Source organism: Streptomyces sp. NPDC058872, assembly GCF_042743065.1.
Lineage (GTDB): Bacteria > Actinomycetota > Actinomycetes > Streptomycetales > Streptomycetaceae > Streptomyces.
The window spans coordinates 1-56,035 of the sequence record NZ_JBHYMK010000017.1 but is presented as its reverse complement, the minus strand read 5'-3'; the positions used below and the strand labels follow the sequence as shown (position 1 = coordinate 56,035).

The window sequence follows — 56,035 nt, the reverse complement described above, 5'->3', positions numbered from 1 at the left end:
CACCCGGCGACGTATCCGGTCGCGCCGGTGACCAGGACGGGTGCGGAGGCGTCCACGGGAATGCCGGTCAGGTCTGGGTCTGGGTACATGACGCGACTGTAAGACGCCCCGGTCGGCATCTCTTGTCGGATCGCGCCACCCCGGTGGCACCGTGATCCGGCCGTGCCCGATCCGGGAGGAGGGCAGCCGCCCGGAGGGGGCCGTGCCCCGCATCGGAGCGACCTCGACCCCGGTCTCGCGGGCCGGTCGGGGGCACGGAACGGTCTCAGAGGAAACTCAGAGCATCCGCGGGTGTCCGGCACTCCCGCGAGGGGCGATCCTAGAGGCGCCATGAACACCACACGCTCTGGGCGCCCCGCCCTCACCCGCACCGACGGCACGCCGCTCCGCGTCCTCATCGTCGACGACGACCCCGACCTCGCCGAAGTGTTGTCCGGCGCACTCCGCTACGAAGGCTGGCAGGTCCGCTCGGCCGGCGACGGGGCCGCGGCGGTCGCCGCGGCCCGGGAGCTGATGCCGGACGCCGTCGTCCTGGACATGATGCTCCCCGACACCGACGGCCTGGCCGTGCTCGGTGCCCTGCGCGCCGTACGGGCGGACGTCTGCGTGCTCTTCCTCACCGCCCGGGACACCGTGGAGGACCGCATCGCGGGGATCACGGCGGGTGGCGACGACTACGTCACCAAGCCGTTCAGCCTGGAGGAGGTCGTCGCCCGGGTGCGCGGGCTGCTGCGCCGGGCGGGCATGGCTCGACAGACCACGGAGGGTCCGCTCCTGACCGTGGGCGACCTGGTCATCGACGAAGACGCGCACGAGGTGACCCGGGCCGGGCAACTGATCGACCTGTCCCCCACCGAGTTCGACCTGCTCCGCTTCTTGATGCGCAACCCCCGCCGGGTGCTCAGCAAGGCACAGATCCTCGACCGGGTCTGGTCGTACGACTTCGGGGGCCGCGCCCATGTCGTCGAGCTGTACATCTCGTATCTGCGCAAGAAGGTGGACGCGGGCCGCGAGCCGATGATCCACACCGTGCGCGGGGCGGGGTACGTGCTGAAGCCGGCGTCCGCATGAGGAGCCCGGTTCCCCCCACCCTGCGCGCCCGGCTGACCCTGGGACTGGTGGTGCTGCTGGCGGTCTGCTGCGCCGCCGTCGGTGTGGCCGCGGTGGTCGAGTTGAAGGGGGTCCTCACCGAACGGCTCGACCAACAGCTCGCCGAGGGCGGCACCCGTTTCCCGGCGAGCCTGACGCACGCCGGCCCACCGCCCTCGGAACACGAGGCCGAAGAGGCCGAGGACGAGGAGGAAGAAGAACACGGCGACACGCGCCGCCAGTCCACGGGTACGTTCGGCGCCCGCCTGCGCAACGGGGCGGTCGTCGACGTGGCCGTCGTGCGCTCCACCGGCTCCTCCTCCGTCCCCCTCACCGAAGCCGACGTCCGACGACTGGCCGCGATCCCGACGGACGGCAGGGGCCACACCGTAGACCTCTCCGCGCTCGACGACTACCGGGTCATGGCGGCACCGGGCGTCGACGGCGACGTCCTGGTGACCGGGTTGCCCTGGGAGCCGGTCGAGGCTCCCGTCCACCGTCTGGAACTGGTCGCAGGGATCGTGTTCGGTGCCGCCCTGACGTGCACCGGAGTGGCGGGCGCCTTCTGGGTGCGCTGGTCGCTGCGCCCGCTGAACCGGGTCGCTGCGACGGCCACCCGGGTCAGCAAGCTCACGCTGGCCAGCGGCGAGGTGGCCCTGCCCGCGCGGGTCCCCGAATCCGACCCGCGCAGCGAAGTGGGACGGGTCGCCGGGGCCTTCAACCGCATGCTCGGCCACGTCGAGGACGCCCTCACCCAACGGCACGCCAGCCAGGAGCGGCTGCGCAGCTTCGCGGCCGATGCCAGTCATGAACTGCGCACCCCGGTCGCCACCGTGCGCGGTCACGCAGAACTCGCCCTGTTGCACCCCGGCTCGGTGCCGCCGGAGGTCACCCGGGCACTGGAGCGCATCGTCGCCGAGTCGGGCCGGATGGGGGCGATGGTCGACGACCTGCTGCTCCTCGCCCGCCTGGACGCCGGCCGTCCCCTCGAAGCACTGCCCGTCGACCTGACGCGCATGGTCCTGGATGCGGTGACGGACGCACGGGCGGCGGGTCCCGCCCACCACTGGGAACTGGACCTCCCCGAGGAGCCCGTGACCGTCACCGGCGACGAGCTCCGACTCCAGCAAGTGGTGTGCAACCTGCTGGCCAACGCCCGTGCGCACACCCCGGCCGGAACCAAGGTGACCGTCGGCCTCGAAGCGGACGGGGCGGGGGCCGTCGTGAAGGTGCACGATGACGGCCCCGGTGTTCCCGAGGAGGCCCAACCGGGCCTCTTCGAGCGGTTCACCCGGGCCGACCGCAGCACCAAGGACGCGGGCGGCGGGGCGGGGCTCGGGCTGTCGATCGTCGCGGCCGTCGTGAAGGCGCACGGGGGAAGCGTGCACGTGGAGAGCACACCGGGGGCGACGACGTTCACGGTGCGGCTGCCGTGGGGAACCGTCTGAACCAGCGCGTCGCCCGGGGGCGGACCCGCTCGTCCCCGGCGGCCTCCGCCGGGGACGAGCCCTGACGGGTCAGTCCTCGCCGTGCCCACCGACGGCCGTCTGGGAGAATCCGTCCTGCCACGCGGCCTTCGCCCCCGAGTCGCCGATGCGGTACACGTCCACGACCGCGCCCGCGGCCACGACGAGCGAGAGCACCACGGCAGCGATCTGCACCGGCGCGGCGGAGCGGAGCACACCCGAAGACGGCGCGGACGCTGTTTCGGTCCCCTCCGCAGCCCCGGCCGCACCGCTGCGGCGCGCCGTCCACCAGACACCGACCGCCAGTGCGAACAGGCCGCCGGCCCAGGGCAGCAGACCATCACCCAGTTCGGCGTGCTGGCGGACCAGCGCATTGCTCTCGACGTGCCGCTCCAGCCATTCCCCCGCCTCCGAAGCCAAGGGCACGCTCAACAACGTGACCAGGGCGAGCAACGGCAGCGCTATGCCCATGCGTCGCGCCACCGCCGGCCAGATCGCACCGGCCACGAGCGCCAGGGCGGTCAGGGGGACGAGCACGATGACGAAATGCACGAGCAGGATGTGCGCGGGCAGGCCGTTGACCAAGCTCACGAAAAGCTCCTTCACTGAATGGGTCGCACCACGTGGCGAACAGGCGCGCCAGCCTGGCACACGAAGTTCTGAGGTTCTTCTGAACACGGCCCCGCGAGCGGGCCGACCGTCCGTCGGCGCCGAACGTTCCCGTGGGGCCTGTCACTCGCTTCCGGAGGGGAGCGAGCGGGGCATGATGCTCCTCGTGACGCCCCGGCCCGGGCCGCCGCGGACCAGTGCGACGATCCGGGGCACCCGGGCACCGGCGAAGCCACCAGCGGAACAGCAAGGGGAAGAGCATGCCGTACGACCGCACCGTCAGGCCCACGGGAACCTTCGAGGAGGCGGTGGAAGCCGTCCGTCGCGCGCTGGCCGACCAGGGCTTCGGCATCCTGACCGAAATCGATGTCCGGGCCACGCTCAAGGCGAAGTTGGACCACGACATGGAGCCGTATCTGATCCTCGGGGCGTGCAATCCTCCGCTCGCCCGTCAGGCTTTGGAGGCCGACCGTTCGATCGGCCTGCTGCTCCCCTGCAACGTCGTGGTCCGCACCGAGGGCGAACAGGTCGTCGTGCAGGCGATCGACCCGGCCACCATGGTCGCTCTGACCGGTGTCGAGGCCATGGCCCCCGTTGCGGACGAGGCGGCCCGACGACTCGACGCCGCACTCGCCTCGCTCCCGGGTGCCGGCACCTGAGAGCGCGCGGGCGCCGGAGTGCTCGGACGCCGGAGTGCTCGGTCGGCGGCTCCGGTCCCGGGGAACCGTCCGGACGGCCGTTGCACGGGCGTGTCCCACCCCCTTCCCCAACAGCCGGTGTCCTGAGCGGAGCGCTCGTGGTTCCCCTTCTCGGAGGCGCTCCCGCGGCGGGGTGACGTCCTGATGAACGGGCCCGGAAGGAGGCAACCTCCGGGGCGGCCGAGACGTCCTCTCCCACACGAAGCGCCGGCCGCATCTGCGCCCGGCCCCACCGGACAGGACACGTGATGAGCGAGAAGGCCCGGATCCTCTTCGATGCGCTCGACCTCGACCAGGACGGCACGTTGAGCCGTGTCGAGGTCATCCGGGCGATGCGGGAGAAGGGGCCCACCATGGCGGCACAGGGCGTGATCCCCTTCTGGGGGGTCGGGGACGTGGACGACTCCGCTGCCCTCTTCGACGCGGCCGACCAGAACGGCGACCGCGTCCTGAGCTTCGAGGAGTTCGCCGCGGTGGTCAACCGCCGCTTCGGCTGGTGAGCCCCCGCACCCGATGCCCGGGCCGTGGAGCCAGAAGCCGTCGTTGCCACCGGGGTCGGTCGACCCGGATCCGGCAAGGTTTGACATGCTTCCGGGATGGAGAGGCACGTTGCGGAGGCGGCGCGGCGTTGGCTGGCTGACCAGGGCGTCCGTCAGGTGCGCGACGGATGGGTGAGCGACGAGAAGCCGGGCGTGCTGCTCACCGCCCATGAGGTGGCGCACTCCTGGGCCGGCGATGTGTTCGCCGAGGACCTGGATGCGGCCGACCAGGTGCGGTTGGCCTTCGGGCTGCTGGACCTCCTCGACCATTACTGGGTCACCTGCGAGATCCGGTTCGCGGACGACAGCGCGGAGGGGCCCCTGCCGACCGACGTGCTGTGGGACGGCTACCGTCAACGACTGGAAGCGGACCGGGATGCCGAGACCGTCACCTACTCGCTGTGGGTGGACTGGTTCGAGGACCACACCACCTCCACGGCGGCCTTCGCCGAGGTCCTCGGCAATGACATCGACCGAGTGGTGGCCGAGCAATCGGAAGCCCAGCTCCGCCGTGCCCGTCGAGTTCTGGAGTGCTCGGGCCCGGTGCGCTGGACGGTGAAGGAGCCGACTTACCTCACCGCCGCACGACTTCCCACACTGCATTCGGCAGTTTTCCGCGGTGTGCGGTCCAGCTTCCACGATGTCTACGGCGACCTGGAACCGACCGCCGCACTGGCCCTCCTCGACCGTCTGGACCTCCCCGCGGACACCCAGCACCTTGCCGAACTGCGCCACGTACTTGCCGAAGGGCACAAGAACCACCACCGCAACCCCGGCGCCTGGGACGGTGCGATGCGCGCATGCTCCTGAGCCGCGGGCCGGGCAGACCGAAGAAGGACGCCGACGGCCTGGGGTCCGGCCGGGGAGACGACCGCCGCCTTTTCACGGTGGGGGCTTCCCTGCACTTCGCTCTCACGGGCGAAGGCGGGCACGTGGCTCGTCAAAGGGCCTCCAAGGGGGACGGAACGGGGTCAGGGATGGTGGCGGCGCCGGCGACCGCAGGGCAGATCCCCACGCGTCGACAGGATCAGCGCTCTCCACGGGGGTGCGATGCGAACATCAGGGCGGGGTGGCGCGGGGCAGAAGTACGCGCTGACCTCGGACGGGGACGACAGCGACTTCCGGGGCTTCGCGCAGGAAGCGGAAGGGTTGTCCACGCCCCTGCCGGCTGATGCGCCTGCGGGCCAGGTGTTCACCTTGGGCGGCCGACACATCGTTGACCGGGACGCCTTCTACTGCGCGATCGGTGAGGTCGTCAACGGACCCGGTGGGTACTTCGGCTGGAACCCGGACGCCCTGGACGACTGTCTGAGAGGCGGCTGGGGCGCGACCGCTCCGTCACCCTGCACCGGGACTTCTCCGCCGAGGCCCGGACGCGGTTGGCGGAGCGGGTGCCCGCCGGTGATCGCGAGCTTGTGCTGTTCGACCTCCTCCTGGAGACCTTCGAGGAACGGGGCGTGAGCGTCGTCCTTCGGTGAGGGGCCGTGAACAGACTCCGTCTGCGCGCAGCAGCGTCCGGTGTGCCCGCCCTTCGGGCGGACGGTGTTCCGTTCGCGGGCTCTTGCCCTTCGGAGTTTCGACGCTCAGCGGTGTGACCTGATCAGGGCTTCGCCGGCCCGTAGGTGCCGTTCTCGAAGGTGATGACGGTCTGCTCGGTCTCGTACTCCTCTCGGAAGTATCCGCCGTAGCCGGGTTCCTCGATGTGGGGTGCGAGCAGGTCGAGGATGGTGACGAGCTCGCCCATCTCGTCGTCGAGCCAATGATTGCGGCTGAACAGGCCCCGTGCAATGAGGCGAAGGCCGTGCTGACCCCCCGAGAGTCCGCCCACGGACAACCACGTTCGGGGCATCGTTGGAGGTCAGACCATAGAGAACAAGCTGGACCGAACCGTTGACGAGGGGGTTCCGGCCGCGTACGCCGGAGACCTGCCTTCCGCCAGCGGCGGAACACCAGCCCGACCCGGCTCGACGGTCACTACAGTCCAGGATCATGACGACAATCACCACCCGCACGATCGACTACGCGGCCGACGGCCTGACGATGATCGGACACCTGGCGCTCCCGGCCGGTGCAGATCGCCGGCCCGCGGTCCTGGTAGGGCCCGAGGGGGTGGGGCTCAGCGACGTCGAGCGCGGCCGGGCCGATGCGCTCGCCGAGCTGGGATACGTGGCGCTGGCCTTCGACCTCCACGGCGGGCGCTATCTGGACGACCCCGAGGAGATGTTGGCCCGTTGCACGCCGCTGCTCGCCGACCCCGACCGGATGCGAGGCATCGGCCGCGCAGCGCTCGACGTGCTCCTCGCCGAACCACGGACCGACCCGGGCCGGATCGCCGCCGTCGGCTACGGCACCGGGGGTGCAATCGCGCTGGAACTCGGGCGCGACGGCGCCGACCTGCGCGCGATCGCGACAGTCAACGGACTGACCACGGGCCGACCGGGCGAGACGGCGCGCATGCGCTGCCCGGTGTGGGCCGGGGTCGGGTCGGAAGACCCGATCATGCCGGCCGCACAACGGGACGCATTCACCGCCGAGATGCAGGCAGCGGGCGTCGACTGGCGTCTCGTGGTCTACGGCGGCGCCTTGCACGCCTTCCATCACCCGCCGGTCGACCACATCGTGCTTCCCGGGGTTGGCCATCACCCTCAGCACGCGCGGCGAGCTTGGCGGGACGTCGTCGACCTGCTCGCCGAGTGCCTGCCCGTAGCGGAGTGATCCGGGCGGACCGGGGTCTGTTCACACACGCTGACGGGGGCAGCTCGCTGCGTCGAGGCGTCGCTCTGGGGAGCGTCACTCGGACTCCTGCGGACGGCGGCGCGCGGGGAGGCCGCGGTGGACGGCTGGTCTCCGAGTTCGGCGTTGGGTCTCGTCGCGCTTGGCGCGGAGGAGGGTGAGGGCGAGGTCGATGCCCTCGATCTCACCGTTCCAGCCTTCGGCATCGGCCTGCGTCCTGCGTTGCAGGAGGCCGGCTTGGAGTTCGGGGAACCGGGCGAGCGTCTTGGGATCGGCGTGGAACATCGGGCAGCGGACACCGGCTTCTCTGAACCAGCCATCGCCGCTCGAGGCTCTGCGTAAATCGCTGGCAGCCGGGTCCTCGCCGGGCAAGGATGCAGCCATGCGTCATGCCGGCACCGATCCCGAGCTCATGGACCTGATCCGACGATTCGTCACGCCCGGCCGACGGTACCTGCGGCTGGGTGGAAGCTCGCTGCGGTTGAGCGGGCCTGAGCGCGACCTTTTCATGAGGGAGCTGGTTCAGGCTGCCGGGGAGATCACTCCCGCTGAGCTCGGCATCCTTTTCGAAGGCGGTTGGCGAGAGCGGAAGACTGCTTCCTGGCTGGTTGTCGTAGCGGGCAGGACCGAGTTCCGCAGCCGCATCGGCGAACTCCTGCTGGCCAGCGGAGGCCCCTACAGCGGATCCTCCTGCATCGCTCTTGCCGCTTTCGGCACCAGCGCGGACGCCGACCTGCTCTGTGAGTACCTTGATCGCTACTTGCCTCAAACCGACCTCGTCTACGACCAGACCTTTGCTCTCAGCACACTGCTTCACCTCGATTCCGTCCTTGGGACCGAGCGGGCGTCCCGATACCTTGCCGCCGGTGGCCTGTGGCAGCAGTGGACCGATGCCACGTCGAACACGGTGCGGGATCCGCAGGAGTACCGGCAGGTCGTGGACCGGCTCTGTTCCTTCGCGGGCGAGTGCGCTGAACTCTTCGCCAGAACGAAAACCGGGCGCTGACCCTCCCGACCCGACCGCTGGACACCGACTGCTTCGGACCCCTCGGTAGGATCTGGGCCATGTGCGGTGGCAGACCGTTCATGACGGTGTCGGTCACGAAGTTCCTGCGGAAACGGGCCCACCGCACGACCGTGGCATCGACGTGGACGGCAGCCATGGGTGCGACGTCTTCCCCGCGCCGGCGGCACAAGGACAAACGGGGAGTCCCGAGCGTGACCGATGGGCCCCGGCAGTTGGGGGCGGCGTCGACGGTGCAGGCGCGGTTCTGGAGGACCGGACCGCTTCACGGACGACCGACCGGCACCGCGCATCCACGTTCAGCACTTCGTCAGCGGTCGACCGCCCACGGCGCATCAGGCGGCCGGGAACCCTCGCTCACGATGTGCCGGAAGATCCTGAGTGCCTCCTCAAGCGGCACGGTGTCCTCGTTCGGGTACTCGTCGTGCTGCCCGTTGGAGAGGACGAACCCCGTGCTCGATCCACGGGCTCCCGGGTCAACCGCGCGTTCACCGGGAGCGTCCGTCCCGTTGAGCAGTGCGACCATCGCCCGCTCGCCGTTGGTCACGAAGGTCAGCGAGCGGCCGGACGAACTGATCAGCCACGTCTCGCGCCGCCCTCCGTCGATCCTCTCCCGAAGCACCTGCTGCACGGTGTCGGGAGACACCGACGCACCGTCGTCCTCGTCGATCGCCCACGTCTCGTCCATGCATGCGACGATCCCACGGGCGGATTCGGGAGACGGGCCCCGGGCGCCAGCGGCCCCTCCCCCGTCCTGCGCGACAGCCCCTCGGATTGCCGAGAGACCCTCGCTGTCAGTGGCGACTGCGAGACTCGGGCCATGGAACCCAACACTCCCAAGGACGACCTCCACCGCTACCTCAAGGCGGCCCGCGAGTCGGTCGTCTGGAAGCTGGACGGTCTGTCGGAGTACGACGTCCGTCGCCCCCTGACGCCGACCGGCACCAATCTGCTCGGTCTCGTGAAGCACCTCGCCAGCGTCGAGTTCGGTTACTTCGGTGCTGTCTTCGGCCGCCCGCACGATGAGCACCTTCCCTGGTACGAGGAAGGCGCCGAGCCCAATGCGGACATGTGGGCGACCGCCGATGAGTCGCGCGAGGACATCCTCGGTCTCTACCGCCGCGCCTGGGCACATGCGGACGCCACGATCGAAGCGTTGCCGCTCGGTGCGACGGGCCACGTCGCTTGGTGGGGCGACGACGGAAGCGTCACGCTCCAGCGGATCATGCTGCACATGACGACCGAGACGCACCGGCACGCCGGTCACGCCGACATCGTCCGCGAACTGATCGACGGCAAGGTCGGCTTGCGCGAGGGCAGTCGCAACCTGGCCGGTGGCGACGAGGCCTGGTACCGGGACTACTGGAACCGGCTGGAGGCGTCCGCCAAGGAGGCCCAGGCCACACGGGGATGAGGGCTTCGAGGGGGGACCTCGCACCGGTGCCCCATGCCGCCTGTCCCCGTGCGGGTCGAGGGCGGGGAACGCCGGGGCCAGGCGGATTCCACCCGTCCCCGACGTGTCGTCCGGTGGACGGTGACGGGTTCAGTCCGTCGGTCGACCCGGCGCGCTCAGGACGGACAGGTCGCCGTAGCGGTCCGCGACACGCACGTCCAGGCCCTCGTGGCGGGCGAGCAGGGCTTCCAGGTCGGTGCGGAACTTCGGTGAGTGCGTCATGTGCTCGGGCACGACCAGATGGCCGCCCTGTTCGGGCGGGATGATCCCGGCCACGAGCCCCCGGCGGACCACCCGGTCGTGGCGGGTCGCGGCGCCGGTGCCGCCCAAGGGGTCGCGGGCGAGCGCGACGACTCCGCCACGGGCGGAGAGCTGGTCGAGGTCGGGCACCAGGCGCCAGATCTGCTGGGCCTGGTGGCTCTGGACGGAACCGGCGAGATTGGCTTCCAGGCCGCGGGCGTGGCACAGGTCCACGAAGAGGCGGATCTCCTCGAGGGAGAGGATTCCGGTGCGGGGCAGGCCGTGGTCGTCGACGTCATGGGCGTCCAGGTCGACGAGTTCGTCGCTTCCGGCGGTGGAGATCAGGCCGATGCGGGCGACCTTCAGCAGGATGCTGGTGTCGATCATGATGGCGTCCGCCCCGGCGGCTGCGCTGGCTTCGACCATGGTCCGGATCGCCTCGGCGTCGGTGCGGCGGCGACGGGTCAGACCGTGGTCGGCGTGGGGGAAGGGCTCGCTGACGGTGACGTGGGTACCGCGTGCCGCCGCCGGAAGGGCACCACGGGCTTTCAGCTCTGCCCCATCGGGGCGCCGGTCGGGGAAGAGCGGGTTCCCGTCGTCGCCGAGCAGGGCGTCCGCGTACTCCGCGAGATCGAAGGCGTCCGACGCGTCGGACGTCGCCGGATCGTACGCGCGCAGGCCCACCAGCGCGCGACGGACCTGTGGCAGCGTCTTGCGGGCGTCCCACAGGTCCAGGTCCTGCGCGAACAACACGGACATGACACGGGTTCGCCCGAGCCCGTCAGCGCGTCGCAGGGTCGTGGTGATCTCGCCGAGGACATCACCGAGTCGGTCGACCCCCATGCCGTCGAGGCCCACCTTCACGATCGGGCAGGGGTGGACGTGCACGCCCATGGACACCGCGACGCCGAGGGCGGCCTGGGCGGCCTTGCCGACGGTTTCGTACGCGGACTTGGCGATCGCCAAACCGTTCCCGGCCCGCCGGTAGAGCAGTTGGTCCTCTCCGATGTTGGTGCTCAACTGCACGGGGAGGTCGCGGCGGACGGCGAGGACCGCGTCGGCGATGTCCATGATGCGGCGGGGCTTGATCGTTCCGAGCGCGCTGCGCGGGTCTTCGCTGTCGATGATCCGCGCCCCGCCGAGCACGGCCTCTCGGGCCTCCTGCGGCCCGAACACGCTGACCAGTAGCCTCCGGTCCGCACCCCTACCGTTCTGCACGTGCCGTCCCCGTTCTTCGCGTGTGATCAACAAACGTGATCACACGCTATCCAGACCGCCATGTGCACGTCATCACCCTCACGGGTGAAGCACGGGAGTCAGGGCACGCCCGGCTTCGGCACCGGGCGCACGGGCTTCAGCGGGGCTCGGTCCGACGCACCGAGCCGTCGCCGGCAGGCGGCGGCGACGGCTTCGGCGACGCCGGGCATGTCCGGCCGCCAGGTGGGATTGGAGTTCACCTCGCACACCGAGAAAGAGCCGTCGGCCTCGAAGAGGAGATCCACGCCGGCGACACCGAGGCCCACGGCATCCGCCGCTTCGACTGCCAGCGCCTCCGCATCCGGATGTCTACCGGTGCAGACGGTGTGGGTTCCGCCCTGCGCCAGATTGGAGACCAGACGGTCGTCGCCGGCGGTCCGCACAGCAGTGGCCACGGCCCGGCGGTCGACCACGACGACGCGCAGGTCCCGGCCGTGGGAGTGGGAGACGTACCGTTGCAAGAGATAGGGATGGCGATCGTCCAGACTGCCCGCCACGCCCCGCAACCAGGTGTCGTCGGGCGCGAGGAAGACCCGCTGCCCGCGGTGGCCCCGCACCGCCTTCACCACGTACGGCGGCGGGACGCCCGCATCGAGCACCTGCTCCAGGGGCGCGTCGGTGTGGGTGTGGGTATCGGGAACGGGGAGGCCCGCGGCGGCCAACTGCTGCAACTGCCAGAACTTGTTGGCCGCGGCCAGGACCGCCTCGGCGGGGTTGATCAGCCGGGTTCCCATCGCGGCCAGGTGCCGCAGGAGGGTGACGCCCCGGTCAGCCGACAGGGACGTCATCGACAGGCGGGCGTAGGCGACGGCGGGCGCGGCGACGGGACGTCCGCAGGTGTCGGTCATCGCGAGCCGTCCGTCCTCCACGCCGAGCACCAGACGCCTGCCGTGGACGACCGCGGCCCGGTTGCCGAGTTCCGCGGCGAAGGAATCCACCAGCGAAGAGGTGACCGGACCGGCATGACCGGTCGCGTCCCGGCCGAGCCCCGGGCACAGCAGCAGCCAGACCTCGGCCCCGCCCGTCGTCGACATGTCCGCCCCTCCGTCTACCGGCGGCCCGCCCCCGGGAAACGGGACGGAGCATTCCCCTGGCGCCCCCAGCCGGCCCGCCGCCGGAGCACCCCTCCGGGCGGACGGTGCTCCTTCCGAGATGCTCCCTAGCGGGGGCCGTCCCCACCCGCAGCCGCGGACACCCGGGCGATCCACTCCTCGACCTCGTGGGAGCCGCGCGGCATCGCGGCGGAGAGGTTCTCGCAGCCGTCCTCGGTCACCAACACGTCGTCCTCGATGCGCACGCCGATCCCCCGGAACTCTTCCGGGGCCAGGAGGTCGTCGGCCTTGAAGTAGAGCCCCGGCTCGACCGTGAGGATCATGCCCGGCTTCAGCTCGCCGTCCATGTACTCCTGGCGCAGCAGCAACTGGCAGTCGTGCACGTCCATGCCCAGGTGGTGGGAGGTGCCGTGGACCATCCAGCGGCGGTGCCAGCCGCCGCGCTCGGGGTCGAGGGTCTGTTCGAGCGTGACCCCTTCGGGCAGCAGTCCCCACTCGTGCAGGCGCCGTGCGATGACTTCGTTGGCGGCGGCGTGGATGTCGCTGAACTTGTTGCCCGGCTTCACCGCGGCCATGCCGGCCTGCTGTGCCTCGTGCACCGCGTCGTAGATCTTGCGCTGGACGTCGGTGAAACGGCCGGTGACCGGAAGGGTGCGCGTGATGTCGGCGGTGAACAGCGAGTCGATCTCGATGCCGGCGTCCACCAGGATCAGGTCGCCCTCGCGGACCTCTCCGGTGTTCTTCGTCCAGTGGATGGTGTTGGCGTGGTCGCCCGACGCGCAGATGGACTCGTAACCGACGCCGTTGCCCTCGTGCCGGGCGTAGAGGCCGAAGATCCCCTCGACCCAACGCTCGCCGCGTCCCTTGCGGACGGCTTCCGGAAGGGTCGCGATGATCGCCTCGAAGCCCTCGTGGGTCGCGGCGATCGCCTTGCGCATCTCGCTGACCTCCCAGTCGTCCTTGACGATGCGCATTCCGGACAGGTGGCGGGCCAACTCCCCGTCCGCCTCTTCCTGTTCCTCGGCGGACAGGGAGCTGCCCGCCTGGGTACGGGTGGCGTCGACGAGCAGGGCGAGCTCCGGGTCCGCCGCCCGGACGACCCGGAGGCGGGCAGCAGCCTCGTCCTTGGCGAGGTCCCCGGCGAGCGAGTCGATGTGACGGACGATGAGGCCGAGTTGCGACTCGACGTCCGCGACGGTCGGGCGGGCGCCGACCCAGAACTCCCCGTAGCGGGAATCGCTGTAGAACTCCTCGGTGTCGCGCGGGGCCGGCGGCCGGAAGTACAGGACGGCCTGGTGCCCGCCCCCGGCGACGGGATCGAGGACGAGGACGCCATCGGGGTCGGCGTCCGCGCCGAACCCGGAGAGGTGGGCGAAGGCGGTGTGCGGCCGGAACGTGTAGTCGGTGTCGTTGCTGCGCACCTTCAGTCCGCCGGCCGGAATGACGAGCCGTTCACCGGCGAACCGCCGGGACACGGCCGCCCGTCGACGGGCCGCGTGGTCGGCGACCTCGGCCCGGGGCGTGGGCGGCCGGTCGTCGGTCGCCCAGCCGGAGGCCATGAAGTCGCGGAACGCGTTGTTGGTGGGGGTGCCGCGGTGGCCGGCCTTGGGTTGGTTCTCGCTCGTCATGCGCGCCATCCTGTCAGAGCGACCGATCATTCGGGTCGCTATCGATCAAACTGACGATTACTCACATCGCCTTGTCGGAAAAGCCTTCGGCACCGGTACCCGGCCCCTCACCGGCACTCTTCCTGCGAAGGGGCGGCCTCGCGGCAACGGACCATGAAGGACCGCTCGAAGACGATGACGGTCTCTCCCGTCGACTTCGTGCCGGTCGTCTCCACCGTGATGATCCCCTGCCCGGGCCGGGACCGCGACAACCGCTTGTCCAGGATCCGACTCGTCGCGTAGAGGGTGTCACCGACGAAGACGGGATCCTTCAGACGGACCCTGTCCCACCCCAGATTGGCCACCGCCCGCGCCGACAGGGCCTGGACGGTCATTCCGCCGATCAGACACAGCGTGATGCCGCTGTTCACCAGGACCTTGCCGTACTCGGCCCCGGCACCGTAGTTCTGATCGAAGTGGAGCGGGTGCTGATTCATCGTCAGCAGGGTCAGCCAGGTGTTGTCCGCCTCGGACAGGGTACGCCCGGGCCAGTGCCGGATCACCATGCCGGGTTCGAAGTCCTCGTAGTCCCCGCCGTGTTCCTCGACGTACTCGTTTTCCTTGACGTGACGCAGGGCCATGCGCTTTCACTCCGATGTCGCTGAAGGACGGGGCCGGCGCGCACGACGCGCCGGCCCGAAGGGCAGTGCGGAAGAGATGGCAGGGCGTCAGATCGCCACCATCACGTTGTCGGAACTGCTCACCCCTCCCCGGACGCTGACGATGCCGGCGGAACCGTCGCCGTAGAAGCGGCAGAACAGCCCGGCCGGACGCCCGCCGAACAACAGGGGCCCCAACACCGGAGCGACATCGGCTTCGTAGGGCTCGTCACGGCCGTCGACGATCAGGGAGGCGCGACAGGTCTGCGGCTCCACGAACTCCTGCACCACGCTGGGGCCACCGTCGACGGCGTCGCTGACGGCGGACTCCCACGCGGCCTGGTCGACCTGGCGGCCGATGACGACCTGCTTGCCGCACTCTCCCAGGCCCGCCTTGAGCACCAGCCGCTCCCGGTTCGCCCGTACGAACGGCAGCAGGTCGACCTGCTCCCCCTCCCGATGGGTCTTCCGCTCCGAGAGGACCCGCGTCCACGGCAAGTAGCGCTCGACGAGCGCGCGCTCCCCCTCGGTCATCCAGGGCCTTCCCTCCGACAACCAGCCCATGGCGAGCTTGCTGTGCAGGAAGGTCGACGTCTGGGTGCCCACGAGCACGCAGCCGTGGTCCAGGGCGTCCTGGACCGGGGTGGTGTCGAGCCCCACTTCGAGCCAGTCCGGGATGGTGAAGTTCCGCAGCCCGATCGGATGGCGCAGGTGCGGGGCGCAGTCCCACGCCTCGTGCAGTTCGTCGGGTTCGAAGAAGCGGGCGGTCAGACCGTGGCCGTTGTAGTAGTCGGCCTCCATCTCGAAGTACCGCGGCTCCACGCCGTTCACCCGGGCGCTGCCGACGACGGCGATCCGTGGTGCGAGCGCCAGCTCCGCACTGATCGACCGGAACATCTCGGCACGCACGGCGAACGGACGGGGGGAACGGAACGGGGTCCGACCGTCCTCGTCGGCGTGCAGCCTGCGCCACACCGACAGTCGGCTCTCCGTCTCGACCACTCCGCCGAGGGCGCCGCTGACGTTGAACTCCAGGAACTGCGGTCCGTTCGGGCCGATGACCAGATCGGGCCGGACCACGGAATCGGCGTACCGCTCCTCGACGAACGCGTCGTCCGTCCACAACCGGTCCTCGGTGGCGGGCATGTCGTACGCCGCCAGCCGTTCGGCGGTGGTGCGGCCGCTCTCCAGGGCGGTGCGGCGCAGCAGCCCGGTCAGGGCGACGCTCACCCGGAAGACCTCGGCGTAGGAGGTGCGCGGGATCGCCATGGGCGCCGCGGGAAGGTGCGGCTGATACGGCCAGCCGGTGTCCCTGAGCTCGTGCCGCAGCATGTGGCGGATCGTGTCGGCCGGCGCGGCGGGCTTCAGCCGGTGGCGGCCGAACCACGGGTGCCCGTTCGCCGTGCCGATGTCCTCAAGCGTGTCCATCGGAGGTTCCCCTTCCCGTCGGGGGAACGGCGGACCGGCCGCTCGTTCCCGGTACGGCCCCGCGGTGCGCCTCGAACAGGGCCACCGCGGCCGCCGTGTCCTCGATTGCCATGCCGACCGTGCGCAGGACCGAGGTCCGGCCGTCGACGACGACCTTTCCGCTCACCAACAGTCCCAATTCCTGGAGGGCCTCGGCCGCGATGAGGCCGCCGTCCAGGGCGGCTCTGACCTCTCCCGCGCCGTCCAGGGCAGCGGTCCGGTCCTCGACCACGGTCACCGCGTCGGTCAGCAGGGCCGGATCGAGCTCGATGGCACCCGGATGGGTCCCTCCGATGACGTTGACGTGGGCCCCGGGAGCCACCCAGTCCGCCTCCACCACGGGTGCGGCGTCGGCGGTCGACGTGGCCGTGCAGACGATCGGGGCGTCGGTGACGGCCTCCCGTGCAGAAGCGCAGGCCCTCGCACGGACGGAGGGGCCCGCCGTGTCACGGATCCATGCGACGAACTCCTCGGCACCCGCGCGGGTGCGCGAATGGACCCGGACGGTACGGATCGGACGCACCGCCGTGATCGCCCGGACCAGTGCGCGGGCCTGCACGCCCGCACCGATCACCGCCAGGTCGTCACTGTCGCCAGGAGTGCACCAGCGGGTCGCCAGGGCGGCGACCGCGCCGGTGCGGACGGCAGTGAGCTCGGCACCGTCGAGGAGCGCGGTGATCCTCCCCGTCTCCAGGTCCGTGAGCGCGACGATCCCGTGGATCAGGGGCAGCCCGCGTGTCGGGTTGTCGGGGGTGAGCGTGGTGACCTTGACGCTGCCCACCCCGCGCCGCTCCCACACGGCGGGGCTGACCAGGAGGACCCGCTGCTCGCCGTGCTCGATGACGGTGCGGCCGGGAGAGCGGGTCAGGCCCGCGGCGAGGTCGGTGAACATCTCACCGAGCACGTCGATCACACGGATCATGCGGTGGGAACCGGACATGTCCGCGGCCTGGAGCATCACCGGTGCGGTCACGGCGTCTCGTCCTCCTTGCCGAAGCGACTCGCCCAGGCGTCCTCGCGGGCCACCGTGGTGCGGGCCAGCCGGGCGAACGGCGGGCCGACCATGTTGCCGTCCAGGACCGCGATCCCGCCGTCGGCGGCCTTCACGGCTTCCGCCACCCGGCGGGCCAGTCCCAGTTCCTCGGTCCGGGGTCGCAGGATGCGGTTGATCACGTCGAGTTCCGCCGGGTGCACGGTCGCCTTGCCCTGGAACCCGAGCCCCCGGGCCCGGGTGGTCTCCTCGGTGAGGACGGCCGGCTCGGAGAGCCGGAAGTTGGCCGTGTCGATGCAGGCCGTGTCGTGCCGGGCGCAGGCCATCGCCATGGCCTGCCGTGCGGCCTGCATGGCCTCCCAGGTGATCTCGACCCCGAGCGTGGCGGCCAGGTCGGCGGAGCCGAGGACCAGGCCGTCGGCGGCCCTCGCGATGGCGTCGATGCCGGTGACGGCCTCGACCGTCTCCACGGTGACGTAGATCTCCGGGTGTGCGCCCGCGGACGCCAGCGTCCGGCGCAACAGGTCGACCTCGACGGCCGAGGTCACCATGGTCATCATGACGATGCCCGGTTTCACCGGGGCCTCGGTGAGCATCAGCACGTCGTGGACCGCTGCGATGCCCCCGAGCTCGTTCATGCGCACGGCGAGGTTCTCCGGCCGCGCCGACTTCTCCAGCGCGGCCCGGCAGACCGAGCGTGCGGCCGGCTTGTCGGCCGGCGGCACGGAGTCCTCCAGGTCGATCAGGTGGACGTCCGCGTCGTACGACCACGCCTTGACGACCCGCTCGAGGGACAGTGCCGGGGTGTACAGGATGCTGCGCGGGACCGCCCGAGCCATGCCGGTCACCGGGCTTCCGGCTCGGACGCCGGCCGGGCGCCGGCCTCGACCAGTGCGGAGCAGAGTCGCCTGATCTGCTCCTCGGATTGGCCGGCCCGCAGCATCACGCGCAGTCCCGCGGTGCCGCGGGCAACGATCGGGAAGAACACCGGCGAGGTGTAGAAGCCGGCGGCGAAGACCTGCCGGGCCGCGTCGACGACCGTCTCGTCGCTCATCGGCACCACGCGGATCGGGTAGGTGGCGGCGGCCTGCTCGGTCGTGACCAGCGAGTCGAACAGCGCGATGTTGGAGCGCAAGCGCTCCTGCAGTCGCGGGAGTTCCTCGGTGCGGTGGATCTCGGCGGAGGCGAGTGCGGCTCCGACCGCGGCGGCGTTCATCTTCTGGGAGTAGCCCAGCGGGCCCGCGAAGCGCTCGACGAGTCGCCGCGTCTCCTCTCCGTAGCCGTCGAGGAGGATCGCCGTGCCGCCGGCGCCGAAGCCCTTGCTCAGGGTGGCCACGGTGATGGTCCGCTCGTCCAGGACCGGGGAGTGCGAGCGCACGTAACCGATGCCGCGCTCGCCGTACGCGGACAGCGAGTGCGAGTCGTCGTAGAAGACCAGCAGGTTGTACTTCTCCTGGAGCTCGGCGAGTTCGTGCACGGGTGCGTAGCCGCCCAGACTGTCCGAGCCGTCGACCACGTAGCAGACGCGCTCGTAGGTGCGGCACATGTCCTTGAGGAAGTCCAGGTCGTGGTGGCGGCAGGTCACGACCTCGCTCTCGTCGGCGCAGCTCGGTTTGGCGTTCGCCATGGAGACGTGGGCGTTCTTGTCGAAGACCATGAGCGGGCGGGTGCCGTTGCCGAGGTGCCCGGACGCGATGAGGGGGAGCAGGCCGGTGCTGGCCGCTGCGGTGGATATCGCGCTGATCACCATCGCGCCGAACAGTTCGCCCAGTGACTCTTCCAGTTCCAGCAGGACCGGCGTCTGGACCCGGGTGCGCGGGATGCAGTGGTCGAGCACGCCGAAGCGGCGCAGGGAGGCGACCGCCCCGTCGATGACCTTGGGGTGGGTGTCCAGGTCGAGGTAGGAGCAGACGGTGAAGTTGACGAACTCGTGTCCGTCGGGCATCTGGAACACGCCGTCGTTGAGGTCGCCCACGATGCCGGCGACGCCGTGCTCATAGGACATGTTCCAGAAGGCGTTGCCGATCCCGATCAGCCTGTCGTTGTTGCGGTACAGGTGGGTGGGGGTGATGGTCTTGCGCTCGCTCATCAGGAGTTCACCTCGGTGGGCCGGTAGCTGTAGACGCCCTTGAGCCTCCGGTAGGCGTACGTGTAGAGCGCGACGCCCAACACGTGCGGCCGGTGGAGGATCTTCTTGGACTTGAGCCAGAAATTGACGTTGATGTTCATGTCGTCGAGCGACTCGGCCTGGTGCCACCAGCCCAGGGGCAGATAGAGCATGTGGCCGGGTTCCAGGACGAAGTCACGGCGCTGGGCGAGTTTGGCCGCCACCCGCGGGTAGCGCTTGAGGTCGACGTCGGCGAGGTCGACCACCCGGGACTTGTCCCCGTAGCCCTGGAGCACCGACCGCGGGTAGTAGTCCCGCACGCCGGGCGGTGCGATGACGAACCGCTTGCGGCCTTCGAGCGCGATGTTGAAGTTCTCGAACTCGTCGAAGTGGTTCTTGGTGAACACGCCGCGGTGGCTGATCCACAGGTTGGCGGCGTACAGGGAGTTCCCGTACCCGAAGAACTCTTCGGCGTCGAAGCCGATGACGGCGTTGACGTCGGCCGGGCTGCTGCGGATGTTCGACACCACTCGGTGCCAGGTGTCCGTGCCGTTGAGGAGCCGCTCGTCCGCGAAGAACTCGCGGAGCCTGATGTCCCGCGTCTCCCAACGCCCCGGGTGGTTCTTGTCGCCCGGCTCGGTGAAGAGGGTGACGGTCATGTCGGCCAGGCGCGCGGCCACCTCGTCCCGGCCGAGCCCCTGCACGCTGCTCGGCAGTTTGATCACCACGGGTTGGTCGGCCTTGTACAGCCCCTGGGGGCCGACGGCCAGGAACTCGTCGAACGACATGCGGGTGACCTCCACACCCGCCGTCCCGTTCGGCTCGGGCAGGGCGTCCGGAACTGCCATGTCGTCGTCCTCCTTTCTCAGAGAGCGGGTCGCACACCCGTCAGTCGTCGGCCTTGTCTGCACTCAGTTCCGCCACCACGTCGACGATCAGGTCTTCCTGACCTGCGATGGCCTGCCGCCGGCCGAGTTCGAAGAAGACGTCACGCGGGTCCACGCCGGCGGCGGCCGAGAGTTCGACGACCCGGTGTTTGAACCCGGAGAAAACTCCTGCGAGACCGCTGACGATGCTCATCGAGGCGGTCACCGGTGGCGCGGGCATGAGTTCGCGCTCGGCGAGGTCGGCTGCGTCGAGGAGTCCGTAGAGGTCGATGCCGGTGGTGAACCCGCTCCGTTCCAGGACCGGAACCAGCACTTCGAGCTGGGTGTTGCCCGCTCCCGCTCCGAAGCCGCGGGCACAGCCGTCGATGATCAGGGCGCCCGCGTCGGCAGCCGCCACCGAGTTGGCAACGGCCATGCCGAGGTTGTTGTGTCCGTGGAAGATCACCGGGACGGTGTCGACGGCCTTGACGATCGCGTCGATCCGAGCGGTGACGTCCGGGGGAAGGAGGTGTCCGGCGGAATCCATGATGCCCACCGCCTGTGCTCCGAACCCGACGGCCCGCGCGGCTTGCTCGGCCAGTTCGTCCGGGCCGGCCATGTGGCTCATCATCAGGACGCAGTGGGCTTCTGCGCCGGTGTCCCGCAAGAAGCCGAGATGGCGCTCGGCCAGGGTGGTCTCGGTGGCGTGGACGCCGATGCGGACGATGTCGACGCCCAGGTCGACGGCTCGTCGGAGGTCGGCGGAGGTGCCCCAGCCGGGCAGCATGAAAGTGGCCATCCGGCTGTGGCGAAGGGCTTCCCGGACGGTCGACAGCATGGCTTCGTCGCTCGCCGCGGCCAGACCCACCTGGAGCGAGGAGGCGCCCAGTCCGTTGCCGTGGCCGACCTCCACCACCGGAATCCGCGCGGCGTCCGCCGCTTCTGCGTAACGGCGCAGCGCGGCCAGTCCGAGTTGGTGCCGCACTGCGTGCTGTCCGTCGCGCAGCGTGGGGTCGTGGATCACCAAGCGCTTCACGAGGTCGCCCCCGTCCGGGACGTCCGGCCCGACCGGGTCGCGTACTGTTCGGCGACCATGACGGCGGCGGAGTTGATGATGTCGAGGTTGCCCGCGTAGGGCGGCAGGACGTCGCTGTGCGCCATGACCCGGAGGGTGACGGTCACCAGGTCGTCGACGACGGTGCAGGCGGTGATCTCGTATCCGGGCGCGAACGACCGCACGTCCTCTGCCACCCGGTCGACGACCTCTCGGACGGCTGCCGGGGTGGCACCGGTCATGCGGGCCCGGACGGCCGTCCGGAAGGTGGCCGGCGGCACGGCGGGGCTGATGTTGAGGATCGCCTTGACGTCGGTGACGCCGGAGAAGGCGGTCACCGCGTGGCCGGTGGTCGTCACGTACTCGTCGAGGTTCATCCTGGTCGCACGACCGGCCACGTCGCTGGCCACGGTGGAGACGACCTCGACGTACGTCACCGGGAAGCGGGCCGCGAGCGCGTGCACCACGGGCACGGACGCCTGGCCGCCACAGCTGATCAGATTGACGTTGCGTCCGGTCGCCGTCGAGACCCCGGTGACCGTGGGGGCCACCATCTGGCCGATCTTGCTGGGCGTCAGGTCGATGACCAGCGTGCCCAGCGGTTCGAGGAGTGGCCAGTGCTCCCGGTGGGACGCGGCGCTGGTGGCGTCGAAGACGACGTCGAAGGGGCGCGGGGCCGCCAGTACCGCCTCGATGCCGCCCGCGCTGGTGCGGAGTCCGAGGCCCTCGGCGTACCGCAGGCCCTCGGACTCCGGGTTGCGTCCGGCCACCAGTCGGCAGTCGAGTGCGGGGGACCGATGGGTCTTGCTGACGAGGTCGCGGCCGATCGCACCGGTCCCGATGACCGCGACCGTGAGCGGTTCGCCGACGTCCGGAGGCATCTCGGTCAGGTCTGCCGTGAGGCTCAACGTATGCCTCCGTGGGAGCGGAGGGGGTGGAGCAGAAGTCGGTGCAAGAGGTCACGGCGGGCGCCGGTGGTGCGTCTGGCGGCATCCGGTTCGCAGGTTCCCATGAACAACGTCGTCCTCGCCCTTCGATGTGCGCGCGGCTGCCCCGGGGCAGCCCTGACTGCAGGCACCCACGTGCCTCACCGAGTTGTCCGTCCGTTCCGGTTCCGCGCACCGAAGCGTGCGGTCACGCCCCCTCGGGGCAACCGGAACCAGCCGTCGCTGTCGGCGCCCCCGAGGGCCGGGCATGAGGCAGTCGACGCATGGCTGCGTGACCGGAGGACGAAGGAATCGAGACCATCAGGCCACGGTTCGTCGCACGGATGGCGCTGTGCCGCGAGCGCGAACCCCAAGGTCTCGTATGCAGTGTGTGAAAGCCCCGTTGACGGCATGCCCTCCCTTGCATGCACCGTCACTGACCGCCGGTTCAGCGCCCAGCGGCGGCGAACATATCAGAAGACCGCAGGGCACAAACCCCCTCGGTCACGGGGGATTTGATCATCCGCAGAGGCGTGCGGTCGACCCCGTCGCGGGCGCACGGGCGACAGGAGCACTCCCTGCAGACGGACCTGATCTTTTTCTCGACTCCGCCTCCGACGCCGACTATTCTCGACAATCCCGCGCGCCGGACCAGTGCGGGTCCCGACGAGCGACAACGGGCTGGCGGGACCTCGGCGACGGGACGGCCTGCGAAGGGGAGACCATGGATTTTCGGCTGCGCTGCCTCGCGGCCTCATGAGCGCGTCGACGACGAACCAGGTCGGCGCACAACGGCCTCGCCTGGGGGGCGACTTCTCCCGGCTGTGGTGGTCCGCCGCCGTGTCCTCGCTCGGCGACGGGGCGACGATCGCCGCCGCCCCCCTGTTGGCTTCCCGGCTCACCGACGACCCGCGTCTGATCGGAGCCGCCTCGGTGGCGTTCACCGCTCCGTTCATCCTGTTCGGCATTCCGGCGGGGCTCCTGGTCGACCGGGTCGACATCCGCGCCATGATGGTGCGCGTCGACCTCGCCCGGGCCGGTCTGCTCGCACTGCTCACGCTCGGGATCATCGGTGGCTGGGGCGGGTTGCCGCTGCTCTACGCCTGCATGTTCCTGCTCGGCACCGGTGAGGTCTTCTGCCGGAACGCCGCCCAGGTACTCGTCCCCTTCATCGCCCCCAAGAACGGGCTCGCCACCGCCAACGCCCGCATCATGGCGGCGCAGGAGGCCGGCACCGGTTTCGTCGGCCCGCTCGTCGGCGCCCTGTTGTTCGGCCTGGCGATGGCCGTCCCCTTCGGCGTGGACGCGGCCACCTTCCTGTGCTCGGCCGTACTGGTCAGTCGCATCGGGCGCACCAAGCCGCCGGAGCCCGCACCGGACAGGGCGGGCGTGCTGTCGGAGATGCTGGCCGGTGCCGCGTGGCTCTACCGGCACCACCTGCTGCGCAGCCTCGCCCTGGTGTCGTGTCTGATCAACCTCGCCGGGAACGCGATGCTCGCCGTGCTGGTGATCCACAGCGGGAAGGTGCTCCATCTGGGGCCGTTCGGGTTCGGCGTCCTGCTCGCCTGCCAGGCCGTGGGAGCCGTCACGGCTTCCCGGTTCGCCCCGGCCCTGACTGAACGCCTGGGCCGGGAGGGCGCGTTGGTCGCGACCGCCGTCCTGATCACCACGAGCGAGGCGGTGCTGGCCGCCGTCCCCTCCGCGTACGCCGCCGGTGCGGCCCTCGCGCTCTTCGCCTGCGGCACGGTGACGTGGAACGTCGTCGTGGTCGTCCTGCGCCAGACCCTGGTGCCGCAGCACCTGCTCGGGCGGGCCAACAGCGTGTACCGGCTCGTCTCCTGGGGCGGACTGCCCATCGGTGCGGCGGCCGGTGGCATCGTCGCCGCCGAGGTCGGCACCCGTGCCGTGTTCGGCATCGGCGCGGCCGTCATGGCGGTCGTCGCCGTGGCGCTCCTGGTGGGCGCCCACCGCAAGTGGATCACCCGTGCCGAGCAGAGCAAGGAGCTGTGATGACGACCACGAGCCCGCCCGAACCGCCCCGGTCGCGCCTGGGACACGCATACGGGGAACAGCTCGCGCGAGACGCGTCGTCGACCCATCCCACGGCCGCCGCCAGGGAATCGGCGTCCCTCACGCTCGCCTACCAGGACAGGTTCCTGAACGGACCCGCCTTCCTCAGCGGCAGCGAACGCCGTGCCGTCATGGGCGACCTCCACACGGTCTACGCGCTGCTGCGCTCCCTGCCCGAGCGGGCCTTCGACGGGAGCATCACCGCGCTGGCCTCCGCGGTCGGCATGGACGCGCTGCAGTCCGCGCTGATCACCCGGAGCGCCCGAACCGGCTCGCTCCTCCCGTTGGGGCGCGCCGACCTCTACCACGACGGCACGGGCTTCAAGCTCCTCGAGTTCAACGTCACCAGTGCGCTCGGGGGCTTCGAGAACGCGGACATCAACCGGGCGATGCTGGCCTATCCGCCCCTCGAAGAGTTCGTGCGGCGCCATGGGCTCGGCTACCGGGACACCATCGGTTGCATGGTGCGGACGATGTACGCCGAGTGCGCCGCGCACATCCCCACCGGTCGGGCGCCCGTCGTCGCCGTGGTGGACACGGCGGAGAACTTCGCCGTCGTGGGACCCCGGCTCGGGGTGTTCGCGGCGAAACTGGCCGAGCACGGAGTCGAGGGCATCGCCTGCGGTCTCGACGAACTCACCTACCCGGACGGTCGGCCGGCGGTCGCGGGGCGGACCGTGGACGTCGTCTTCCGCTACTTCTTGGCCGAGGACCTCGCCGACCCCTCCGCGGCGGCCCAGCTGGAACCGCTGCTGGTTGCGGTCGAGCGGGGTCGGGTGGGCCTGTGCAGCCGGCTGGACGCCGAACTGTACGGCAACAAGGGGACCCTGGCGATGCTCTCCGACGAGCGCCACCGCGCGCTCTTCGATGCCGGCGAACTGGCGTGCATCGACCGGCTGCTGCCGTGGACGCGATACGTGCGCCCCCGCGTCACGGATCCCGGCGGCACCCGGGTCGACACCCTCGCCCATGCCCGTGCCCACCGGAACGAGCTGATCCTGAAGCCGACGCTGCTACACGGCGGAAACGGCATCACCGCCGGCTGGGAGGTGAGTGCGGCCGAGTGGGAGAGCAGGGTCACCGCGGCGATGAACGGGCCGGTCGTGCTTCAGCACCGGGTGCGTCCCGCTGCCGAGCCCTTCCCTGACGACACCGGCGGCCTGCAGGAGGTCTTCCTCAACTGGGGCATCTACCTGGGCGCGCGGGGCTCCGGTGACGACGGGTACGGCGGGGGCTTCGTCCGGGCCAGTACCGATCCGGCCGTCGGGGTGGTCAGCATGGGCACGGGCGCCCTGGTCGGTTGCGTCTTCCACGGCGACGACTAGCGGAGGGGCCATCGGGGGCTCACCGCGCCCCGGGCCCGCGTCCTCCGCATCTCGGTGGGGTCCTCCCGGCGTGACCGGCCCCGCGACGGCAGGACGGGGCGCCGCCTCAGCACCCGGGGTCCGTGCGGTACGGGCCGGGGTCCGGCGCCCCCGGGGCCACGGGAGGGCCGAACGGGTGAGGCCGCGCACGTCCCCACCAAGCGCGCCCCGTACGAGCCGGTCCGCTCCGAGAGGCGGCGACGGACCGGTTGTGTGAGGTTGGGAGCGATTCGTGCCCACCTCAGGGGAGCAGTCATGGGTGATGCGGTAGGCCAGATGTTGACTTCGGCGGTCGGCATCGCCATCAGTCCGCTGCCGCTGGTCGCGGTGATCCTGATGCTCGCGACACCGAAGGGCCGCGCGAACGGCATCGCCTTCGCCGCCGGCTGGACCGTGGCCGTGGCCTCGGTCGTCACGGTCGTCGTCCTGGCCGGTTCCGGCGCCGGCGCAGCCGGTGGCGACGGAGCTCCGGCGTCCTGGACGCTCTGGTTGAAACTCGCCTTCGGGCTGGTGTTCCTGCTCCTGGGCCTGAAGCAGTGGAGGGACCGGCCGCCCCGGGGCCAGGAGGCCCCGACACCGGGCTGGATGAAGGCCGTCGACACCGCCACCCCCGGCAAGGCAGCGGGACTCGCGGCCGCGCTGGTGATCGCCAATCCCAAGAACCTCGTGCTCGCGGTCGGCGGAGCCGTCTCGATCGCGGGTTCCACGGCCTCCGCCGGGGGCAAGGCGGCGGCAGCCGCCGTGATGGTGCTGTTGGCCTCGCTCTGCACCGTGCTCCCGCTCGGTGTCTACCTGCTCGGCGGGGACCGTGCCACCACGCTCCTGGCCGATGTGAAGGCCTGGATGGCCACGCACAACGCCGCGATCATGACCACGGTCCTCGTCCTCCTGGGCGCGAAGTACGTCGGCGACGCCATGAGCGGCCTCGCCTCCTGATTCCGTTCCTGATTCCGTTCCTGATTCCGAACCGCCCCGACGGACGGGAGACCACAGATGAACGTCGTGGACATCGACGGCCTGGTGAAGGACTACGGTCGCTTCCGCGCCGTACACGGCATCGACCTCGACGTGCGGCCCGGCGAAGTCGTCGGCTTCCTCGGACCGAACGGCGCCGGCAAGTCCACGACCATCCGCTGTCTGCTGGACCTGCTGCGACCGACCGCCGGCACCCTGCGCCTGTTCGGCGCCGACGCCCGCACCGGTGGCGTCGAGGCCCGGCGGAGAGTGGCGTACGTGCCGGGGGAACTGCGCCTGCCGGCCCGTACGACCGCCGGTGAACTCCTCGACGCCGTGGCCCGTCTGCGGGGCGACTGCGATCCGGTGCGACGCGCGGACGTCACCGAGCGCCTCGGGCTGGACCCGACGAAGGCGACCCACGGCCTGTCCACCGGCAACCGCCGCAAGGTGGCCCTCGTCTGTGCGTTCATGAGCCGTGCCGACCTGCTCGTCCTCGACGAACCGACAAGCGGGCTCGACCCCCTGCTCCAGCAGGTCTTCCGGGACCTGGTGGACGAGTCCCGCGCCCGTGGCACCGCGGTGCTGCTCTCGTCGCACGTGCTGGCGGAGGTCCAGCGCACCGCGGACCGGGCGGTCGTCCTGCGCGGAGGCCGCATCGTCGCCCGGGGCACCGTCGAGGAACTGCGCGGCACCGCGGCCCAGCGCGTCGAGGCCGTGTTCGACGCCCCTCCGTCGGTGCCCGACCTGACGGGCGTGCCCGGGGTGACCGATGTGGAGGTCGACGGTCCGCGCGTGCGCGCCCGCCTGTCCGGCCCACCCGCACCGCTCCTCACCGTGCTCGCCGCCGCCCGCCCGCTGGCGGTGGAGCTGGCCGAGCCCGACCTGGAAGACGCCTTCCGCGAACTGTACGAGGACGACCGACACGAGGGCGAGGAGGCCACCGGATGATCTCCGTACTGACCACCGGGGCGCTACGGGCGCTGCGACGTTCCTGGTTGACCTGGGCCGTGTCCATCATCGCGCTCATCGTCCTGACCACGGCCTTCTGGCCCGCCTTCGAGAACAGCCCCGACATGTCCGACCTGACCGCGAGCATGCCCGAGGGCTTGGTGCAGGCCCTCGGGATCGGCGACCTCGGCTCGCCGGAAGGCTTCCTCTGGGGCAACCTCTACGCCCTCCTCGTTCCCCTCCTCATGGCGGTGGCCGCCGCTTCCTTCACCACGACCCTGACCGCGCGCCAGGAGGAGTCCGGGCAGTACGAACTGCTGCTCACCCAGCCCGTCTCCCGCACCGCGGTCCTGACGTCGCGGGCCCTCGCCGTGCTGGCGGCGACCCTCGCCCTGGGCCTGACCGTGTTCCTGGTCCAGTGGATCGCGGACCTCATCTGGGACCTCGGCACCTCCGTGTCGCGTCTGCTGTCGACGGTCGTCCTGTGCGCCTTGACCGCGCTGGTCGCGGCGGCGGCTTCCCTCGTGACGGCCGCCGTCACGTCCCGGCCGTCAGCGGCCCTGGGCGCGGGCGTCGGCCTGACGGTCGCCGGCTACGTCGTCTCGGCCCTCTTCCCGCTCCGCGAGGGGTGGAAGGACTTCCAGTACCTCTCCCCCTGGAACTGGGCCCTCGGCGGCGAGCCCCTCACCCATGCCGCGGAGTGGTGGCGCTATGCAGCCCCCGTCGGTCTCGCCCTCCTCCTGGCCGTCCTCGCCCCGTCCCTGTTCGACCGCCGTGACGTCCACGCGCCCTGAGGCAGGGGCCCGTGCAGCTGCCTGACCGCCGGGTTCACCCCCCCATCGTCCCGGATGCCCGGTCGGGGTGCCGAGACCGGCCCTTGACCTCCGGGACGCCGGCAACTAGCTTTCCGTCCACGTCTGGCCCACATCGACCGAGAGGAGGCGACCGTCGGATGTGCACCTGCTCCGATCTGAGTCGCCTCGCCCACACCACGGTCTGGGTTCCGGGTCGCATCGCACACGGCTGCTGACCGCGCCGTCCTGACGTGCCCCCTCCGCGGCACGTCCTGGTTTCCCTTCACCACCTCACGACACGCGCCGTCCGCGTGCCGTGGTGCGCGCACCCGTCACACGGCGCGTCAAAGCCGAGAAAGCTGCCTCCACATGGGCGAAGATGCCGAATCCACCGATCGCCCACCGAAACGAAGGTCCGACATGGTAGAGGCGAGGATCACGATCAACGGGAGGGACACCTCCCTCTCTCCTGCGACACCCCACACCACCGTGCTGGACTTCCTGCGCGAACGCGGTCTCACCGGCGCCAAGGAGGGCTGCGGCGAAGGCGAATGCGGCGCCTGCTCGATCCTGCTGGCCCGGCCCGGAGTGGACGAGCCCACGGACTGGGTGGCCGTCAACGCCTGTCTGCTGCCGGTCGCCGCCCTCGACGGCCAGGAGATCGTCACCTCCGAAGGGCTCGCGGCCACCGGCGGACCGGGCACCCCTCCCGTCCTGCACCCGGTGCAGCAGGAGATGGCCGTCCGCGGGGGTTCCCAATGCGGCTACTGCACACCGGGATTCGTCTGCAGCATGGCCGCCGAGTACTACCGTCCCGATCGCCGCGCGCGCACCGGACCGGAGGACGGCACCGAAGCCGAGCACGGTCCGAACGGCTTCGATCTGCACGCCCTGAGCGGAAACCTGTGCCGCTGCACCGGCTACCGCCCGATCCGCGACGCAGCGTTCGCCGTCGGCACGCCCGCCGACGACGACCCGCTGGCACGACGCCGCGGGGAGGCACCTCCCGCACCCGTCTGCACCGCGTACACCCGGGACGGCAGGACGTTCCTGCGGAAGGGGAACCTGGCCGACACCCTGCAGTTGCTGCGCGAGCGCCCCGATGCGGTGGTGGTCGCCGGCTCGACCGACTGGGGCGTGGAGGTGAACGTCCGCTCGCGGCGGGCGGAGTGCGCGGTCGCCGTCGACCGTCTGCCCGAACTCCGGGAGCTGAACGTCACGCCCGACCACATCGAGATCGGGGCCGCACTGACGCTCACCGAAATCGAACGCCGCCTCGCCGGAAGCGTCCCGCTCCTCTCCGAACTGTTCCCCCAGTTCGCATCACGGCTGATCCGCAACGGCGCGACCCTCGGCGGCAACCTCGGCACCGGCTCCCCCATCGGCGACGGCCCGCCCGCGCTCCTGGCCCTTGAGGCCTCGGTGGTGCTCGCCGATGCCGACGGCGAGCGCGAGGTGCCGCTGGCGGGGTACTTCACCGGGTACCGACAGAGCGTGCGCCGCCCCGGCGAGCTGATCCGCGCCGTGCGCATCCCCCTGCCGCTGTCGCCGCTCACCGCCTTCCACAAGATCGCCAAGCGTCGCTTCGACGACATCTCCAGCGTGGCGGTCGCCTACGCCCTCGACGTCGAGGACGGAACCGTCCGCAGGGCGCGGATCGGTCTCGGCGGCGTCGCCGCCACCCCGATCCGCGCGCTCACCGCCGAAGCGGCCCTGGAGGGCCGGCCCTGGACGGCGGAGACCGTCGAGGCCGCGGCCCGGGAACTGCGCGCCGCGGGCACTCCCCTGGACGACCACCGAGCCAGCTCCGCGTACCGCTCCGCCATGCTCGGCCAGAGCCTGCTGAAGCTGTACGCCCGGACCACCGAGGCGGTGCCCTCATGAGCCATCTGTCAGAGCGCCCCGAAGGGCCCGTCGTCGGCCTTTCCGTACCCCATGAGAGCGCCGCGCTGCACGTGACCGGCACCGCCCTCTACACCGACGACCTGGTCCACCGCACCAAGGACGTGCTGCACGCCCATCCGGTGCAGGTCATGAAGGCCCACGGCAGGATCACCGCGCTGCGCACCGGACCCGCGCTCGCCGTGCCCGGTGTGGTGCGGGTGCTGACCGGTGCCGACGTTCCCGGCGTGAACGACGCGGGGATGAAGCACGACGAGCCCCTCTTCCCCGAGGAGGTGATGTTCCACGGCCAGGCGGTCGCCTGGGTGCTCGGCGAGACGCTGGAGGCGGCCCGCCTCGGTGCGGAGGCCGTCGAAGTGGAGGTCGAAGAACTGCCGTCCCTGGTGACGTTGGAGGAGGCGATCGCCGCCGACAGCTTCCACGGCGCCCGGCCGGTGATGCTGACCGGGGACGTCGATGCCGGCTTCGACGGTTCGGCCCGTGTGTTCACCGGCACGTTCCGCTTCTCCGACCAGGAACACTTCTACCTGGAGACGCACGCGGCGCTCGCCCACATCGACGAGGCCGAGCAGGTGTTCGTGCAGAGCAGCACCCAGCACCCTTCGGAAACCCAGGAGATCGTCGCCCATGTGCTCGGGTTGCACAGCCACGAGGTGACCGTGCAGTGCCTGCGCATGGGCGGCGGCTTCGGCGGGAAGGAGATGCAGCCGCACGGTTTCGCCGCCGTCGCCGCGCTCGGCGCCAAGCTGACCGGCCGGCCGGTGCGGGTGCGGCTCGACCGCCCCCAGGACCTGACCATGTCGGGCAAGCGGCACGGGTTCCACGCCGAGTGGAAGGTCGGCTTCGACGCCGCGGGCCGCATCCGGGCGCTGGACGCCACGCTGACCGCCGACGGCGGTTGGAGCCTGGACCTGTCCGAGCCGGTGGTGGCCCGCGCGCTGTGCCACATCGACAACACCTACTGGATTCCCCATGCGCGCGTCGCCGGACGCGTCGCGCGGACCAACAAGGTCTCCAACACCGCCTTCCGCGGCTTCGGCGGGCCACAGGGCATGCTGGTGATCGAGGACATCATGGGCCGGTGCGCCCCCCTCCTCGGCCTGGACCCGATCGAGCTGCGGGAGCGGAACTTCTACCGGCGGGGCCAGTCCACGCCGTACGGGCAGCCGGTCGTCCGTCCCGAGCGGATCTCCGCCGTGTGGGAGCGGGTCAAGAGCGGCGCCCGCATCGCCGAGCGCGGCCGTGAGATCGCCGCCTTCAACGCCGCGCACCCGCACACCAAGCGGGCCCTCGCGCTCACCGGCCTCAAGTTCGGCATCTCGTTCAACCTCACCGCCTTCAACCAGGGCGGCGCACTCGTCCTGATCTACAAGGACGGTTCGGTCCTGATCAACCACGGCGGCACCGAGATGGGCCAGGGCCTGCACACCAAGATGCTCCAGGTGGCGGCCACCGCGCTGGGCGTGCCGCTGCACAAGGTGCGGCTCGCCCCGACCCGCACCGACAAGGTGCCCAACACCTCCGCCACCGCCGCCAGCGCCGGCACGGACCTGAACGGAGCGGCGGTGAAGGACGCCTGCGAGCAGCTCCGGAAGAGGTTGTTGCAGGTGGCCGCAGGCCGGTTGGGCGCGAACGCCTCGGACGTGCGCATCGTCGGGGGCGTCGCACACGCGCTGGGCGGCGACGGCGAGGTGGCCTGGGACGATCTGGTGCGCACCGCGTACCTCCAACGGGTCCAGCTGTCGGCGGCCGGTTTCTACCGGACCGAAGGCCTGCACTGGGACGCCACCGCCTTCAGGGGCTCGCCGTTCAAGTACTTCGCGCACGGCGCCGCCGCGACCGAGGTGGAGGTGGACGGCTTCACCGGTGCGTACCGCATCCGGAGGGTGGACATCGTGCACGACGTCGGCGACAGCCTCTCCCCGATGATCGACATCGGTCAGGTCGAGGGCGGCTTCGTCCAGGGTGCGGGGTGGCTGACGCTGGAGGACCTGCGCTGGGACACCGGCGACGGGCCGCACCGCGGCCGGCTCCTCACCCAGGGCGCGAGCACGTACAAGGTGCCGAGCTTCTCGGAGATGCCCGAGGAGTTCCACGTCACGCTGCTGGAGGACGCCGCCGAAGAAGGTGCGGTGTACGGCTCCAAGGCGGTCGGCGAACCACCGTTGATGCTGGCGCTCTCGGTGCGCGAGGCGCTGCGGCAGGCGGTCGCCGCGTTCGGTCCGGCGGGCGTCGGCGTCGAGCTGGCGTCACCGGCGACGCCGGAGGCGGTGTACTGGGCGATCCAAGCCGCTGGCCGAGGGGCCGGTGGGCCCGCCGTCGACGGGGTCACCGACGGGATCGGTCTCCGGGCCGGTGCAGCGGAAGCGTGGAGCGGTGCCTGACCTGACGTGGGTCACCGCGGTCGCGCGGTTGCGGGCGCGCCGGGAATCCGGCGTGCTCGTGACCGTCGCGACCGTGCGCGGCCATGCCCCCCGCAGGGCCGGTGCGAAGCTCGTGGTCGGGCCGACCGATGCGTGGGGATCGATCGGCGGCGGAAACATCGAGGCCGTCGCCATCGACCGCTGCCGGGAGATGCTCTCCGCCGGGCAGCAGGAGCCGGAGCTGATCGACTTCGCCCTGACGGACAAGGTCACCGGCCGACACGGCGTGCAGTGCTGCGGCGGTGCGGTCTCGGTGCTGCTCGAACCGCTTCCGGTGGTGCCGGCGGTGGCGGTCTTCGGCGTCGGACACGTCGGCCTCGAACTGGCGCGCATCCTCGCGCGCCATGACCTCGACCTCCATCTGGTCGACAGCCGCTCCGCGATGCTCGCCGGGGAACGGCTGGCGGTGCTGGCGGACGCAGTCGCGCAGGTGCACCTGCACCATGCCCCCTTGCTGCCGGAGGAGGTGCTGGAGGAGCTGCCGCACGGCACCCACGTACTGATCATGACCCATGACCACGCCGAGGACGCCGCCCTGTGTGACGCCGCCCTGCGCACCCGTCACCTGGGCTCCGTCGGGCTGATCGGATCCGCGGCGAAGTGGGCGCGGTTCCGCAAGCGGCTCGCCACCGAGGGCGGGCACGACGACGACGCCATCGATCGGATCAAGACGCCGATCGGTCTGGCCGACCTCACCGGCAAGGAACCCGCGACCATCGCCGTGGGCGTCGCGGCCGACCTGCTGCGCACCTTCGAAGCCGAGGGCGCCGGAAACTCACGACCGGGCTGATCGGGTGCGGGCCCGGACGCCCCGGTCCCGTCGACCGCCGGTGCCCCGCCCCGACCCGCGTGCCGGGGCGGGGCACCGGCGGCAGCGGGTGTTACAGGCCGCCGGTGAACAGCAGCTGGTTGGGGGTGCCGCTGCTGACCTTCGTCAGGAGTCCCTGCGTCGCGTGGTCGTCGAGCCACTCGCCGACCTCGGCCGGGGACGCCGTGGGGTGTTCGGCCTTGTAGAGCGCGGCGACGCCGGTGACGTGCGGGGCGGCCATGGAAGTACCGCTGTGGGCGACCGAGCCGCCGCCGATCCGTGCCGACACGACGTCCTGGCCGGGAGCATAGATCTCCACGCAGGGACCGTAGTTGGAGAAGGAGGTCTCCTCGTCCCAGACGTTGGAGGCCGCGACCGTGACCACGCCCTCCGCCGATGCGGGCGAAACCCCGCAGGCGTCCCTCGCGTCGTTGCCCGCGGCGAAGACCGGCAACACGCCTGCGGCGTACAGGGCCGTGGCGGCGTTGTTCAGGGCGGCGGACTTGGCGCCGCCCAGGGAACCGTTCAGGACCGCCGGCTGCTCGGCGTTCCTGGCGACCCAATCCAGTCCGGCGATCACGCCGGAGTACGTGCCGCTGCCGTCGCACCCCAGCACGCGGACGCTCACCAGGCCGGCCTTGCGGGCGACTCCGTACGTGGCACCGGCGACCGTGCCGGCCACGTGCGTGCCGTGGCCGTTGCAGTCCTGGCCGTAGCGTCCGTCGCCCACGGCGTCGAAGCCGAAGGAGGCACGGCCGCCGAACTCCTCGTGGTGGTAGTCGATGCCGGTGTCGAGGACGTACGCGGTCACCCCGGCGCCGCTGCCCCGGGTGGTGAAGTCGTTGTCGAGGGGCAGGTTCGCCTGGTTGATCCGGTCCAGGCCCCAGGTGGCGGCCGGCCTCCGGGAAGCGGCGGGAACGGTCGGGCGGGGCGGCGCCAGCGCGACCGCGTCCTGCTCCACCGACAGGACGCCCGGGGCCTTCCTGACGGCGTCGAGCTGGAGTTCGGTCAGCGGCGCTGCGAAGCCGTTGATGGTCTGCTCGTAGATGAAGGTGGGCTTCACGTTCAGCGTCGACGCCGTCTCGGCCGCGTCGACGGCCCCGTCGAGGGTCACGATGTACTTCCCGGGCACCGCGTGGGCGGCGGTGACCAGCGGTGCCGGCGTCGGCTCCGGACCGGTGGCTCCCTCGGAGGCCGTCGCATTCGGCGCGGTGACGGCCAGGGCCGTCAGGGCCATGCCGGCGAGAGCGAGTCTGATGGGGGTCTTCATGCCGGCGAGGGCATCATGCAGAAACGATCACTTCCTACGACATCCCGAACGATTCCGCGGGTTCCCCCGAACATCACCGCAATGCGCTCCGCCGATGCGGTGTCGACGACCGGGGTCGAACGTCCTCCCGATGCGGCCCGGGCCGGAAGCGGTCGGGGCGGAACCGGTCCGTGGTACGGCCCCGGAGACTACCCGGAGGGAGTACCGAGCACGCGCACGGCCTCCACGATCAGGTCCCAGAAGGCCTCCGCGTCGACCTCCATGCCGACCTCCACATCGGCGGGTCGCCCCGTCACCCCGTGCAGGTCCACCACCGTCGCCCCCCGGGTGTGCGTGCCGTTCAGCTCCACGGTCACCGCGGCCCGCACCAGGCTGACCAAGGAGGGGTTGATCAGGTGGGCGACGGTCAGCGGGTCGTGCAACGGCGGCGCGTCGAAGCCGTACACCTCACGGTAGGTGGAGGCGAAGTAGGTGAGCAGCTCGACGCAGAGCCGGCTGAGCGGGGTGCCCAGCGCGGCGATCCGGGCGATGACCGCAGGGGTGGCCCGCACCTGGTGGGTCGCGTTGAGGCCGAACATGGTCACCGGCAGTCCGCTGCGGAAGACGACGTCCGCCGCCTCCGGGTCGCACAGGACGTTGAACTCGGCAGCGGGCGTGGTGTTGCCCCGTCCGGTCGAGCCGCCCATCAGGACGATCCGCTCGATCCGCCCGACGAGGTCGGGGTGGGCGAGCAGGAGGGCCGCGATGTTGGTCAGCGGCCCGGTCGGGACGAGGGTCACGGGCGCGCGGTGCGCCAGCAGGGTCTCCCGGATCAGGGCGAGGGCGTCGCGCGGATCCTGTGGAACCACCGGCTCGCCCGTGCCGAACCCGGGTCCGTCGAGACCGGATTCGCCGTGGATGTCGGCCGCGGTCCGGCGCGGTCCGTGCAGCGGGCGGTCCCGTCCCGCCGCGATCGGTACGTCCCGGATCCCGGCCACCGCACAGATCCGGCGGGCGTTGAGCGTGGTCTTCTCCAGGGTCTGGTTGCCCGCGACGGTGGTGATCGCGAGCAGTTCGATCCGGGGGTGCGCAGCGGCCAGCAGGATGTTGAAGGCGTCGTCGTGACCGGGGTCGCAGTCGAGGATCACGGGGACCGTCATGACCCCACCGTCCCACATCCGGAGCGCCGGACGCAGGTGTGCGTCGCCCCGGCGCCGATATCACCCGCACGGGCGCCCCGTGCGGCCGTTGCTCACGCCGTCCCGCGCACCGCGTCCACGACCACGGCCACGACCACGCCGGCTGCGGTCGTCAGGCCTCGCGGGTGCCCGCGTACACGGCATCGACCAGGTCGGCGTACTCCCCCGGCACGACGGGCCGCTTGGCCTTGGGGCTCGGTGTGAGCTCGCCGTGCTCGACGTCGAGGTCACGCGACAGCAGGGAGGACTTCTTGATCGTCTGCCACCGTTGCACCCCGGCGTTGACGCGCTGCACGTGGCCGTCGATCAGGGCGCGCGTCTCCGGCGCGGAAACGACCTCGGCATAGCTGCGGGCCGGCGAGGCCGTGGGACGCCGCCCAGGGCATGATCACGGTCTCGTCGAGGGCGATCAGGGCGGTGCAGTGGGTGCGGTTGTGGCCGACCAGCAGGACGTTGCTGGCGTAGGGGCACGCGGCCTCGAACCGCCCCTCGATCTCCGTCGGTGCGACGTACTTCCCCCGGACGTCTTGAACAGGTCCTTCTTGCGGTCGGTGATCCGGAGGAAGCCGTCCCGGTCCACCGCGCCGATGTCTCCGGTGTGGAACCAGCCGTCGTCCTCCCACACCTCGGCGGTCTTCTCCGGGAGGTTGTGGTGGCCGCGCATGACGCCGGGTCCGCGGAGGAGCACCTCCCCGTCCTCGGCGATGCGGACCTCCGTACCGGGCAGGGGCCTGCCGACGGTGCCGACCCTGAAGTCGTCGACCGGGTTGACGGTGCAGCCCGCACTCATGTCGGTCAGGCCGTAGCCTTCGAGCACCGGCACCCCTGCGCCTGCGCCTGCGCCTGCGCCTGCGAAGAAGTAGGCGATGTCGGGGGCGAGCGCGGCGCTTCCCGAGGCGCTGCTGCCCGGAGATCAGGGCGTTGCCGAAGACGTGGGAGAGCGGCAGCCACAGGATCTGCGCGTCGTCGGGGATCAGCAGTCCGCTGGCCTCCTACGCGACGGCCCGGTAGGACCAGCAGTCGTGCACCAGGCGAACGCCCTTGGGCCTGCCGGTCGTTCCGGAGGTGTAGATCAGGGTGGCGAGCTGCTCGGGTCCGATGCCCCGCACGGTCGTCGTGACGGCGTCCGGATGCTCCTTCAGGTGCGCCGTGCCGCGTTCCTCCAGCCCGGCGAGGGTCAGGACCTCCAGCCCCTTCACCTGGGGTGGGTCCGCCACCGGCTCGAAGAGGACGTACGCCGTCTCGTCGGCGTTGGTGCTCGGGTAGACGGCGGTCACGGCGGCGCCCGCACACATCGCCCCCAGATCGGCGAGGATCCACTCCACCCGTGTCGCGGAGGAGACGGCGACGCGCTCCTCGCTGCACAGTCCGGGGGAGAGCAGACCGGCGGCGACCGCCGTCACGCGCTCCGCGGTCTGGCCCCAGGTCAGTGCGCGCCGCTCCTCCCTGCCGGGGGCCGCCCGGTCGATCGCCACCGGATGGCGGTAGGCCTCGCGATCGGGGGTGGCCGCGACCCGATCGAAGAAGAGGTGCGCCACGGAGCGCGGACGGTTCTCCAGCGAGTACTGCACAGAACTCATGTGGACCTGCGGACCCGGTGCGCCCGTCAACGATTCATTGACCGGTGGGTCATCGGCGAGCAGGGGTGGGGTAGGGGCTCATGCTCCGGTGCGTAAGGGGAGCTGCGGATCCGCCGCCCGGTCGGCCGGGGGACGCCGGGTCCGCCCGGCCGGGGGAGGCGAGGTCCGCCCGGCCGGGGGAGGCGGTGCCTCAGGCGAGGCCGACCAGGTCGCGGTAGTCCTCGCTCCACAGGTCCTCGTCCGCGTCCGGCAGCAGCAGGACCCGGTCGGGGCGCAGGGCGTCGATGGCGCCCTCGTCGTGCGTGACCATCACGATCGCCCCCGGGTACGCGCCGACCGCGGCCAGGACTTCGCCGCGCGAAGCGGGGTCGAGGTTGTTGGTCGGCTCGTCCAGCAACAGGACGTTGGCTCCGGAGTGCACCAGCCCGGCCAGTGCCAGGCGGGTCTTCTCACCGCCGGAGAGCACCCCGGCCCGCTTGTCCGCGTCGTCCCCGGAGAACAGGAACGCTCCCAGTACGTGCCGGGCCTCCACGTCGTCGAGGTGCGGAGCCGCCGCGGCCAGGTTCTGCCGGACCGTCAGCCCGGGGGCCAAGGTGTCGTGCTCCTGGGCGAAATAGCCCAGGCTCAGCCCGTGTCCGTGCACGACGCGGCCGGAGTCCGGTCGTTCCGCGCCGGCCAGGAGGCGCAGCAGCGTGGTCTTGCCCGCGCCGTTGAGGCCCAGGACCACCAGGCGGCTGCCCCGGTCCACGGCGAGGTCCACTCCGCCGAGGACCCGGTGGTCGCCGTAGGTCTTGGCGAGGCTGACCGCGCCCAGCGGCGTCCGCCCACAGGGGGCCGGTTCGGGCAGCCGGATCCTGGCGACCCTCTCCGTGCGCCGGGCCGGTTCCAGCCCGGCCAGCATCCGGTCGGCGCGCCGGGCCATGCTCTTGGCCATGGCGGCGGTCGCCGAGCGGGCCTTCATCCGGTCGGCCTGCGCGTGCAGGGTGGCCGCCTTGCGCTCGGCGCTCGCCCTCTCCCGGTCCCGGCGGCGTTCGTCCGTCCGCCGCTGGGCGAGATAGGCGTCCCAGGCGGTGTTGTGGACGTCGATCGTGGCGCGGGTGGCGTCCAGGTGGAAGACCCGGTTGACCACGGCGGCCAGCAGCGAGGTGTCGTGGCTGATCACCACCAGGCCTCCGGTGTGGGCCTGGAGGAAGGTGCGCAACCAGGCGACCGCGTCGGCGTCCAGGTGGTTGGTCGGCTCGTCCAGGAGCAACACGCCCTGCTGCCCGGCGAAGAGGATGCGCGCCAGTTCGACGCGGCGTCGTTGCCCGCCGGACAGGCTGCCGACCGGCTCGCCCAGGACCCGGTGGGGCAACCCCAGTCCGGCGGCCACCCGGGCGGCCTCGGCCTCGGCGGCGTATCCGCCGCCGGCCTGGAAGGCCGCCTCGGCGCGGGCGTAGGCCTTCATCGCCCGCTCCAGGGCGGCGGGCGAGGCGGCCTCGGCCATCTCCGCCTCGGCCGTCCGCAGCCGGTGCAGGGCCGTGTCGAGGCCGCGGGCGGAGAGGATCCGGTCGACGACGGTGAGGTGCTGGTCGGCGGCGCGGGAGTCCTGGGCGAGGAACCCGACCCGGCCGGTGTGGGTGACGGTTCCCCCGGCAGGCCCGGCCTGACCGGCGAGGGCGGCGATGAGGGTGGTCTTGCCCGCGCCGTTGCGGCCGACCAGGCCGATGCGGTCGCCGGGAGAGACGGTGAAGGAGATGTCGGAGAGCAGCAGGCGGGCGCCCGCGCGCAGCTCGACATCGCGAACGGTGATCATGGGATGACGCTCCGAAAAAGCAAAAGGACACACTTCTGACGTGGAAGCGGGTCCTCAGCTAGGAAATTCGGGGCGTAGACATGTGTCTACCCTAACCGACGCCCCGCGCCCGGCGCCCTCGGTTTTCGCACGGGACCGGAAGCCCCGGGCCAGGAAGGCGTGCGGCGGACCCTGCACAGGAGCGACGACTCGTGTCGCGGGAACGGACCGGGTCGACGCGGATCGACGCGGATCGACGCGGGGCGGATCGACGCGACCTCGACCGCGGGCACGGGGTCGGGCAGGGGCAGCGCGCCCCGCGGGCGGACCGCCGGCGCCTCACCCGGCGTCGCGCACCACGGAGGCGAGGTACCGGGCGTACTCGTCCAGGGCCGCCGAGGCCTGGGCGTCGTCGCGGTCGATGAGCCAGTTGAGGGTGAGGCCGTCCAGGACGCCCAAACCGTGCCGGGCGAGCACCGGGAGGTCAACCGTCCAACTGGTGCCCAGCGCGCGGGCGAGGGCCTCCAGGTGCTCCCGGTTCAGGTCCAGGTAGTGCTGGTACTGCTTGCGTGCCAGGTCCGCCAGACCGGGCTCGCGCAGGGCGTACTGGGTGAGCTCGTAGGTGACCAGGTGCTCGGCCGGGCGCTCGCACACCCGGTCCCAGTAGGCGTGCAGGGCGGCGTGGATGACCTCGTACGACGTGGCGCCCTCGGGACGGGCCGTGACGGGCGGCAGGGTCCGCCGGGTGATCCGCTCGATCACGCTCTGCAGGAGTTCCTCCTTGGAGCGGAAGCAGTAGTGGAAGGCGCCGAGCGGCACCCCCGCCTCGGTCACGACGGCGCGGGTGGTCGTCCTGGCGACGCCTCCACGGATCATGACCCGGATCGCCGCCTCGACCAACTGCTCCCTGCGCTCGTCGGCGGACAAGCGGGTCATGGCGAGCTCCTCGGCGTACGACGGTGCGGAACGAACCGGGTCAACCTATCCCACCGCATGCAGGGCGGCGTCCGCGGCTCCGGCGGTCCGGGGCAGCCGCCGGCGTCACAGGAACGCGTGGCCCTCTCCGCGATAGGTGGGGACGACGTCCACGATCCGGTCGCCCTCCACCAGGTGCAGCCGGTCGACCCGCTCGCAGAGTTCGCCCGCCTTGGCGTGCCGGAACCACACGAGGTCTCCCAGCCGCAGCCCGTCGGCAGCCCCGCCGACGAGCGGGGTCTGCACTTCGCCGGCCCCCTCGGCGGGCAGCAGCCCCAGGCCCCTCGGCCAGACGGGAACCGGGAGGCGGTCCGCGCCGGGAGCACCGGAGGCGACCCAACCGCCACCCTGGACCGTGACGTGGCGGGGTGCGGGACGGCGGACCACGGCCAGGGCGAAGTACGCGGCGGGGAGGGGGCGGAACCCCCGGTAGTGGTCGAAGAGGGCGGGGGCGTAGATCCCGGAACCCGCACCGAGTTCGGTGACGGCCGGTTCGGCCGAGGTCGATTCCAGGCTGCCGGTGCCTCCGCCGTTGACGAATGCGAGGGATGCCACGGAGCGGACCGCGCGGACGGCGGCGGCGCGACGCTCGCGCAGTTCCCGGGCGGAGATCCGCTGGACGAGCCGTACGGCGGTGCGCATGGGGCCCGGCCCCGGCCGATTGTCGCCCACGCCCGCGATCTGCCCCTCGTACGCCATCACGCCCACGAGCCGGAATCGGGGTCGGGAGACGACGGCTCGCGCCAACTCCGCCGCCTGCTCCGGCGCGTGGACGGGTGAACGGCGCATGCCGAGGTGCAGGCGGCCGCCCAGGAGACGCAGCGAGGCGTCGAGGTCGAGGCAGATCCGGAGCGGGGGGCCGGACGGTCCGACGGCTTCGGATATAAGTGCGAGGTGCTCCACGGAATCCACCATGAGGGTCACCCTGGCCGCCGCCCGTTCATCGGAGCCCAGTTGGCGCAGGGCGGGGACGTCCGCCGTCGGATACCCGACCAGGACGTCCTCCGTGTCCTCTGCGAGCCAGAGGGCTTCCGCCAGGGTGAAGGCGAGGACGCCGGAGAAGCCCGGCTGCCGGAGCACGTCGCCGATGAGGGGCCGACAGCGCAGCGACTTGCTCGCGAGGCGGATCGGCTTGCCGCCCGCCCGGCGGACCATGTGTACGGCGTTGGCCCGCAGGGCACCGAGGTCCACCACGGCGAAGGGCGGCCGGAGGCCCGCCGTGGCCGCCTCCAGATCGGCGAACCCCGCAGGGGGCACCGAGGGCGACCGGCGGTGCGGGACCACCGGCGCCGCGCCGTCCACGTCCGCCCTCCGGCCCCCTTCCGTGCGGGCGCCTTCCGTGTGGGCGTTCTCCATGGCGTGCGGCCTTTCCCTGGACCGGTGCGACGCCGTCACGCTCTCTTGGTCAACCGTCCAAGTCAAGGCTTCCGCCCCCTTGACTTGGACGGTTGACCAAGTTCAGTCTTCCCGGAAGCCGTCGCCGGCACGGGCGTCGGCCTCCGCCGATCCGGTCGAAGGGACTCCTGGCATGAGCAGCGTGTGGCGCAACTGGGCCGGCAACGAAGAGGCCCGCCCGCGGCGCGTCCTCCGGCCGGCGAGCACGGAGGAGGTGGCGGCGGCGGTGAAGGACGCCACGCGGTCCGGACTGCGGGTCAAGGCCGTCGGGGCCGGGCACTCCTTCAGCGCCGTCGCGGTCGCCCCCGATGTACAGCTCCGCCCGGACCGGCTCGACGGCGTGTCCTCGATCGACCCGCGCACGGGGCTCGTCACCGTCGGAGCGGGCATGCCGCTGTGGAAGCTCACCCCCCTGCTCGCCGCCCAGGGACTCGCCATGGAGAACCTCGGCGACATCGACCGGCAGACCGTGTCCGGCGCCATCTCGACCGGCACCCACGGGAGCGGAGCCCGGTTCGGGGGCATCGCGACCCAGGTCCGCGCCCTGGAACTGGTCCTCGCCGACGGATCGGTCACCACCTGCTCCGCCGACGAGCACCCGGAACTGTTCGCAGCGGCCCGCGTCGGCCTGGGCGCCCTGGGCGTCATCACCCGGGTGACGCTCCAGTGCGTCCCGCTCTTCGCCCTGCACGCCCACGACGTCGCCATGCCCGTCGCGGACGTGCTCGCGGACATCGACGGGTTCGCCGCGGACAACGACCACTTCGAGTTCTTCTGGTTCCCGCACTCCGGGACCGCGCTCACCCGGCGGTTCCGACGGCTGCCCGCCACCGTGCCGCTCAAGCCCATCGGCGCGTTCGCCCGCCGCCTCGACGAGACCGTCAGCGGCCTGGGCTTCGAGGGGCTCAACCGGATCGGCACCCGCTTTCCCGGACTCGTTCCGCCGATCACCCGGTTCGCGGCCCGGGCCATGTCCTCCCGCGAATGGACGGACCTGTCCCACCGGGTCTTCGCCTCGGTGCGCGACGTCCGCTTCCACGAGGGCGAGTTCGCCGTTCCCCGCGAACACGCGGGAGACGCACTGCGCGAGCTCAAGCGCTGGATCGACGCCCACGAGGAGAAGGTGTCCTTCCCCCTGGAAGTGCGCTTCGCCGCTGCCGACGACATCTGGCTCTCCACCGCGCAGGGCCGCGACACCTGCTACATCGCCTTCCACCAGTACCACCGCATGCCGTACCGCCGCTACTTCCGCGCCTGTCAGGACATCCTCGGCTCGTACGGCGGACGCCCCCACTGGGGCAAGATGCACGACTTGGACGCGGCCGACCTGCGCCCCCGGTACCCGCACTTCGACGGCTTCGTCGCGCTCCGGGACGCACTCGACCCGACCGGGGCGTTCACCAACCCGTACCTCGACCGCGTCCTCGGGCCGGCACCGTCCTCCCCCTGAATCCCCGACGCGAGACCGCCGGCCGAGCGGTCTGGCCAACGGGGCACGGCCAGCACCAGAATGCCGCCATGACCGACACAGCAGCGACACCGGTGGCCGGGGACGCCGTCCGCGTCGAACGTGACGGACCCGTCACGACCGTGATCCTCTCCCGGCCCGCCGCACGGAACGCCGTGGACGGGCCGACGGCCGGGCAGCTGGCCGATGCCTTCCGGGCCTTCGAAGAAGACGAGGGGGCAGCGGTCGCGGTCCTCTGGGGCGAGGGCGGAACGTTCTGCGCGGGCGCCGACCTCAAGGCCGTCGGCACCGCGAACGGGAACCGGGTGGCACCCGATGGCGACGGCCCGATGGGACCGACCCGGCTGCGCCTGACCAAACCCGTCATCGCTGCCATTGCCGGTCATGCCGTGGCCGGCGGACTGGAGCTCGCCCTCTGGTGCGATCTGCGCGTGGTGGAGGAGGACGCGGTCTTCGGGGTGTTCTGCCGCCGCTGGGGGGTGCCGCTGATCGACGGCGGCACCGTCCGACTGCCCCGACTGATCGGCGAGAGCCGCGCCATGGACCTGATCCTGACCGGCCGGGCGGTCCCGGCCGCCGAGGCGCACGCGATCGGGCTCGCCAACCGCCTCGTGCCGACCGGTCGGGCCCGCTCCGCAGCGGAGGAACTGGCGCGGGAGATCGCCGGATTCCCCCGGTCGTGCCTGCGCCACGACCGGTTGTCCGTGCGGGAACAACACGGACTGCCCGAGTCCGAGGCCCTGGCCGCAGAGCTGCGACACGGCATGGTGCCGCTGTCGGCCGGCGAGACCCTCACGGGCGCCGCACGCTTCGCGGCCGGGGCGGGGCGCCACGGTTCCTTCGACGACTGAGCCGTCGCGGTCCGTCGGAGTCCTGCGGGGAAGCCCCCTGCCGTGCCGGGCGCCCCACGGATCCCGCCGTGCCCGAAGGGTCGCCTCCCGCCCACGAGGGAGCATCCATCTCCCTGTCAGCAAGGGACAGTTGTACGGTTTCCGGTCGTCCTGCGCGGGCAGGTTTGCAGAGCCGCATGACGGGCAGTGCTCGGGCTCGCGGCACACCGATGCGGGCCGGAGCGAGAGGGAGGTCGGTCCCCATGACCGTGCGTGCCGTCGAACTGCCCCACTTGTGGATGCCCCATGCGCTGCGGGTCAATCCGTACCTGGCGGTCCTGCACGAGGAGAGCGAGTCCTGGGCCCGCGCCATGGGAATGCTGGACGACCACGGGGGGCCATCGGCTCACCCCCCGATATGGACGAGGGCGAAGTTCCACGCCATGACCGTGGACCAACTGACCGCCTGGACGCTCCCGGACGCCTCGCTCGCCGACCTGAGGCTCAACCACCGCTTCAACGTCTGGGCCCTGGCCTGGGACGATTACTTCGCCTCGACCTTCAAGCAGACCGGTGACCTCACCGGCGCCCTGGCCTTCACCGCACGGCTGCACGCCTTCCTCCGTCCCGAGCAGGACGCCCGGATGCCGGAACCGACGAACGCGGTCGAGAGGGGGATCGCCGATCTGCAGCAACACCTCTTCCCGCCGAGGCTCGCCCACTGGCGGGCGGAGTTCAACCGGGCCCTGACCCGGTACGTCGACGCGGGGGTGGAAGAACTGGCCAACAGCCGCAACGGCCGCGTCCCCCATCTGATCGACTACGCCCCCTTCCGCCGGGAGAGCTTCGCCGCCTACACCGCCCCCTACTCGGTCGAACTGGCCACCGGCGCGCGCGTGCCCGAACCGATACGGCACAGCCGGACCGTGCGCGCCCTGCTCGACGCCTTCATGGACTTCATGGGGCTGGCGAACGACATCGCCTCGTACGAGCGCGAGGTGCACGAGGAGAACGACGTCAACAACCTGGTCCTGGTCGTCGGAAACTCCCTCGGCATCAGCCTGCACGACGCGGTTCCCGCCGCCCTCCACCTGGTCAACTCCCGTCTGCGGGACTTCGAGCACCTGCGACGACAGGAACTCCCGCTGCTCGTCCGACGCTCCGGCCTGGACCAGGAGGACCGGGCGGAGCTGGAGTCCTGGTTGCGGGGCGCCTGCGGTTTCCTGTCCGGCCTCCACGCCTGGTACACCGGAGCACCCCGCTACACCTCCTCGGACTGAGGGCAGCGGGGTGCCTCGGCGTGGGGCTATCGCCTTCGCAGGAGGCGTCGGACGCGCACGAGCCACGAGGGCCGGGGCACGGGTACGGGTGCCGCCCCGGGTCCGGGCGTCGCTCCCGGAGGCTCGGACGGCAGGCCGGTGCTGCGCGGCGGCGGGGCGGGCAGCGGGGCCGGGAGGTCGAGGGCCTTGGGGGCACGGGGGGCGAAGCTCACCGGCAGGGCCGTCAGGTGCCGGGCCCAGGTGGAGGAGCGCCAGCTGAGGCTCTCCTCGGGAACGGAGAGGGCGATGTCGGGGAGTCGGGTGAGCAGGATGTCGATGCCCGCGTCGGCGATGATGCGGCCGATGTCCTGACCGGGGCATTCGTGGGTGCCGGCGCTGAAGGACAGGTGCGCACGGTTGTGGTGCACGGGGGTCGCGGGATCGGGACGGATCGCCTGGTCGACGTTGCCCGCGGCGAGTCCGAGCAGGAGCATGTCCCCCGCCTTGATCTGCTGCCCCCCGAGGTGGGTGTCGCCATTGGCCCAGCGGCCCGGACACACCATCAGCGGGGGTTCGTCCCAGAGGACCTGCTCGACGGCCTCGGGCAGGGTCATCTGGCCGCCGGCCAACGAACCGCGGAACCGGGGGTCGGTGACCACCATGCGCAGGACGTTGGACATGAGGTTGGCGGTCGTCTCGTAGCCGGCGAGCAGGATGAGCCGGAGGTGGTGCTGGACCTCCTCGTCCGTGAGGCCCGCGGGATGGGCCATCAGTGCGGAGGCGATGTCGTGCCCCGGGCGGACGCGCTTGTCGAGCACGAGCTGTTCGAGGCACTCCAGCACATAGGCGTTGCTGGCGAGGGAGGTCTCGGTGGCCTTGAAGAGGTCCCGGGCCGCATGCACCAGTTTGGGGCCGGACTCGTCCGACATTCCGAGCAGATGGGTGAGGGTGAGCATCGGCAGGTGCTCGGTGAACTGGTTCACCAGTTCCGCCTCGCCGGCCTCGCAGAAGGTGTCGATCAGTTGGTGGGCGAAGCGGGTGATGTGGCGCCGGACGCCGCGGTGGTCGAACTGGCTGAGGCCGGCCGTGACGGCTCCGCGCAGCCGCTGGTGCTCCTCGCCGTCGGCGCAGACGCAGTCCGGGCGCCAGCCGATCATCGGCATCAGCGGGGAGGTGGCGGGGTCGATCTCCCCGCTGCGCCAGCCGTGCCAGACCCGGGGGTCACGGGAGAACTGGGTGGGCCTGCTGGCCACTTCGCGGTTCTCCAGGTAGCCCAGGACGAGCCAGGCGCGCACGTCCCCGTCGAGCAGGACGGGGGCCACCGGGCCGTGGGCGGCGCGCAGTTTCTCGTACAGGCCCATCGGGTCCGTCTCCGCGGCGTGGCCGTAGAGCCGGGTGGCTCCACCGGGGCCCGTGGGGAGGTGGGCGGGACAGCCCGGGGGCGGGATCGCCCCGGCTTGCTCGGTGGCGCGTTCGGCGGGTGGGACGGTCATGCGGTCTCCTGGGCGGCGGCGAGGGTGCACAGGTAACCCATCAGGGCGAGGAGGGCGTCGCGGCAGGACGCCCGGTCCCGTGCGTCACAGGTGACGATCGGTACGGATTCGCTGAGGGCCAGAGCGGTGCGGAGGTCTGCTACGGGGTACTGCGGGGCCTCCGGGAAGGCGTTGACGGCCACGACGAACGGGACGCGCCGGTCCTCGAGGCGGGTGATGACCTCGAAGCAGACTTCGATCCTGCGGGTGTCGACGAGGACCACGGCACCGAGGGCGCCTTCGAAGATGCCGTTCCACAGGAACCAGAACCGTTCCTGTCCGGGGGTTCCGAACAGGTAGAGGATCAGTTCCCGGTTGATGCTGATCCGTCCGAAGTCCATGGCGACGGTCGTGGTGTTCTTTCCCCGGGCACCGGGATTGTGGTCGATCCCGACGCCCGCCTGCGTCATGGTCTCCTCGGTGGTCAGGGGCGGAATCTCGCTCACCGCCCCCACCATGGTCGTCTTGCCGACTCCGAAGCCTCCGACGACGACGACCTTCACCCCCCTGGCACCGTGGGGCAGGAGCAGATCGGTGTCGCTTCGGCCGATGTCGAGTACGTCAGAGCTTGCGTAGTCCATGGATCACCGCCTCCAGTAGGCCGCGTTCGGGGTATGCCGCCACGGGCACGGGTGCGATGGCCTCGACCCGCTCCTCCTCGACGAGCTTGGACAGCAGCACGGTGACCACGCTGAACGGCAGCCGGAGGTGTGCCGACACCTCGGCCACGGAGAGCGGGTACGTGCACATCGAGAGGATGGCCACCTGTTCGGGTTGCATCGCGGGGTCGGGTTCGGACCTCGTCGCGATGAGGGTGACCAAGTTGAAGGCCCCGGCCGAGGAACCCGGGCCACCGGTAATGACGTAGAGCGGGACGGGTGTGCCTTCATTCCAGGGGTCCTGGTTCTCCGATGTCACATCGCCTGCCCGACGTCCTCACGGGGCGGGCTGGTCATGTGCTGGCCGATCCGGACCACCAGGGTGCGCATGCGGTCGCCCAGCAGGCCGGCGTCCACCTCCTGGTCGGCGAGGACCGCGAGGTAGGCTCCGGGGCCGGCGGCCATCAGGGAGAAGTAGCCGCCGTCGGCCTCGATCCCGACCATCCGCGTGGAACCGTCGCCGTGCGGGAACATCTGGGCGATGGCCTTCGCCAGGCTCTGGATGCCGGAGCAGGCCGCGGCGATGGCGTCGGCGGTGTCGGGAGCCGTGTTCGCCTGTCCGATGCACAGGCCGTCCGACGACAGCACGACCACGTGTCGCACGTACGGGACGCTGCCCACGAGCTCCGTGAGCATCCAGTCCATGTTCGGCAGTGGCTGCATGTTACTCGTCCTCATCTGACGGCTCGCTGGGGGAAGGGAATGACTCGGCGACCGCTCTCCCGTCGCCTCGCTTGTCGCCGTTGAACGCCTCCCACATCAGACCGGGTTGACGGGTCGGGCCGGAGGTCGTCGGGGCGGCGGGGGGTGCGGTCCCGGTCTGGACGACGGGTGTCGGGACGGGCGAATCGCGGCGTCGCTGCGGAAGCGCGGGCGATTCGCGCTGTCGTTGGGGGAGACCGCTGGCGGTCGTCCTGACCTCACCGGTGTCCATGACCGGGTCGGGTGCCGGTGTCGTCCTGGGCGGGACCGGTCCCCCGGTGCGCTTGCGGACGGGGTCCGGGAAGCGCAGCGCCGACTGCGGCACCGTGGTGATCAGGCGCCGGGGAACGAGCACCACGGCCCGTACGCCTCCGTAGGCAGAGGTCCTCAGGTGGACCTCGCAGCCGTGCTCGCGGGCCAGTCGGCTGACGACCGGAAGTCCGAGCTGGGTCACTTCGCCGAGGCCGGCGAGGTTGATGCCGTTCTGCGACTGGGCCATGACGCGCTCGACCCGTTGCCGGACCTCTTCCGTGAGTCCGACTCCCCGGTCCTCGATCTCGATCGCGATGCCGGAGGGCACCTCGCTCGCGGTGACCTCCACCGGGGTGTGCGGCGGGGAGAACGTCGTGGCGTTGTCGAGCAGCTCGGCGAGGAGGTGGATCAGCGGCTCGGCGCCGGGGCCGATCACCGCCACCTCGGCAACCGACTGGAGCTTCACCCGGGGATAGTCGACGATCCGCGACATCGCACCGCGCAGGACGTCGTAGAGCGGGATCGCCTTCGACCACTGGCGTCCGGGCCTGGCGTCGCCGAGGACGGCGATGCTGGCCGCCAGTCGGCCGATCAGCGCGTTGCGGTGGTCGACGTCCTGCAGGCCGCGGGAGACCACGAGGTCGGTGCCGTGGAGGATCTGCATGGCGTGCAGGTCCTTGGCGAGTTGGTGCACGATCGCCTGGACCCGCCGGGCGACCGCCACGAGCGCCCGCTGGGAGGCGTCCCGTGTGTGCTCCTCGGCTTCCACCGCTTCCAGGAACGTCCGCAGGGTCCCCTTCAGCGCCTCGGTGAACTCGTGGTCGAGGTGCTTGCCGAAGGTGGCGGCGTTCAGGATCTCCGACGAGGGGTCGCCCTTCTGGAGCCGGGCGACGGCCGCCGGGAGGAGTTCCTCGGCGAGCCAGACCACGGTGGCCCGCTGGTCCGCGAGGCGCCCCAGCAGCGCGGCCTCCTGTTCCGCGTGTCGCTCCGCCGCCTCGACGCCCGCGCGTCTGTGACGGACCTCTTCCGCCGCACGCGTGCGGCGCACGGCCTCGGCGGAGGCGACGACCGTGAGGAGGACGGCGGCCAGTGCGCACCAGGCCACCGGTGTCCGTATCCCCGCGGGGGAGAAGAGCAGCGCCATGACGGAGGCTCCGGCCAGGATCCCGGGCGGGAGGAGCCACACCCGGGTGACCGAGCTTGGCCGGGGTCTGGAGATCGAGCCTGAACGAACCATCAGAAGGTCCCTCAACAGTCTGAAACGAACGGACTGGGGTGATGCGAGGCGTCGGCGGGTCACCGAGGGATCGCGTCGACGCTCCCTTCCCCCTGCAGCCGCGCTCGGTCCACGCGCACCACAGCGTCCGTGACTCGCTGTGAGCACGCCGCAACACATCGGGGAGCATAGTCAGTTCGGGTTCACCATGTGACCTTGCTGGAAGGACAGCCTCCAGCGGTCACAACAGGCTTGCGAAGCAAGCATTTTCAGTACTTGAAATGCAATTGAACGATCACCACGTGGCTTCTGTGGTCTTCCTCGCCTCCTGCGCGCACACGGACGGCCTCCGGGTCCTGCCGTGCGCGCGCCCCGCTGCACGGGGAGTAGCCCCGGCCCCCGAGCCGAGGCCTCGACCACGGCCACGAGTCTGATGTCCCGACCCTCCCTGCCGGGCAGGGCGCCCCGCGCAGGTACCCCCCGACCGCGCGGCGGACCGGCTCCGCCGGCGGCCGGGGCGCGCTGACCGCCCCGGCCGCCCGTCCGTCACTCCGCCGTGCGGCCTCCCGGAGACCGCCGGCGCATCCGGATCGCCCCGACCGCAAGGGCTCCGCCGATCAGGGCCGTGCCCCCCAGGGCGATCCCCGTGCGCGCGGCGCCCGCGCCGCTCTCCCCCGCGGCCTCCGCGGCCCAGCCGAAGCCCGCCTCGACGGCGCCGTTCGGCAGGCCGGAGATGCGGTAGGTGACGGTCTGCTTGATCCGCGGCGGACACTTCAGGGTCACCGTGTCCATCCCGGACGCGGCATCGTCCGGGACCCGGAACTCACCCTCCAGGACACCGGGGCGATCGCCCTGGAACAGGTGGAACTTGCCTCCGACCTCGGATTCGCCCTTCCCGTAGGTCTCCTTTCCACAAGCGGTCGTACGGACGGTGACGGTGGTGCCGGGAGTTGCGTGCCGCGGGGTGACGCGGACGTCCCCGGAGGGTCCCCCCGGGGCGGCGAGGGCCGCGGGGGCGGACAGGACGACGGCACCGACGATCAGGGTGACCTGGAGACCGGTACGGGCGCGACGCATGCTTCTCTCCTTCGGTGGAGCTTTCCGGCCGGCTTCTTCGCGCGGCACCTGTGCTGTGCTCCGTGCACGAGGCAAAGGCCGGTCCCCCGGCGCCGCAACACGGGGCGCACGTTCGGGCGCCCGCCGGTCGGCCCCACGGCAGCGGCGGCCCGCTCCGCCACTCGCCCCGTCACCGCAGGTCACCGCGACGGGATGCCACCCCGAGGGTGATCCGGCCGTCCGCGCGCAAAAGGAGTGGGGCCGAGAAGGGCCCGGTCGGCCCCGGCCCACCCGGGGGATCAGCGGTGGCGAGCCGGAACACGCCCTCATAGCTTCGCCATATGACGAAACGACAGATCGCCCTCCTGGCGTGCACCGCCACGCTGGCGGCCACGGGGGTCGGCACCGCCGCGCCCGCGTCCGCCAGCTCCTCGGTGCACCGGGTGAAACCCGGCGAATCGATCCAGAAGGCCGTGGACGCCGCGCACCCCGGCGACACCATCGTCCTCTCCCCCGGCACCTACCGCGAAAGCGTCCGCATCACCACCTCGCACCTGACGCTGCGCGGTTCGACCGTCTTCCCCACCGTCATCGTGCCCGCCGCCGACCCCGGCGACGACCCGTGCGCCGAGGCGGGCAACGGCATCTGCGTGACCGGCAACGAGGGGCGTCCCGTCGAGGGCGTGCGGGTGCGCTCGCTGACCCTCAGGGGCTTCGCCAAGAACGGCCTGTGGGCCAAGTGGACCGATCGTCTGGAGGTGCAGCGGGTCACCGCCGAGTCCAACGGCACCTGGGGCATCGCCCAGGAGCGGTCCGTGCGCAGCGTGCTGCGGCACAACACCGCCCGCAACAACGGGGACGCCGGCCTGTTCGTGGCCAACACCGTCTCCGAAGAGGCCGGCGCCATCGACACCGGGGGCACGGTCATCAGTCACAACCGGCTGTCCGGCAACCGGATCGGGATCACGGTGCGGCGCGTGCGCAACCTGACCGTCGACCGCAACGAGGCGACGGGCAACTGTGCCGCCGTGTTCGTGGTGGGCGACGAGTCCGCACCGCGCGCCGGAGCCATGCGCTTGCGCTGGAACCACGTCCACGACAACAACAAGCTGTGTCCCAAGACCCCCCGTCTGCCCTTCCTCCAGGGCTCGGGCATCGTCCTCACCGGCGCCGAGGAAACCCTCGTCGCCCACAACCGGGTCGTGGACAACGTGGGCACCTCACCGCTGTCCGGCGGCATCGTGCTCTTCAAGAGCTTCGTGGGCGTCCACAACGAGCGCAACGAGATCCGCGACAACACGGTGCTGCGCAACGGCGGCGCCGACCTGGCCAACCGGGACACCGGCACGGGCAACACCTTCCACGGCAACACCTGCGGCGTCTCCGAACCCGCGGGTCTGTGCTGACCCGACGCCCCGACGCTTCCCTCCCCTCACCCGTACGGCACAACGGCCCGTACGGCACGACAGCAAAGGCAAGGCGAGACAGATGACGACCGTCGATTCCGTCCCCCCGCCCCCCATGCGACTGCGCGAACTCGTCTTCGGCGCGGCAACCGCCGCCGCCGTGCGCGCGGCGGCCCGCCTGGGCGTGGCCGACGCCCTCGGCGACGCGCCCATGACGGCGGAGGACCTCGCGACCGCGGTGAAGACCGAACCGCACACCCTGCGCCGGCTGCTGCGCGCCCTCTCCTGTCAGGGCATCTTCATCGAGCAGCCCGACGGCTCCTTCGCGCACACCGAGATGTCCCGCCTGCTGCGCGAGGACGATCCGCACAGCCTGCGCTACATCGCGCTGTGGTGCACCGAGCCCTGGACCTGGGACGTATGGCCCAAGCTCGACGAGGCGGTGCGCTCCGGCCGCAACGTCTTCGAGGACGTGTACGACCGCGAGTTCTTCTCGTACCTCAACGAGGAGGCGCCCGAGTCCGCCCACGTGTTCAACCGGGCCATGACGACGTCGAGCCGACAATCGGCGCAGGACGTCGCCGAACTCCTCGACCTGCGGGGCGCGTCCTCGGTCGCGGACATCGGCGGCGGTCAGGGACACGTCCTGGCGAGCCTGCTGGAGAAGCACCCCGAACTGCACGGCACCCTGCTCGACCTCCCCGCGGTGGTGGCGAACGCCGATCCGCGACTGCGGGAAGGCGGCGCGCTGTCCTCCCGGGTGCGCATCGAACCCGGGGACTGCCGCGAGGACATTCCGGTCCGGGCCGACGTCTACGTCATCAAGAACATCCTGGAGTGGGACGACGACAGCACCCGCCGGACCTTGGCGAACATCCGCGGGGTCGCGCGGCCCGGGGCCCGGGTCATCGTCATCGAGAACCTCGTGGACGACACTCCCTCGATGCGCTTCACCACGGCGATGGACCTGCTGCTCCTGCTCAACGTCGGCGGTGCGAAGCACACCCGACAGAGCATGGTGGACCGGCTGACGGACGCGGGCCTCGCCATCGACGAGATCCGCCCGGTCAACGCCTACCTCCACGCCTTCGAGTGCACCGTGCCCGGCTGATCGAGAAGGGCCCGGTGAAACCCGAGGCCGCCCGTTCCGCGTCTGTCGCGGGACGGGCGGCCTCGGGTTTCACCGGGTCGTCCGGCTCAGGTGCCGGTGCTCCGCTCCCAACGGTAGAAGCAGTGCGCCATGGCGTCCTGGGGGCTCCGCCAGGTCTTCGGGTCGTACGCGCTGACGTACGTCGACAGACGCTCGCTCACGCTGCGGAACTCGGGGTGACCGACCAGCTTCGCGACGTGCGGGGCCGGGTCCTGCTCCGACTCGATCAGGTGCAGGTACACGTCCCCGAACTGGAACAGGCTGCGCCGGGCGACGCCCACCAGCTGCGGCAGTTCGCCCCGGTCGGATTCGGCGAACACGTCCGCGATGGCCGGCGCCGAACCGGGCGCCATGCGGGCGACGATCAGTGCGTGGTGCATGGTTCTCCTTCCTGGGGATGCCCGTCAGGCGGGGGTGACCGGTGCGCTCCGGCGCTCGCGCGCGGCCTCGACCAGCCGGTCCCGGATGAGCGCCATCTGGATGCGGGAGTTGCGGTTGATGTTGTCCGTCATCCACGCGTCGTCGACGGGGGCGTCGGGCTTCATGGCGAAGTCCTGGATCCACCGCATCTGGACGCCGCCGGGCAGTTCCTCGTACTCCCAGGCGATCTCCATGTGCGCGAAGGGGCCGGTCTCGACCCGGCGGGCCCGTACCGTCCGGTTGACGCGGTCCGTGGTGCGCTCCGACACCCAGCTCCAGACCTTCCCGTTCTCGTCCGGGTGCATGGTCAGGCGGAAGGTGGTGGTGTCGCCCTCGCGGGAGAGGACCTCGACGGAGGCGTACTCGCTGAAGAGCCGGGGCCAGTTCTCGATGTCGTTGGTCATGTCCCAGACCAGGTCGAGGGGGGCGTCGATGGTGATGCTGTTGTCGGTGTGTGCGGACACGTCAGACTCCTGCCAGGGCGTTGTTGACGAGGACGACGAACTCTGCGGGCGTCTTGCAGCGCTCGGCGTCGGTGGGCAGCGACACGCCGTGGCGGTTCTCCAGCTCGCCGACGATGCCCAGCAGGCCGAGCGAGTCGACACCGAGGCCGTTGAACGGGGTGTCGGGGTCCTGTTCGAGCCGTGCGGGGTCGATCGTGACGCCCGCCGAGTGCTTCATCAGCGCGGCCAGTTCGCCGAAGGTGAGTTCCTGGGTGATCATGTCGTTCCTCCTTCTCCGCCCGGGCTAGCGGGCGAGTCCACCACCGCGGCGCACGACGAGCGCCGCATTGGATCCCATGAGTCCCCTGCTGAGGACGAGGGCCGTGCGCAGCTCGGCAGGGCGAGCGCGGGACACCACCACGTCGAGGTCGTGGTCGATGTCGAACACGTTGGGGGTCGGGGGCACCAGGCCGTGTTCCATGGCAAGCACGGCGGCCGAGGCGTCCAGGACGGGTGCCCCGCAATAGGCCCGGCCGAAGCCGGTCTTGGGTGCCGTCACGGGGACGCGCCGGGCGTGCGCTCCCAGGACGTCGGCGATCGCGAGCGCTTCGGCGCGGTCCGCCTCCGGAACGCCGAGGGCGTCGGGGAAGACCACGTCGATCTCCTCCGGGGCGCAGTCCGCCTCGTCGAGCGCCACCCGGATGGCCTGGGCGAGCCCCTCGCGGGACAGGTCCCAGCGGGAGGCGCCGGTGAAGGTGGCGCCGTGGCCGGCGAGGGTGGCCCGTACGGTCGCGCCCCGGTCGAGGGCGCGGGTCTCGTCCTCGACGACGAGCATGGCACCGCCCTCGGCGGGGACGAAGCCGCACGCCTTCGCCGTGAAGGGACGGTAGGCCCGCTCCGGGTCCTCGACGGTGCTGAGCTCGGGATAACCGAGCTGGCACACCATCGAGTACGGGGCGAGCGGCGCTTCGGCGGCTCCGACGACGACCGCACCGGTGCCCCGTCGAACGGCGCGGGCGGCGTGGGCGAGGGAGTCGAGGCCGCCCGCCTCGTCGCTGGCGACGACGCCGCAGGGGCCCTTGAAGCCGTGCCGAATGGAGATCTGGCCGGTGCTCGCGGCGTAGAACCAGGCGATGGACTGGTACGGGCCGACGAACTTGGACCCCTGCCCCCAGAGCTTCTGCAGCTCTCGCTGGCCGAACTCGCCGCCTCCGGAGCCGGCGGCGGTGACGACGCCGATGGAGAAGGGCTCGTCCGGGGCGTCGCCCCGGCCGAGGCCGGCGTCGACGAGGGCGAGGGCCGCCGCGGCCATGGCGTAGTGGGTGAACCGGTCGGTCTGGACGAGGAAGCGCTCGTCGATGAGGGCCGAGGCGTCGAAGCCCTCGACCTGGCCCGCGACCTTGAGGGGCAGGTGCTCACAGCCCTCGCGGGTGATCCGGTCGAGGACGCCGAGGCCTTCTCGGACGGACTTCCAGTAGGCGTCGGAGCGCAATCCGTTGGGGGCGATCACACCGATGCCGGTGACGACCGCCCGTGGGGGCCGCTGTGTGCTCATCGTGTCCTCCCGCCCGGCCCGGTCAGGAGCACGGCGGACTGGAAGCCGCCGAAGCCGCTGCCGACGGAGAGCACGTTCTTCAGCTTCCGGGGGCGGGCGGTGCGCGGCACGTAGTCCAGGTCGCACTCGGGGTCGGGGACCTCGTAGTTGGCGGTCGGGGGCACCACCTGGTGCTGCAGGGCCAGCACGCAGGCGGCGACCTCTATGGCGCCGATCGCCCCGAGCGAGTGGCCCACCATGGATTTGATGGAACTCATGGGCGTGTCGTACGCGTGGGAGCCCAGGGACCGTTTGACGGCGGCGGTCTCGTGCCGGTCGTTCTGGCGGGTGCCGGAGCCGTGCGCGTTGACGTAGTCGATCGACGTGGGGTCGAGACGGGCCTGGTCGAGCGCGGTGTCGATGGCCCGGGCCATCTCCAGCCCTTCGCCGGTCAGACCGGTCATGTGGTAGGCGTTGCCGTAGGTGGCGTAGCCGCTGATCTCGCAGTAGACGTGTGCGCCGCGGGCCCGGGCGTGCTCGTACTCCTCCAGGACGAGGACCGCCGCACCCTCGCCCATGACGAAACCGTTGCGACGGTTGTCGAAGGGTTTGGAGGCGTGCTCGGGGTCGTCGTTGTCGGGAGAGGTCGCCTTGATGGCGTCGAAGCACGCCATAGTGATCGGGGAGATCGGCGAATCGGACGCCCCGGCGATCACGACGTCCGCCCGGCCCTCCTCGATGGTGTGGAAGGCGTAGCCGACCGCGTCGAGTCCGGAGGTGCACCCGGTGGAGACGGTCTGCACCGGACCTCGGGCGCCGAACTGCTCGGCGAC

General features: G+C 71.3%; 54 protein-coding genes and 1 pseudogene (1 of these 55 cut by a window edge). 22 read left to right on the top strand and 33 right to left on the bottom strand.

The window, feature by feature from the left end; translation table 11 throughout:
- A protein-coding gene (locus ACFW22_RS13495) for an NAD-dependent epimerase/dehydratase family protein (protein WP_386402612.1) crosses the window boundary here: on the bottom strand, positions 1-89 show its start. 997 nt of this gene lie to the left of the window's left edge; 89 of the gene's 1,086 nt are visible here — the first part of the coding sequence; it begins with the start codon at positions 87-89; the stop codon falls past the left edge of the window.
- A 241-nt stretch (positions 90-330) separates the two neighbouring features.
- On the opposite strand from ACFW22_RS13495, the gene ACFW22_RS13490 reads away from it, so the two are divergent.
- Together ACFW22_RS13490 and ACFW22_RS13485 are read left to right on the top strand one after the other, a co-directional pair.
- Positions 331-1,071 carry a response regulator transcription factor gene (locus ACFW22_RS13490; protein ID WP_386402610.1) on the top strand — a complete coding sequence of 247 codons (741 nt, stop codon included), beginning with the start codon at positions 331-333 and terminating at the stop codon, positions 1,069-1,071.
- Positions 1,068-2,537 (top strand): sensor histidine kinase, encoded by a 1,470-nt coding sequence (locus ACFW22_RS13485; protein WP_386402608.1) that lies wholly within the window; start codon positions 1,068-1,070, stop codon positions 2,535-2,537. The genes ACFW22_RS13490 and ACFW22_RS13485 overlap by 4 nt, the downstream gene beginning before the upstream one ends.
- 69 nt (positions 2,538-2,606) lie before the next feature.
- On the opposite strand, the gene ACFW22_RS13480 is transcribed toward ACFW22_RS13485, so the two are convergent.
- On the bottom strand, positions 2,607-3,146 hold the full coding sequence (locus ACFW22_RS13480; protein ID WP_386402606.1) for a DUF2231 domain-containing protein: 540 nt from the start codon (positions 3,144-3,146) through the stop codon (positions 2,607-2,609).
- Between the two features lie 278 nt (positions 3,147-3,424).
- On the opposite strand from ACFW22_RS13480, the gene ACFW22_RS13475 reads away from it, so the two are divergent.
- The 4 genes from ACFW22_RS13475 to ACFW22_RS13460 all read left to right on the top strand — a co-directional run bounded on the left by ACFW22_RS13475 (position 3,425) and on the right by ACFW22_RS13460 (position 5,862).
- Positions 3,425-3,823, top strand: coding sequence for a DUF302 domain-containing protein (locus tag ACFW22_RS13475; protein WP_386402604.1), 399 nt, complete (start codon positions 3,425-3,427; stop codon positions 3,821-3,823).
- A 287-nt stretch (positions 3,824-4,110) separates the two neighbouring features.
- Positions 4,111-4,362: an EF-hand domain-containing protein gene (locus ACFW22_RS13470; protein WP_384876114.1), complete on the top strand. Its 252-nt coding sequence runs from the start codon at positions 4,111-4,113 to the stop codon at positions 4,360-4,362.
- A gap of 96 nt (positions 4,363-4,458) precedes the next feature.
- Positions 4,459-5,211, top strand: coding sequence for a hypothetical protein (locus tag ACFW22_RS13465; RefSeq protein ID WP_386402601.1), 753 nt, complete (start codon positions 4,459-4,461; stop codon positions 5,209-5,211).
- A gap of 240 nt (positions 5,212-5,451) precedes the next feature.
- Positions 5,452-5,862, top strand: coding sequence for a barstar family protein (locus tag ACFW22_RS13460; RefSeq protein ID WP_386402599.1), 411 nt, complete (start codon positions 5,452-5,454; stop codon positions 5,860-5,862).
- 139 nt (positions 5,863-6,001) lie between these two features.
- Here ACFW22_RS13460 and ACFW22_RS13455 read toward each other — a convergent pair whose 3' ends face one another.
- Positions 6,002-6,250 carry a hypothetical protein gene (locus tag ACFW22_RS13455; protein WP_386402597.1) on the bottom strand — a complete coding sequence of 83 codons (249 nt, stop codon included), beginning with the start codon at positions 6,248-6,250 and terminating at the stop codon, positions 6,002-6,004.
- A 140-nt stretch (positions 6,251-6,390) separates the two neighbouring features.
- Here ACFW22_RS13455 and ACFW22_RS13450 point away from each other — a divergent pair, with 140 nt between their 5' ends.
- Complete coding sequence (locus ACFW22_RS13450) at positions 6,391-7,116, top strand: dienelactone hydrolase family protein (RefSeq protein WP_386402595.1); 726 nt, start codon at positions 6,391-6,393, stop codon at positions 7,114-7,116.
- Between the two features lie 75 nt (positions 7,117-7,191).
- Here the strand turns inward: ACFW22_RS13450 and ACFW22_RS13445 are convergent, their stop codons facing one another.
- On the bottom strand, positions 7,192-7,419 hold the full coding sequence (locus tag ACFW22_RS13445) for a hypothetical protein (RefSeq protein ID WP_386402593.1): 228 nt from the start codon (positions 7,417-7,419) through the stop codon (positions 7,192-7,194).
- Between the two features lie 97 nt (positions 7,420-7,516).
- Here ACFW22_RS13445 and ACFW22_RS13440 point away from each other — a divergent pair, with 97 nt between their 5' ends.
- Positions 7,517-8,140, top strand: a complete 624-nt coding sequence (locus tag ACFW22_RS13440) for a DUF6000 family protein (protein ID WP_386402591.1) — start codon at positions 7,517-7,519, stop codon at positions 8,138-8,140.
- Positions 8,141-8,468: 328 nt separating this feature from the next.
- Here ACFW22_RS13440 and ACFW22_RS13435 read toward each other — a convergent pair whose 3' ends face one another.
- Entirely contained in the window at positions 8,469-8,846 is a 378-nt protein-coding gene (locus tag ACFW22_RS13435) for a hypothetical protein (protein WP_386402589.1), read from the bottom strand.
- Positions 8,847-8,978: 132 nt separating this feature from the next.
- Between ACFW22_RS13435 and ACFW22_RS13430 the strand changes: the two genes are divergently transcribed.
- Positions 8,979-9,572, top strand: a complete 594-nt coding sequence (locus ACFW22_RS13430; RefSeq protein ID WP_386402587.1) for a DinB family protein — start codon at positions 8,979-8,981, stop codon at positions 9,570-9,572.
- A 129-nt stretch (positions 9,573-9,701) separates the two neighbouring features.
- Here the strand turns inward: ACFW22_RS13430 and ACFW22_RS13425 are convergent, their stop codons facing one another.
- The 11 genes from ACFW22_RS13425 to ACFW22_RS13375 form a co-directional block, all read right to left on the bottom strand.
- Positions 9,702-11,069, bottom strand: coding sequence for a (5-formylfuran-3-yl)methyl phosphate synthase (locus ACFW22_RS13425; protein ID WP_386402585.1), 1,368 nt, complete (start codon positions 11,067-11,069; stop codon positions 9,702-9,704).
- 98 nt (positions 11,070-11,167) lie between these two features.
- Complete coding sequence (locus tag ACFW22_RS13420) at positions 11,168-12,142, bottom strand: RimK family alpha-L-glutamate ligase (protein WP_386402583.1); 975 nt, start codon at positions 12,140-12,142, stop codon at positions 11,168-11,170.
- 125 nt (positions 12,143-12,267) lie between these two features.
- On the bottom strand, positions 12,268-13,788 hold the full coding sequence (locus ACFW22_RS13415; protein ID WP_386402581.1) for an aminopeptidase P family protein: 1,521 nt from the start codon (positions 13,786-13,788) through the stop codon (positions 12,268-12,270).
- A 107-nt stretch (positions 13,789-13,895) separates the two neighbouring features.
- Positions 13,896-14,408 (bottom strand): MaoC family dehydratase, encoded by a 513-nt coding sequence (locus ACFW22_RS13410; protein ID WP_386402579.1) that lies wholly within the window; start codon positions 14,406-14,408, stop codon positions 13,896-13,898.
- Positions 14,409-14,495: 87 nt separating this feature from the next.
- Positions 14,496-15,854: a hypothetical protein gene (locus ACFW22_RS13405; RefSeq protein WP_386402577.1), complete on the bottom strand. Its 1,359-nt coding sequence runs from the start codon at positions 15,852-15,854 to the stop codon at positions 14,496-14,498.
- Complete coding sequence (locus ACFW22_RS13400; RefSeq protein WP_386402575.1) at positions 15,841-16,866, bottom strand: ornithine cyclodeaminase family protein; 1,026 nt, start codon at positions 16,864-16,866, stop codon at positions 15,841-15,843. Before ACFW22_RS13400 ends, ACFW22_RS13405 begins: the two co-directional genes overlap by 14 nt.
- Positions 16,863-17,732 (bottom strand): HpcH/HpaI aldolase/citrate lyase family protein, encoded by an 870-nt coding sequence (locus ACFW22_RS13395; RefSeq protein ID WP_386402573.1) that lies wholly within the window; start codon positions 17,730-17,732, stop codon positions 16,863-16,865. Before ACFW22_RS13395 ends, ACFW22_RS13400 begins: the two co-directional genes overlap by 4 nt.
- Positions 17,729-18,973 carry an aminotransferase class I/II-fold pyridoxal phosphate-dependent enzyme gene (locus ACFW22_RS13390; protein WP_386402571.1) on the bottom strand — a complete coding sequence of 415 codons (1,245 nt, stop codon included), beginning with the start codon at positions 18,971-18,973 and terminating at the stop codon, positions 17,729-17,731. The genes ACFW22_RS13395 and ACFW22_RS13390 overlap by 4 nt, the downstream gene beginning before the upstream one ends.
- On the bottom strand, positions 18,973-19,839 hold the full coding sequence (locus ACFW22_RS13385) for a cupin-like domain-containing protein (protein ID WP_386402569.1): 867 nt from the start codon (positions 19,837-19,839) through the stop codon (positions 18,973-18,975). Before ACFW22_RS13385 ends, ACFW22_RS13390 begins: the two co-directional genes overlap by 1 nt.
- Before the next feature lie 40 nt (positions 19,840-19,879).
- Positions 19,880-20,893: a 4-hydroxy-2-oxovalerate aldolase gene (gene dmpG, locus ACFW22_RS13380; RefSeq protein ID WP_386402567.1), complete on the bottom strand. Its 1,014-nt coding sequence runs from the start codon at positions 20,891-20,893 to the stop codon at positions 19,880-19,882.
- Positions 20,890-21,819: an acetaldehyde dehydrogenase (acetylating) gene (locus ACFW22_RS13375; RefSeq protein WP_386402565.1), complete on the bottom strand. Its 930-nt coding sequence runs from the start codon at positions 21,817-21,819 to the stop codon at positions 20,890-20,892. The genes dmpG and ACFW22_RS13375 overlap by 4 nt, the downstream gene beginning before the upstream one ends.
- A 774-nt stretch (positions 21,820-22,593) precedes the next feature.
- Between ACFW22_RS13375 and ACFW22_RS13370 the strand changes: the two genes are divergently transcribed.
- The 8 genes from ACFW22_RS13370 (at position 22,594) to xdhC (ending at position 33,085) form a co-directional block, all read left to right on the top strand.
- The gene (locus tag ACFW22_RS13370) at positions 22,594-23,847 is read left to right on the top strand and encodes an MFS transporter (RefSeq protein WP_386402563.1); all 1,254 of its coding nucleotides are present in this window, start codon (positions 22,594-22,596) and stop codon (positions 23,845-23,847) included.
- Positions 23,847-25,232, top strand: coding sequence for a hypothetical protein (locus ACFW22_RS13365; protein WP_386402561.1), 1,386 nt, complete (start codon positions 23,847-23,849; stop codon positions 25,230-25,232). The genes ACFW22_RS13370 and ACFW22_RS13365 overlap by 1 nt, the downstream gene beginning before the upstream one ends.
- Before the next feature lie 294 nt (positions 25,233-25,526).
- Complete coding sequence (locus ACFW22_RS13360) at positions 25,527-26,207, top strand: GAP family protein (protein ID WP_386402560.1); 681 nt, start codon at positions 25,527-25,529, stop codon at positions 26,205-26,207.
- A 57-nt stretch (positions 26,208-26,264) separates the two neighbouring features.
- Positions 26,265-27,176 (top strand): ABC transporter ATP-binding protein, encoded by a 912-nt coding sequence (locus ACFW22_RS13355; RefSeq protein WP_386402558.1) that lies wholly within the window; start codon positions 26,265-26,267, stop codon positions 27,174-27,176.
- A complete protein-coding gene (locus tag ACFW22_RS13350; protein WP_386402556.1) occupies positions 27,173-27,970 on the top strand; it encodes an ABC transporter permease subunit in 798 nt (265 codons plus the stop codon). Before ACFW22_RS13355 ends, ACFW22_RS13350 begins: the two co-directional genes overlap by 4 nt.
- 420 nt (positions 27,971-28,390) lie before the next feature.
- Positions 28,391-29,854, top strand: a complete 1,464-nt coding sequence (locus tag ACFW22_RS13345) for a xanthine dehydrogenase small subunit (RefSeq protein ID WP_386402554.1) — start codon at positions 28,391-28,393, stop codon at positions 29,852-29,854.
- A complete protein-coding gene (gene xdhB / locus ACFW22_RS13340; protein WP_386402552.1) occupies positions 29,851-32,256 on the top strand; it encodes a xanthine dehydrogenase molybdopterin binding subunit in 2,406 nt (801 codons plus the stop codon). The genes ACFW22_RS13345 and xdhB overlap by 4 nt, the downstream gene beginning before the upstream one ends.
- Before the next feature lies 1 nt (position 32,257).
- A complete protein-coding gene (xdhC, locus tag ACFW22_RS13335) occupies positions 32,258-33,085 on the top strand; it encodes a xanthine dehydrogenase accessory protein XdhC (RefSeq protein WP_386402814.1) in 828 nt (275 codons plus the stop codon).
- 91 nt (positions 33,086-33,176) lie between these two features.
- On the opposite strand, the gene ACFW22_RS13330 is transcribed toward xdhC, so the two are convergent.
- From ACFW22_RS13330 to ACFW22_RS13305, 6 genes and pseudogenes are all read right to left on the bottom strand, one after another.
- Positions 33,177-34,373 (bottom strand): S8 family peptidase, encoded by a 1,197-nt coding sequence (locus ACFW22_RS13330; RefSeq protein WP_386402550.1) that lies wholly within the window; start codon positions 34,371-34,373, stop codon positions 33,177-33,179.
- A gap of 188 nt (positions 34,374-34,561) precedes the next feature.
- The gene (locus tag ACFW22_RS13325; RefSeq protein WP_386402548.1) at positions 34,562-35,512 is read right to left on the bottom strand and encodes a nucleoside hydrolase; all 951 of its coding nucleotides are present in this window, start codon (positions 35,510-35,512) and stop codon (positions 34,562-34,564) included.
- Positions 35,513-35,663: 151 nt separating this feature from the next.
- Positions 35,664-37,131, bottom strand: a pseudogene (locus ACFW22_RS13320) (AMP-dependent synthetase/ligase).
- Between the two features lie 190 nt (positions 37,132-37,321).
- Positions 37,322-38,926 carry an ABC-F family ATP-binding cassette domain-containing protein gene (locus ACFW22_RS13315; protein WP_386402546.1) on the bottom strand — a complete coding sequence of 535 codons (1,605 nt, stop codon included), beginning with the start codon at positions 38,924-38,926 and terminating at the stop codon, positions 37,322-37,324.
- Between the two features lie 318 nt (positions 38,927-39,244).
- The gene (locus ACFW22_RS13310) at positions 39,245-39,841 is read right to left on the bottom strand and encodes a TetR/AcrR family transcriptional regulator (protein ID WP_386402544.1); all 597 of its coding nucleotides are present in this window, start codon (positions 39,839-39,841) and stop codon (positions 39,245-39,247) included.
- 105 nt (positions 39,842-39,946) lie between these two features.
- Positions 39,947-41,236 carry an alanine racemase gene (locus ACFW22_RS13305; RefSeq protein ID WP_386402542.1) on the bottom strand — a complete coding sequence of 430 codons (1,290 nt, stop codon included), beginning with the start codon at positions 41,234-41,236 and terminating at the stop codon, positions 39,947-39,949.
- Between the two features lie 172 nt (positions 41,237-41,408).
- On the opposite strand from ACFW22_RS13305, the gene ACFW22_RS13300 reads away from it, so the two are divergent.
- The 3 genes from ACFW22_RS13300 to ACFW22_RS13290 all read left to right on the top strand — a co-directional run bounded on the left by ACFW22_RS13300 (position 41,409) and on the right by ACFW22_RS13290 (position 44,853).
- On the top strand, positions 41,409-42,725 hold the full coding sequence (locus ACFW22_RS13300; RefSeq protein ID WP_386402540.1) for a D-arabinono-1,4-lactone oxidase: 1,317 nt from the start codon (positions 41,409-41,411) through the stop codon (positions 42,723-42,725).
- A 68-nt stretch (positions 42,726-42,793) separates the two neighbouring features.
- Positions 42,794-43,594: a crotonase/enoyl-CoA hydratase family protein gene (locus tag ACFW22_RS13295; RefSeq protein ID WP_386402539.1), complete on the top strand. Its 801-nt coding sequence runs from the start codon at positions 42,794-42,796 to the stop codon at positions 43,592-43,594.
- A 242-nt stretch (positions 43,595-43,836) separates the two neighbouring features.
- A complete protein-coding gene (locus tag ACFW22_RS13290) occupies positions 43,837-44,853 on the top strand; it encodes a hypothetical protein (protein WP_386402537.1) in 1,017 nt (338 codons plus the stop codon).
- Between the two features lie 26 nt (positions 44,854-44,879).
- On the opposite strand, the gene ACFW22_RS13285 is transcribed toward ACFW22_RS13290, so the two are convergent.
- The 6 genes from ACFW22_RS13285 to ACFW22_RS13260 form a co-directional block, all read right to left on the bottom strand.
- Positions 44,880-46,325 carry a cytochrome P450 gene (locus ACFW22_RS13285; protein WP_386402535.1) on the bottom strand — a complete coding sequence of 482 codons (1,446 nt, stop codon included), beginning with the start codon at positions 46,323-46,325 and terminating at the stop codon, positions 44,880-44,882.
- Positions 46,322-46,945 carry an ATP/GTP-binding protein gene (locus tag ACFW22_RS13280; RefSeq protein ID WP_386402533.1) on the bottom strand — a complete coding sequence of 208 codons (624 nt, stop codon included), beginning with the start codon at positions 46,943-46,945 and terminating at the stop codon, positions 46,322-46,324. The genes ACFW22_RS13285 and ACFW22_RS13280 overlap by 4 nt, the downstream gene beginning before the upstream one ends.
- Positions 46,926-47,282, bottom strand: coding sequence for a DUF742 domain-containing protein (locus ACFW22_RS13275; RefSeq protein WP_384886570.1), 357 nt, complete (start codon positions 47,280-47,282; stop codon positions 46,926-46,928). Before ACFW22_RS13275 ends, ACFW22_RS13280 begins: the two co-directional genes overlap by 20 nt.
- Positions 47,279-47,686 (bottom strand): roadblock/LC7 domain-containing protein, encoded by a 408-nt coding sequence (locus tag ACFW22_RS13270; RefSeq protein WP_386402531.1) that lies wholly within the window; start codon positions 47,684-47,686, stop codon positions 47,279-47,281. The genes ACFW22_RS13275 and ACFW22_RS13270 overlap by 4 nt, the downstream gene beginning before the upstream one ends.
- Before the next feature lies 1 nt (position 47,687).
- The gene (locus ACFW22_RS13265; protein ID WP_386402529.1) at positions 47,688-49,214 is read right to left on the bottom strand and encodes an ATP-binding protein; all 1,527 of its coding nucleotides are present in this window, start codon (positions 49,212-49,214) and stop codon (positions 47,688-47,690) included.
- Between the two features lie 525 nt (positions 49,215-49,739).
- Positions 49,740-50,270 (bottom strand): sortase, encoded by a 531-nt coding sequence (locus tag ACFW22_RS13260; RefSeq protein WP_386402527.1) that lies wholly within the window; start codon positions 50,268-50,270, stop codon positions 49,740-49,742.
- 320 nt (positions 50,271-50,590) lie between these two features.
- On the opposite strand from ACFW22_RS13260, the gene ACFW22_RS13255 reads away from it, so the two are divergent.
- A complete protein-coding gene (locus ACFW22_RS13255) occupies positions 50,591-51,655 on the top strand; it encodes a nitrous oxide reductase family maturation protein NosD (protein ID WP_386402525.1) in 1,065 nt (354 codons plus the stop codon).
- Positions 51,656-51,737: 82 nt separating this feature from the next.
- Positions 51,738-52,766: a methyltransferase gene (locus tag ACFW22_RS13250; protein ID WP_386402523.1), complete on the top strand. Its 1,029-nt coding sequence runs from the start codon at positions 51,738-51,740 to the stop codon at positions 52,764-52,766.
- Positions 52,767-52,852: 86 nt separating this feature from the next.
- Here the strand turns inward: ACFW22_RS13250 and ACFW22_RS13245 are convergent, their stop codons facing one another.
- From ACFW22_RS13245 to ACFW22_RS13225, 5 genes are all read right to left on the bottom strand, one after another.
- Entirely contained in the window at positions 52,853-53,185 is a 333-nt protein-coding gene (locus ACFW22_RS13245) for a TcmI family type II polyketide cyclase (protein ID WP_386402521.1), read from the bottom strand.
- Between the two features lie 24 nt (positions 53,186-53,209).
- On the bottom strand, positions 53,210-53,689 hold the full coding sequence (locus ACFW22_RS13240; protein WP_384886878.1) for an SRPBCC family protein: 480 nt from the start codon (positions 53,687-53,689) through the stop codon (positions 53,210-53,212).
- 1 nt (position 53,690) lies between these two features.
- Complete coding sequence (locus ACFW22_RS13235) at positions 53,691-53,948, bottom strand: acyl carrier protein (RefSeq protein WP_386402518.1); 258 nt, start codon at positions 53,946-53,948, stop codon at positions 53,691-53,693.
- 24 nt (positions 53,949-53,972) lie between these two features.
- Positions 53,973-55,223, bottom strand: coding sequence for a ketosynthase chain-length factor (locus ACFW22_RS13230; protein WP_386402516.1), 1,251 nt, complete (start codon positions 55,221-55,223; stop codon positions 53,973-53,975).
- Positions 55,220-56,035, bottom strand: an 816-nt coding sequence (locus ACFW22_RS13225; RefSeq protein WP_386402514.1) for a beta-ketoacyl-[acyl-carrier-protein] synthase family protein, incomplete at its 5' end; no start/stop codon positions are given. The genes ACFW22_RS13225 and ACFW22_RS13230, both read right to left, overlap by 4 nt.

Coding starts and splice junctions, on each gene's coding strand:
- ACFW22_RS13490 (WP_386402610.1), top strand. CDS start 331: ATGAACACCACACGCTCTGGGCGCCCCGCCCTCACCCGCACCGACGGC.
- ACFW22_RS13485 (WP_386402608.1), top strand. CDS start 1,068: ATGAGGAGCCCGGTTCCCCCCACCCTGCGCGCCCGGCTGACCCTGGGA.
- ACFW22_RS13475 (WP_386402604.1), top strand. CDS start 3,425: ATGCCGTACGACCGCACCGTCAGGCCCACGGGAACCTTCGAGGAGGCG.
- ACFW22_RS13470 (WP_384876114.1), top strand. CDS start 4,111: ATGAGCGAGAAGGCCCGGATCCTCTTCGATGCGCTCGACCTCGACCAG.
- ACFW22_RS13465 (WP_386402601.1), top strand. CDS start 4,459: ATGGAGAGGCACGTTGCGGAGGCGGCGCGGCGTTGGCTGGCTGACCAG.
- ACFW22_RS13460 (WP_386402599.1), top strand. CDS start 5,452: ATGCGAACATCAGGGCGGGGTGGCGCGGGGCAGAAGTACGCGCTGACC.
- ACFW22_RS13455 (WP_386402597.1), bottom strand. CDS start 6,250: ATGCCCCGAACGTGGTTGTCCGTGGGCGGACTCTCGGGGGGTCAGCAC.
- ACFW22_RS13450 (WP_386402595.1), top strand. CDS start 6,391: ATGACGACAATCACCACCCGCACGATCGACTACGCGGCCGACGGCCTG.
- ACFW22_RS13445 (WP_386402593.1), bottom strand. CDS start 7,419: ATGTTCCACGCCGATCCCAAGACGCTCGCCCGGTTCCCCGAACTCCAA.
- ACFW22_RS13440 (WP_386402591.1), top strand. CDS start 7,517: ATGCGTCATGCCGGCACCGATCCCGAGCTCATGGACCTGATCCGACGA.
- ACFW22_RS13435 (WP_386402589.1), bottom strand. CDS start 8,846: ATGGACGAGACGTGGGCGATCGACGAGGACGACGGTGCGTCGGTGTCT.
- ACFW22_RS13430 (WP_386402587.1), top strand. CDS start 8,979: ATGGAACCCAACACTCCCAAGGACGACCTCCACCGCTACCTCAAGGCG.
- ACFW22_RS13420 (WP_386402583.1), bottom strand. CDS start 12,142: ATGTCGACGACGGGCGGGGCCGAGGTCTGGCTGCTGCTGTGCCCGGGG.
- ACFW22_RS13415 (WP_386402581.1), bottom strand. CDS start 13,788: ATGACGAGCGAGAACCAACCCAAGGCCGGCCACCGCGGCACCCCCACC.
- ACFW22_RS13410 (WP_386402579.1), bottom strand. CDS start 14,408: ATGGCCCTGCGTCACGTCAAGGAAAACGAGTACGTCGAGGAACACGGC.
- ACFW22_RS13405 (WP_386402577.1), bottom strand. CDS start 15,854: ATGGACACGCTTGAGGACATCGGCACGGCGAACGGGCACCCGTGGTTC.
- ACFW22_RS13390 (WP_386402571.1), bottom strand. CDS start 18,973: ATGAGCGAGCGCAAGACCATCACCCCCACCCACCTGTACCGCAACAAC.
- ACFW22_RS13385 (WP_386402569.1), bottom strand. CDS start 19,839: ATGGCAGTTCCGGACGCCCTGCCCGAGCCGAACGGGACGGCGGGTGTG.
- ACFW22_RS13370 (WP_386402563.1), top strand. CDS start 22,594: ATGAGCGCGTCGACGACGAACCAGGTCGGCGCACAACGGCCTCGCCTG.
- ACFW22_RS13365 (WP_386402561.1), top strand. CDS start 23,847: ATGACGACCACGAGCCCGCCCGAACCGCCCCGGTCGCGCCTGGGACAC.
- ACFW22_RS13360 (WP_386402560.1), top strand. CDS start 25,527: ATGGGTGATGCGGTAGGCCAGATGTTGACTTCGGCGGTCGGCATCGCC.
- ACFW22_RS13355 (WP_386402558.1), top strand. CDS start 26,265: ATGAACGTCGTGGACATCGACGGCCTGGTGAAGGACTACGGTCGCTTC.
- ACFW22_RS13350 (WP_386402556.1), top strand. CDS start 27,173: ATGATCTCCGTACTGACCACCGGGGCGCTACGGGCGCTGCGACGTTCC.
- ACFW22_RS13345 (WP_386402554.1), top strand. CDS start 28,391: ATGGTAGAGGCGAGGATCACGATCAACGGGAGGGACACCTCCCTCTCT.
- xdhB (WP_386402552.1), top strand. CDS start 29,851: ATGAGCCATCTGTCAGAGCGCCCCGAAGGGCCCGTCGTCGGCCTTTCC.
- ACFW22_RS13330 (WP_386402550.1), bottom strand. CDS start 34,373: ATGAAGACCCCCATCAGACTCGCTCTCGCCGGCATGGCCCTGACGGCC.
- ACFW22_RS13325 (WP_386402548.1), bottom strand. CDS start 35,512: ATGACGGTCCCCGTGATCCTCGACTGCGACCCCGGTCACGACGACGCC.
- ACFW22_RS13315 (WP_386402546.1), bottom strand. CDS start 38,926: ATGATCACCGTTCGCGATGTCGAGCTGCGCGCGGGCGCCCGCCTGCTG.
- ACFW22_RS13310 (WP_386402544.1), bottom strand. CDS start 39,841: ATGACCCGCTTGTCCGCCGACGAGCGCAGGGAGCAGTTGGTCGAGGCG.
- ACFW22_RS13305 (WP_386402542.1), bottom strand. CDS start 41,236: ATGGAGAACGCCCACACGGAAGGCGCCCGCACGGAAGGGGGCCGGAGG.
- ACFW22_RS13300 (WP_386402540.1), top strand. CDS start 41,409: ATGAGCAGCGTGTGGCGCAACTGGGCCGGCAACGAAGAGGCCCGCCCG.
- ACFW22_RS13295 (WP_386402539.1), top strand. CDS start 42,794: ATGACCGACACAGCAGCGACACCGGTGGCCGGGGACGCCGTCCGCGTC.
- ACFW22_RS13290 (WP_386402537.1), top strand. CDS start 43,837: ATGACCGTGCGTGCCGTCGAACTGCCCCACTTGTGGATGCCCCATGCG.
- ACFW22_RS13285 (WP_386402535.1), bottom strand. CDS start 46,325: ATGACCGTCCCACCCGCCGAACGCGCCACCGAGCAAGCCGGGGCGATC.
- ACFW22_RS13280 (WP_386402533.1), bottom strand. CDS start 46,945: ATGGACTACGCAAGCTCTGACGTACTCGACATCGGCCGAAGCGACACC.
- ACFW22_RS13270 (WP_386402531.1), bottom strand. CDS start 47,686: ATGCAGCCACTGCCGAACATGGACTGGATGCTCACGGAGCTCGTGGGC.
- ACFW22_RS13265 (WP_386402529.1), bottom strand. CDS start 49,214: ATGGTTCGTTCAGGCTCGATCTCCAGACCCCGGCCAAGCTCGGTCACC.
- ACFW22_RS13260 (WP_386402527.1), bottom strand. CDS start 50,270: ATGCGTCGCGCCCGTACCGGTCTCCAGGTCACCCTGATCGTCGGTGCC.
- ACFW22_RS13255 (WP_386402525.1), top strand. CDS start 50,591: ATGACGAAACGACAGATCGCCCTCCTGGCGTGCACCGCCACGCTGGCG.
- ACFW22_RS13250 (WP_386402523.1), top strand. CDS start 51,738: ATGACGACCGTCGATTCCGTCCCCCCGCCCCCCATGCGACTGCGCGAA.
- ACFW22_RS13245 (WP_386402521.1), bottom strand. CDS start 53,185: ATGCACCACGCACTGATCGTCGCCCGCATGGCGCCCGGTTCGGCGCCG.
- ACFW22_RS13235 (WP_386402518.1), bottom strand. CDS start 53,948: ATGATCACCCAGGAACTCACCTTCGGCGAACTGGCCGCGCTGATGAAG.
- ACFW22_RS13230 (WP_386402516.1), bottom strand. CDS start 55,223: ATGAGCACACAGCGGCCCCCACGGGCGGTCGTCACCGGCATCGGTGTG.